This window comes from Kribbella swartbergensis, from assembly GCF_054784135.1.
The window spans coordinates 1-55950 of sequence record NZ_BAAGPM010000010.1; the positions used below are offsets into that span (position 1 = coordinate 1).

The 55950-nt window shown below is 68.4% G+C and carries 48 protein-coding genes and 1 pseudogene; 25 read left to right on the top strand and 24 right to left on the bottom strand.

The window, feature by feature from the left end; genetic code table 11:
- Nucleotides 1-1065: 1065 nt before the first annotated feature.
- Complete coding sequence (locus tag ACYVOK_RS06120) at nucleotides 1066-2040, bottom strand: GlxA family transcriptional regulator (RefSeq protein ID WP_460661265.1); 975 nt, start codon at nucleotides 2038-2040, stop codon at nucleotides 1066-1068.
- A 44-nt stretch (nucleotides 2041-2084) separates the two neighbouring features.
- Between ACYVOK_RS06120 and ACYVOK_RS06125 the strand changes: the two genes are divergently transcribed.
- Both ACYVOK_RS06125 and ACYVOK_RS06130 read left to right on the top strand, forming a co-directional pair.
- Nucleotides 2085-2372, top strand: coding sequence for a hypothetical protein (locus ACYVOK_RS06125; RefSeq protein ID WP_460661266.1), 288 nt, complete (start codon nucleotides 2085-2087; stop codon nucleotides 2370-2372).
- Nucleotides 2373-2480: 108 nt separating this feature from the next.
- On the top strand, nucleotides 2481-2978 hold the full coding sequence (locus ACYVOK_RS06130; RefSeq protein ID WP_460661267.1) for an AAA family ATPase: 498 nt from the start codon (nucleotides 2481-2483) through the stop codon (nucleotides 2976-2978).
- On the opposite strand, the gene ACYVOK_RS06135 is transcribed toward ACYVOK_RS06130, so the two are convergent.
- Entirely contained in the window at nucleotides 2975-3625 is a 651-nt protein-coding gene (locus ACYVOK_RS06135; RefSeq protein ID WP_460661268.1) for a hypothetical protein, read from the bottom strand. The genes ACYVOK_RS06130 and ACYVOK_RS06135 overlap by 4 nt on opposite strands.
- 381 nt (nucleotides 3626-4006) lie before the next feature.
- Nucleotides 4007-5059 (bottom strand): aldo/keto reductase, encoded by a 1053-nt coding sequence (locus ACYVOK_RS06140; RefSeq protein ID WP_460661269.1) that lies wholly within the window; start codon nucleotides 5057-5059, stop codon nucleotides 4007-4009.
- Between the two features lie 108 nt (nucleotides 5060-5167).
- On the opposite strand from ACYVOK_RS06140, the gene ACYVOK_RS06145 reads away from it, so the two are divergent.
- A complete protein-coding gene (locus ACYVOK_RS06145; protein WP_460661270.1) occupies nucleotides 5168-6133 on the top strand; it encodes an AraC family transcriptional regulator in 966 nt (321 codons plus the stop codon).
- Here the strand turns inward: ACYVOK_RS06145 and ACYVOK_RS06150 are convergent.
- From ACYVOK_RS06150 to ACYVOK_RS06165, 4 genes are all read right to left on the bottom strand, one after another.
- Entirely contained in the window at nucleotides 6130-9255 is a 3126-nt protein-coding gene (locus ACYVOK_RS06150) for a coiled-coil domain-containing protein (protein WP_460661271.1), read from the bottom strand. The two genes, ACYVOK_RS06145 and ACYVOK_RS06150, sit on opposite strands and share 4 nt — an antisense overlap.
- A gap of 61 nt (nucleotides 9256-9316) precedes the next feature.
- Nucleotides 9317-10039: a hypothetical protein gene (locus ACYVOK_RS06155; RefSeq protein ID WP_460661272.1), complete on the bottom strand. Its 723-nt coding sequence runs from the start codon at nucleotides 10037-10039 to the stop codon at nucleotides 9317-9319.
- Nucleotides 10032-10655: a hypothetical protein gene (locus ACYVOK_RS06160; protein WP_460661273.1), complete on the bottom strand. Its 624-nt coding sequence runs from the start codon at nucleotides 10653-10655 to the stop codon at nucleotides 10032-10034. Before ACYVOK_RS06160 ends, ACYVOK_RS06155 begins: the two co-directional genes overlap by 8 nt.
- Nucleotides 10652-11842 (bottom strand): hypothetical protein, encoded by a 1191-nt coding sequence (locus tag ACYVOK_RS06165; RefSeq protein WP_460661274.1) that lies wholly within the window; start codon nucleotides 11840-11842, stop codon nucleotides 10652-10654. The genes ACYVOK_RS06160 and ACYVOK_RS06165 overlap by 4 nt, the downstream gene beginning before the upstream one ends.
- Before the next feature lie 325 nt (nucleotides 11843-12167).
- On the opposite strand from ACYVOK_RS06165, the gene ACYVOK_RS06170 reads away from it, so the two are divergent.
- The 3 genes from ACYVOK_RS06170 to ACYVOK_RS06180 are packed head-to-tail and all read left to right on the top strand — an operon-like array spanning nucleotide 12168 to nucleotide 14388.
- On the top strand, nucleotides 12168-12962 hold the full coding sequence (locus tag ACYVOK_RS06170) for a TrmH family RNA methyltransferase (protein WP_460661275.1): 795 nt from the start codon (nucleotides 12168-12170) through the stop codon (nucleotides 12960-12962).
- Nucleotides 12963-13009: 47 nt separating this feature from the next.
- Nucleotides 13010-13990: a GDSL-type esterase/lipase family protein gene (locus ACYVOK_RS06175; RefSeq protein ID WP_460661276.1), complete on the top strand. Its 981-nt coding sequence runs from the start codon at nucleotides 13010-13012 to the stop codon at nucleotides 13988-13990.
- 41 nt (nucleotides 13991-14031) lie between these two features.
- Nucleotides 14032-14388 carry an iron chaperone gene (locus ACYVOK_RS06180; RefSeq protein WP_460661277.1) on the top strand — a complete coding sequence of 119 codons (357 nt, stop codon included), beginning with the start codon at nucleotides 14032-14034 and terminating at the stop codon, nucleotides 14386-14388.
- A gap of 159 nt (nucleotides 14389-14547) precedes the next feature.
- Here the strand turns inward: ACYVOK_RS06180 and ACYVOK_RS06185 are convergent, their stop codons facing one another.
- The 3 genes from ACYVOK_RS06185 to ACYVOK_RS06195 form a co-directional block, all read right to left on the bottom strand.
- Complete coding sequence (locus ACYVOK_RS06185) at nucleotides 14548-15084, bottom strand: hypothetical protein (protein WP_460661278.1); 537 nt, start codon at nucleotides 15082-15084, stop codon at nucleotides 14548-14550.
- A 267-nt stretch (nucleotides 15085-15351) separates the two neighbouring features.
- Nucleotides 15352-16578 (bottom strand): SWIM zinc finger family protein, encoded by a 1227-nt coding sequence (locus ACYVOK_RS06190; protein ID WP_460661279.1) that lies wholly within the window; start codon nucleotides 16576-16578, stop codon nucleotides 15352-15354.
- A complete protein-coding gene (locus tag ACYVOK_RS06195) occupies nucleotides 16571-19474 on the bottom strand; it encodes a DEAD/DEAH box helicase (RefSeq protein ID WP_460661280.1) in 2904 nt (967 codons plus the stop codon). The genes ACYVOK_RS06190 and ACYVOK_RS06195 overlap by 8 nt, the downstream gene beginning before the upstream one ends.
- 41 nt (nucleotides 19475-19515) lie before the next feature.
- Between ACYVOK_RS06195 and ACYVOK_RS06200 the strand changes: the two genes are divergently transcribed.
- A complete protein-coding gene (locus tag ACYVOK_RS06200) occupies nucleotides 19516-20490 on the top strand; it encodes a zinc-binding dehydrogenase (RefSeq protein WP_460661281.1) in 975 nt (324 codons plus the stop codon).
- Here the strand turns inward: ACYVOK_RS06200 and ACYVOK_RS06205 are convergent.
- Nucleotides 20487-21821 (bottom strand): GGDEF domain-containing protein, encoded by a 1335-nt coding sequence (locus ACYVOK_RS06205; protein ID WP_460661282.1) that lies wholly within the window; start codon nucleotides 21819-21821, stop codon nucleotides 20487-20489. The genes ACYVOK_RS06200 and ACYVOK_RS06205 overlap by 4 nt on opposite strands.
- Nucleotides 21822-21942: 121 nt before the next feature.
- On the opposite strand from ACYVOK_RS06205, the gene ACYVOK_RS06210 reads away from it, so the two are divergent.
- Entirely contained in the window at nucleotides 21943-22140 is a 198-nt protein-coding gene (locus ACYVOK_RS06210; protein WP_460661283.1) for a DEAD/DEAH box helicase, read from the top strand.
- 91 nt (nucleotides 22141-22231) lie between these two features.
- Here ACYVOK_RS06210 and ACYVOK_RS06215 read toward each other — a convergent pair whose 3' ends face one another.
- Nucleotides 22232-23467: an MFS transporter gene (locus ACYVOK_RS06215; protein WP_460661284.1), complete on the bottom strand. Its 1236-nt coding sequence runs from the start codon at nucleotides 23465-23467 to the stop codon at nucleotides 22232-22234.
- A 526-nt stretch (nucleotides 23468-23993) separates the two neighbouring features.
- Here ACYVOK_RS06215 and ACYVOK_RS06220 point away from each other — a divergent pair.
- From ACYVOK_RS06220 to ACYVOK_RS06230, 3 genes are all read left to right on the top strand, one after another.
- Nucleotides 23994-26459: an MXAN_6230/SCO0854 family RING domain-containing protein gene (locus ACYVOK_RS06220; RefSeq protein ID WP_460661285.1), complete on the top strand. Its 2466-nt coding sequence runs from the start codon at nucleotides 23994-23996 to the stop codon at nucleotides 26457-26459.
- A gap of 122 nt (nucleotides 26460-26581) precedes the next feature.
- Entirely contained in the window at nucleotides 26582-26905 is a 324-nt protein-coding gene (locus tag ACYVOK_RS06225) for a hypothetical protein (protein ID WP_460661286.1), read from the top strand.
- The gene (locus ACYVOK_RS06230; RefSeq protein ID WP_460661287.1) at nucleotides 26902-27141 is read left to right on the top strand and encodes a hypothetical protein; all 240 of its coding nucleotides are present in this window, start codon (nucleotides 26902-26904) and stop codon (nucleotides 27139-27141) included. Before ACYVOK_RS06225 ends, ACYVOK_RS06230 begins: the two co-directional genes overlap by 4 nt.
- A gap of 21 nt (nucleotides 27142-27162) precedes the next feature.
- On the opposite strand, the gene ACYVOK_RS06235 is transcribed toward ACYVOK_RS06230, so the two are convergent.
- From ACYVOK_RS06235 to ACYVOK_RS06245, 3 genes are all read right to left on the bottom strand, one after another.
- Nucleotides 27163-28554, bottom strand: a complete 1392-nt coding sequence (locus ACYVOK_RS06235) for a sensor histidine kinase (protein WP_460661288.1) — start codon at nucleotides 28552-28554, stop codon at nucleotides 27163-27165.
- Nucleotides 28554-30203, bottom strand: coding sequence for an NAD(P)/FAD-dependent oxidoreductase (locus tag ACYVOK_RS06240; RefSeq protein ID WP_460661289.1), 1650 nt, complete (start codon nucleotides 30201-30203; stop codon nucleotides 28554-28556). The genes ACYVOK_RS06235 and ACYVOK_RS06240 overlap by 1 nt, the downstream gene beginning before the upstream one ends.
- Nucleotides 30204-30295: 92 nt before the next feature.
- The gene (locus ACYVOK_RS06245; RefSeq protein WP_460661290.1) at nucleotides 30296-31054 is read right to left on the bottom strand and encodes a FadR/GntR family transcriptional regulator; all 759 of its coding nucleotides are present in this window, start codon (nucleotides 31052-31054) and stop codon (nucleotides 30296-30298) included.
- Nucleotides 31055-31247: 193 nt separating this feature from the next.
- Between ACYVOK_RS06245 and ACYVOK_RS06250 the strand changes: the two genes are divergently transcribed.
- The 9 genes from ACYVOK_RS06250 to ACYVOK_RS06290 all read left to right on the top strand — a co-directional run bounded on the left by ACYVOK_RS06250 (nucleotide 31248) and on the right by ACYVOK_RS06290 (nucleotide 40973).
- Nucleotides 31248-32801 (top strand): ABC transporter substrate-binding protein, encoded by a 1554-nt coding sequence (locus ACYVOK_RS06250; RefSeq protein ID WP_460661291.1) that lies wholly within the window; start codon nucleotides 31248-31250, stop codon nucleotides 32799-32801.
- Between the two features lie 3 nt (nucleotides 32802-32804).
- Nucleotides 32805-33761 carry an ABC transporter permease gene (locus ACYVOK_RS06255; protein ID WP_460661312.1) on the top strand — a complete coding sequence of 319 codons (957 nt, stop codon included), beginning with the start codon at nucleotides 32805-32807 and terminating at the stop codon, nucleotides 33759-33761.
- Nucleotides 33758-34576, top strand: coding sequence for an ABC transporter permease (locus ACYVOK_RS06260; RefSeq protein ID WP_460661292.1), 819 nt, complete (start codon nucleotides 33758-33760; stop codon nucleotides 34574-34576). The genes ACYVOK_RS06255 and ACYVOK_RS06260 overlap by 4 nt, the downstream gene beginning before the upstream one ends.
- Complete coding sequence (locus ACYVOK_RS06265) at nucleotides 34573-35529, top strand: ABC transporter ATP-binding protein (RefSeq protein ID WP_460661293.1); 957 nt, start codon at nucleotides 34573-34575, stop codon at nucleotides 35527-35529. Before ACYVOK_RS06260 ends, ACYVOK_RS06265 begins: the two co-directional genes overlap by 4 nt.
- Nucleotides 35522-36376, top strand: coding sequence for an ATP-binding cassette domain-containing protein (locus ACYVOK_RS06270; RefSeq protein ID WP_460661294.1), 855 nt, complete (start codon nucleotides 35522-35524; stop codon nucleotides 36374-36376). The genes ACYVOK_RS06265 and ACYVOK_RS06270 overlap by 8 nt, the downstream gene beginning before the upstream one ends.
- A complete protein-coding gene (locus ACYVOK_RS06275) occupies nucleotides 36373-37806 on the top strand; it encodes an aldehyde dehydrogenase family protein (RefSeq protein WP_460661295.1) in 1434 nt (477 codons plus the stop codon). The genes ACYVOK_RS06270 and ACYVOK_RS06275 overlap by 4 nt, the downstream gene beginning before the upstream one ends.
- A 13-nt stretch (nucleotides 37807-37819) precedes the next feature.
- Nucleotides 37820-38590: an SDR family NAD(P)-dependent oxidoreductase gene (locus tag ACYVOK_RS06280; protein WP_460661296.1), complete on the top strand. Its 771-nt coding sequence runs from the start codon at nucleotides 37820-37822 to the stop codon at nucleotides 38588-38590.
- Between the two features lie 91 nt (nucleotides 38591-38681).
- Nucleotides 38682-40058 carry an amidase gene (locus ACYVOK_RS06285; protein WP_460661297.1) on the top strand — a complete coding sequence of 459 codons (1377 nt, stop codon included), beginning with the start codon at nucleotides 38682-38684 and terminating at the stop codon, nucleotides 40056-40058.
- Nucleotides 40059-40070: 12 nt separating this feature from the next.
- On the top strand, nucleotides 40071-40973 hold the full coding sequence (locus ACYVOK_RS06290) for a sigma-70 family RNA polymerase sigma factor family protein (protein WP_460661298.1): 903 nt from the start codon (nucleotides 40071-40073) through the stop codon (nucleotides 40971-40973).
- Between the two features lie 3 nt (nucleotides 40974-40976).
- On the opposite strand, the gene ACYVOK_RS06295 is transcribed toward ACYVOK_RS06290, so the two are convergent.
- The 4 genes from ACYVOK_RS06295 to ACYVOK_RS06310 all read right to left on the bottom strand — a co-directional run bounded on the left by ACYVOK_RS06295 (nucleotide 40977) and on the right by ACYVOK_RS06310 (nucleotide 43821).
- Nucleotides 40977-41771, bottom strand: a complete 795-nt coding sequence (locus ACYVOK_RS06295; protein WP_460661299.1) for a L,D-transpeptidase family protein — start codon at nucleotides 41769-41771, stop codon at nucleotides 40977-40979.
- A 72-nt stretch (nucleotides 41772-41843) separates the two neighbouring features.
- Entirely contained in the window at nucleotides 41844-42458 is a 615-nt protein-coding gene (locus ACYVOK_RS06300; RefSeq protein ID WP_460661300.1) for a GNAT family N-acetyltransferase, read from the bottom strand.
- Nucleotides 42458-43390, bottom strand: coding sequence for a nucleoside hydrolase (locus ACYVOK_RS06305; RefSeq protein WP_460661301.1), 933 nt, complete (start codon nucleotides 43388-43390; stop codon nucleotides 42458-42460). The genes ACYVOK_RS06300 and ACYVOK_RS06305 overlap by 1 nt, the downstream gene beginning before the upstream one ends.
- A 17-nt stretch (nucleotides 43391-43407) precedes the next feature.
- A complete protein-coding gene (locus ACYVOK_RS06310; RefSeq protein ID WP_460661302.1) occupies nucleotides 43408-43821 on the bottom strand; it encodes a hypothetical protein in 414 nt (137 codons plus the stop codon).
- Nucleotides 43822-43911: 90 nt separating this feature from the next.
- Between ACYVOK_RS06310 and ACYVOK_RS06315 the strand changes: the two genes are divergently transcribed.
- Entirely contained in the window at nucleotides 43912-44799 is an 888-nt protein-coding gene (locus ACYVOK_RS06315) for a LysR family transcriptional regulator (RefSeq protein WP_460661303.1), read from the top strand.
- Between the two features lie 3 nt (nucleotides 44800-44802).
- Here the strand turns inward: ACYVOK_RS06315 and ACYVOK_RS06320 are convergent, their stop codons facing one another.
- Together ACYVOK_RS06320 and ACYVOK_RS06325 are read right to left on the bottom strand one after the other, a co-directional pair.
- The gene (locus ACYVOK_RS06320) at nucleotides 44803-45273 is read right to left on the bottom strand and encodes a nuclear transport factor 2 family protein (protein ID WP_460661304.1); all 471 of its coding nucleotides are present in this window, start codon (nucleotides 45271-45273) and stop codon (nucleotides 44803-44805) included.
- The gene (locus ACYVOK_RS06325) at nucleotides 45270-46259 is read right to left on the bottom strand and encodes an aldo/keto reductase (RefSeq protein ID WP_460661305.1); all 990 of its coding nucleotides are present in this window, start codon (nucleotides 46257-46259) and stop codon (nucleotides 45270-45272) included. Before ACYVOK_RS06325 ends, ACYVOK_RS06320 begins: the two co-directional genes overlap by 4 nt.
- A gap of 61 nt (nucleotides 46260-46320) precedes the next feature.
- Between ACYVOK_RS06325 and ACYVOK_RS06330 the strand changes: the two genes are divergently transcribed.
- Both ACYVOK_RS06330 and ACYVOK_RS06335 read left to right on the top strand, forming a co-directional pair.
- Complete coding sequence (locus ACYVOK_RS06330) at nucleotides 46321-47184, top strand: LysR family transcriptional regulator (protein ID WP_460661306.1); 864 nt, start codon at nucleotides 46321-46323, stop codon at nucleotides 47182-47184.
- A gap of 46 nt (nucleotides 47185-47230) precedes the next feature.
- Nucleotides 47231-47434 (top strand): hypothetical protein, encoded by a 204-nt coding sequence (locus ACYVOK_RS06335; RefSeq protein WP_460661307.1) that lies wholly within the window; start codon nucleotides 47231-47233, stop codon nucleotides 47432-47434.
- Between the two features lie 92 nt (nucleotides 47435-47526).
- Here ACYVOK_RS06335 and ACYVOK_RS06340 read toward each other — a convergent pair whose 3' ends face one another.
- The 3 genes from ACYVOK_RS06340 to ACYVOK_RS06350 all read right to left on the bottom strand — a co-directional run bounded on the left by ACYVOK_RS06340 (nucleotide 47527) and on the right by ACYVOK_RS06350 (nucleotide 53691).
- A complete protein-coding gene (locus tag ACYVOK_RS06340) occupies nucleotides 47527-48501 on the bottom strand; it encodes an aldo/keto reductase (protein ID WP_460661308.1) in 975 nt (324 codons plus the stop codon).
- A 132-nt stretch (nucleotides 48502-48633) separates the two neighbouring features.
- A complete protein-coding gene (locus ACYVOK_RS06345) occupies nucleotides 48634-51732 on the bottom strand; it encodes a DUF3427 domain-containing protein (protein ID WP_460661309.1) in 3099 nt (1032 codons plus the stop codon).
- 60 nt (nucleotides 51733-51792) lie between these two features.
- Nucleotides 51793-53691 carry a DNA/RNA helicase domain-containing protein gene (locus ACYVOK_RS06350; RefSeq protein ID WP_460661310.1) on the bottom strand — a complete coding sequence of 633 codons (1899 nt, stop codon included), beginning with the start codon at nucleotides 53689-53691 and terminating at the stop codon, nucleotides 51793-51795.
- 146 nt (nucleotides 53692-53837) lie between these two features.
- Here ACYVOK_RS06350 and ACYVOK_RS06355 point away from each other — a divergent pair, with 146 nt between their 5' ends.
- Nucleotides 53838-54185, top strand: a complete 348-nt coding sequence (locus tag ACYVOK_RS06355) for a nucleotide pyrophosphohydrolase (RefSeq protein ID WP_460661311.1) — start codon at nucleotides 53838-53840, stop codon at nucleotides 54183-54185.
- Between the two features lie 1107 nt (nucleotides 54186-55292).
- Nucleotides 55293-55784 (top strand): annotated as a pseudogene (locus ACYVOK_RS06360) (helix-turn-helix transcriptional regulator); the annotation flags it as partial.
- Nucleotides 55785-55950 lie beyond the last annotated feature (166 nt).

The following is a 55950-nucleotide window of genomic DNA, read 5'->3' on the forward strand; positions in this document are numbered from 1 at the left end:
GGGAGGTCGTGGGAGAGTAGGACGCCGCCGGACATTCACACTGTTAAGGGCCACCCCCACGGGGGTGGCCCTTAACAATTCCCCCACCACAACCACCCAACCAACTCATCCCTCCGCAGGGTCGCCGGCCAACCGCGGCGCCCAGGGCTTGCTGGGCCCGGGTGTCGCCGGCGACCGCGAGTGAGACCTGCCCCATTCCCCGGTTCCCCCGGCCCGCTTGGCGTGAGCGTCGTCGTTCGCCAACCGGTCGGACTGTGTCGGCAGGTGCCCGGCAGGGCCGGCTAGAGGAAACCGCCGACGGCCGGCTCGGACGGAGTGGGTTGGGCTTATGCCCACGCCCCCAGGCTCGTGTGGCCTCGTGATGCGCGATGGGTCGGCTGCGGGCCGGGCTGCGGGCTTCGTGGTGCGATGGTTGTGGAGCGTAGGGGAATCTGGTTGTAGGGCGATTGTCTGTCGTCTACTGCGGGCCGCAGTTCTGTTCACCAACTGCTGCCGTCCACCCGGACGGAGTCTTCCAGCGCAACGTCGCCAGGGGCGGCTGGTGGGCTGGCGCTACGTGCCGGGCCGAACGGGCTGAGTCGTGGGCTTATGCCCACGCCCTCGGCCGGGTGGTGGCCTCGTGATGCGCGGTAGCTCGGCGGCGGGGCTTTGTGGTGCGGTGGTTGTGGAGCGTAGGGCCATTTGGTTCGGGGGCGGTCGTGCGTCGCGTGCTGCGGCCGATCGTGCTGTTCACCAGCTGCTGCCGTCCATCCGGCTGGGACCTTCCGGCGCCACGTCATTTCGGGGCGGCTGCTGGGCCGGGGGCACGTGCCGGCTGGCATGGGAGGGTGTTGGGCTTATGCCGACGATCTGGCCACGGTGGTCTCGTGATGGGCGGTGGTTCGGCTGCCTGGGCTCGGGGTGCGCGACTGGGGATGTGCGGCGGAGGTGCTGACGGTGGTCTTGGCGCCTTGGGCTGGTGCGTGGGGCTCTGTGAGCGGTGCGGCTGGTGTCCGCTCCCCTGATCTGTGCGCGGTAGAGGTGGCCGCTGTGGTGTTTCTTGCGGGGTGATGCGTGGGTGAAGGGTCAGCGGGGTTGGAAGGTGCGGCGGTAGGTTTGGGGGGAGAGGGTTAGGCGGCGGGTGAAGTGTTGGCGGAGGTTGATGGCGGTGCCGAAGCCGCAGTGGGTGGCTATTTCTTCGATCGAGAGTGCAGTGGTTTCCAGGAGTTCCTGAGCGTGGCGTACTCGTTGGGTGAGTAGCCATTGCAGCGGGGTCATGCCGGTTTGTTCGCGGAAGCGCCGGTTGAGGGTGCGTGCGCTGACGGCGGCGTGACGTGCGATGTCGGCAAGTGTCAGCGGCTCACCGATGCGGTCGCGCATCCAGCGCATCGTCGGCTCGAGCGAACCGCTGTCAGCGGTGGGTTCCCGATGGACGATGAACTGAGCCTGGCCGCCGTCGCGCTGCGGCGGGATCACGACATGGCGTGCGACGTCGGCGGCGACCGCCGCGCCGAAGTCGTTCCGCACCATGTGGATGCACAGGTCGAACCCGGTCGCCCCCCCGGCTGATGTGAGAACCGCGCCTTCGTCGACGAACAACACATTGGCGTCGACCTCAACCTGAGGGAACCGTCGAGCCAGCTCGCCGGCTGACGTCCAGTGCGTCGTCGCTCGCCGCCCGTCGAGCAGCCCCGCTGCGGCCAGCATGAAGGCGCCGCTGCAGATCGATGCGATCCGCGCGCCGCGGTCGTGCGCCTGCCGAAGTACGTCGACGACGTCGGCCGGCTCGGTTTCCCTGCGTGCACCTGGCACGATCACTGTGTCCGCGGACAGCGCATCAGCCAGGTCGTACGGCGCCGCGAGCCGGAACATCTCCACGCCGCCGTGGCCGGTCACGACCACCTCAGGACGCTCGCCGCACACGATCACCTCGTACAGTGGCGCGCCGAACAGCGTGCCGTCCTCTTTGTCCTGTGAATGTGCGAGACCGAACACCTGCTCGGGGATCGCCAGATCAAGGCTGTTCACGCGATCGGCGACGACGACTGCGACACGATGCATGGCGACAATCTATCGGAGATGGGCATTGTTGCCACTGTCGATCGGTGCCGCACCTGACGACGATGATTTGCGTGCTCATCCTCATTCAAGTCGTCGTCAGCCTCATCGCGGTCGGCCTGTTGGCTCTGCTCGGCTGGCTGGCCGACAAACTGTCGCGCCCACTGGTCCCGCGTCCCGAGCGAAGCGTCGTACCCAACGAATCCCGGCGGACGCCACATCCGGTGCGCGAGGAGAGCACAGCGCCAACGCCGGTCAGCAAGCCGGTGCAGGCGCCGGTGTTATCTGGCGCGAAGGGCTGTTCGTATGGCGTATGCGGCGGCGCCGGCGGCTAATAGCACGCCTAGGAGTTGGAGGCCGGGGGAGTCGTCAGACTCGCCGTAGACGATGGCTGCGTGGCGGTGAGCGGTGTGGGCTTATGGGTCCTTCGTAGGGGTTCGGGTATGCGGCGTGGGGCGATGGTGCTGATCGGGGGGTTGCCGGGAGCGGGCAAGACGACTTTGGCTCGGCGCCTGGAGGCGGAGCGGTCGGGGATTCGGTTCACGCCAGACGAGTGGATGGAGCCGCTGTTCGGGGTGGGCGACGACGGTGGCCGGCGGTGGATTCTCGAGTCGCAGTTGCTCTGGGGCGTCGCTGCGCGAGCGCTATCCCTTGGTGTGGACGTGATCCTGGATTACGGGTGCTGGTCGGAGACCGAGCGGGATCTGTTCCGGAACCGGGCTCACGAGCTCGGTGCGGGCGCGGAGATCGTCGTACTGAATCCACCGCTGGAAGTGTTGTGGGAGCGGCTGGCGGCTCGGAATGCGGCGTTGTCCGAGGGGACGTTCCACATCAGCCGGGAGGAGTTGGAGCAGTTCAACTCCACGTACCAGGTGCCCGATGCGGCCGAGTTGGCGCGATGGGATCGCCAGGTCGTCGAGACCGACGTACCGAAGGATTAAGCCTCGGGGGCGATGCCGACGAGTGCGGCGGCGGCGCAAATGTGGACCGGGGTGAGGTCGGCCGGGGCGACTGGGGCTTGGAGGAGCGTGCCGCGTTCGAACGGGGTCAGTGCGATATCGATGCCGTGGGCACCGGCTACGAGACTGCGGACGTACGTCAGCCAGCCCATCATCGGGATCCCGCGCCGGAAGACGCCGGCCGCGGCGGCGAGTTCGGTGTCGGCGATGCTCGCCCACTCGGGTTCCCAGATCGTCACGATCGCGCGGAGGACCTGGGCGAAGCGGTCGGGCTGGGTCAGGGCGTCCTCGTCGCTCCAGTGCAGAGTGAGCTGGTCGGAGACGGTGGTGAGCGTGCCGCCCATCGACAGGTCGAAGAGCCAGGGGAGCTCACCCGTGCTTTGCAGGTGCAGGCGGGTGGTGCTCGAGCCGTTCGCGAGGACCTTGGTGGTCGCCTCGACCATCTCCTGGAGCGGTGTCGAGCCGTCCGCCTCGAGGACGTGGTAGCCCCAGCGCTCGTCCTGAGTCCAGACGTGTACGTCGGGGAACGCGACGGCGACTGCGGTCAGGGTACGGCCGACGCGGAGGGCTCGATGCTCGACCGACTCGTCACGATGAGTCCACTGGGCGCGGAGCAGCCAGGATGCCATTCACGCCCTCCGATCACGTGGCGGCCGGACCTGCCCGGCAGACGGTACGCCGGTCGTCAGGTGGTTGACCAGTGTTCCGCCTACTCGGCGTGAGCAGCCCGCGCGGCACTCCGGATGTTCCACCCGACCAGTGTGAAGCACTCCTGGGTCGATGCGCGGCACCGGGGTCCGGTTTTGGCAAATACACGACCGAAGTCACCACCTGGGCGGGCGCCCAGGGCGCCGGTAAGCACCGCGGCGTGGTGGTCGACGGTGTCTGGGTCAGGAGTACCGCCAGTATGTGGCGTGCTGGGGTGGTCAGGGATGTTGCCGCAGGCGTCCTCAGGGGTGTGCGGGCTGGGGTGGGGTTGTTGACGGGTCGGGGGCGACCCGTCGGGTGGGTTACGCGGCGGGGCGGGTTTGGGTGGGGCGGCGGCGGAGGTGGGGGTGGAGGATGGCTGGTGGGTTGTAGGCCATGTCGAGTCGGCCGACGTCGGTGCCGGGTGGGACGATCTCGTCGATCCGGTCGAGGGTTTCGTCGGTGAGGGTGACGTCGAGCCCGGCCAGGAGGTCGTCGAGGTGATCCATGGTCCGCGGGCCGATGATGGCGGACGTGACGCCGGGGTGGGCGATCGCGAAGGCCATCGCCAGGTGGGTCAGCGGCATGCCGACTTCCTTGGCAAGTTCGACGAGTTGCTCGACGGCGTCCAGGCGGCGTTCGTCGCGCAGGTGCCGGAAGCCGAACTGGGATCGGTGCGTGGTGTTCTGCTCGTCCTTTCGGTACCGGCCGGTGAGCAGTCCGCCGGCAAGCGGGCTCCAGACCAGCGCGCCCATCCCGAACTCCTCGACCACCGGCAGAACCTCGCGCTCGATGCCGCGGTTGAGGATCGAGTACGGCGGTTGCTCGGTGCGGAAGCGGATCAGGCCGCGCCGCTCGGCGATCCAGTGGGACCGGACGATGTCCGAGGCAGGCAGAGACGACGTACCGATGGCTCGGACCTTGCCGGCACGGACCAGGTCGGTGAGCGCCGAGAGCGTCTCCTCGAGATCGGTGTCGGGATCGGGCTGATGGATCTGGAACAGGTCGACGTAGTCGGTGTCGAGACGCCGCAGTGAGTTTTCCAAGGCGGTGATCAGCCAGCGGCGTGAGGCGCCGGAGCGGTTAGGCACGGCCGGAGTCGCGCCGGTCGGGTCGTAATCGACCGGGAATCGAGCCTTGGTGGCGAGCACCACGTCGTCCCGGCGGCCCTTGAGCGCCTTGCCGACAATCTCCTCCGACTCGCCGCGTGAGTACATGTCGGCGGTGTCGACGAAGTTGATGCCCGCGTCCAGCGCCTTGTGGATGATCCGGATCGAGTCGTCGTGGTCCGGGTTGCCGACGGCGCCGAACATCATCGCGCCGAGTGCATAAGGGCTGACCTTGATACCGGTCCGGCCAAGCGTGCGGTACCGCATAGGGATTCTCCTTGAGACTGTGGATGAGGTCGTCAAGCGTCAGTCTGCTCGGCTCCAGTCGGACTCTGAATAGTTGTCAGTTCGCGTTTCTTGCGCGAGAGTACGGAGGTGACCACTGATCAGCTGTCCGAGGTGTTCGACCTCGTCGAGGTTCGCGGGCTCATGTCGGGCGGTTTCGCGGTGCGCGGCCGCTGGGTGGCACGTACGACCCTCGGCGAGCCGCTGAAGTTCATCGCGATGGTGTCCGGCCGGGCGCGGTTGACCACCGACGGCATCGACGCGCCGATCGACCTGGAACCAGGCGACGTCGCCATCCTGAACAACCGGTCGTGGCTGGAACTCGAAGGCGGCACCGGCGACGGACCGCGCCGTGACGTCGTGCCTGAGGCGGGCTTTCCGTTCAGCGGCCTCGTCGGTGTCAACAGCGAGGTCGACGACGTCGTGCTCGGCGGCCGGATCGACCTCAACCCGGCCGGCCAAGCTCTCCTGCTGCAGGCACTCCCACCGGTCGGACACGTCCGCGGAGCGGCTGCCACGGCGGCCAACTTGCGCGGAAGTCTGCACCGGCTGTTCGACGAGGTGAGTGCCAACCGACTGGGTTCGGCGTTCGCGATCCGGCAGCACAGCCAGTTGGTGCTGCTCGAGGTACTGCGTGCCTACATCGACCAGGCCGAATTGCCGCCGGGCTGGCTACGGCTCCTGACCGACGAACGGTTGCGCCCGGCGCTCCGCCTCATGCACGCCGAGCCGGGCAAGTCGTGGGGACTTGAGGAACTCGCGCGCGCCGCAGTGATGTCTCGGACGTCGTTCGCCGAACGGTTCCGGACCGTGGCCGGCGTACCGCCGCTGACCTATCTCAACCGCTGGCGGATGCTTCTAGCCCAGCGCGCGCTGCGGGACGGCGATGTCAGCGTCGGGTCGCTCGCGTCCGACCTGGGCTACGCATCGGAGAGCGCCTTCAGCACCGCCTTCAAACGCGAGGTTGGCGAGTCCCCACTCCGCTACCGGCACCGCGTACGCAGCGACCTGTCCGACCACAACATCGCCCCCGTGGAGGCAGTAAGCGGACTCTAAGGCGTCAGCGTTGGGGCGGCGAGATCCAACGTGGGCGTCGGGCCTCGGTAGGACTCCAGCCAGGTGCGGAGGAGTTCCACTCGGGCGGCGTACTCCTCGTTGCCCTTGACCACCGGTGCCTGGTTGTACGGCATGGTGTCGGAGCTGCGGCGAAGTTTGACGTAGAGCCGCGACGACGCGAGGGCGTAGCGCTCCATGTCGTCCTGGAGGGCGCCGATCACCGTGATGTTGCGGTCGCGGCCGATCTGCTCGAACAGCGCGACAGCCTCGCGCCGGTGCTGGGAACCCAGGTTCCGGCCCAGTTCGTCGAGGATGAGCAGCAGTGGCCGGTCGGAGCCACCGGCGAGTGCGGCCGCGCACACCAGCTTGACCGCCTTCTCGTCCATTTGGGCGGTGTTGCCCTTCACGTTGAACGCGGAGAACGGGCCGCCCTCGGAACGGCGCCACTTGGGCGTGACCGTCCAGCGCCACGGTTTGTCGGGTTCGGCCGGCGGGTCGGGTTCGGGGAACTCGAGTTTCGCGCCGTACCCGCCGTACTGCTGGTCGAGCCGGTCGAACTCCTGCGACACCAGGCGGAGCCGCGCTTTGATGCCGTCGGCAAGGGATGCGCGGTGGGCGCGGGCGGTGCTCTCGGCCTCGGCGAGTCCTTCGCGGGCTCGTTCGAGGGCCGCGTTGCGTTCGGCGCGCTGGCTGGCGATCTGCTGTTGCTGCAGGCTGTCGAACGTCTCGTGCTGCGCGAGGTGGCTGCTCAACGTCCGGTGCAGCGCCGGCACCAGGCCGACACGGGCGCCCAGTGTGCCGTTCGTCCAGCCGTCCGGGCCGTTGAGGATCTCCCAGAGCTCGGTCGGGATCTCCTCGCGGGAGCGGGCGTTCGGGAAGCAGCGCCGGATGACGTCGTCGAGTTGCGTACAGGCCTGGTGGTTCCAGTCGGCCGTCGTACGGCGCTGGCCGTCGTCGGGGAGGCTGAGGATGAACTCCTCCGCCTCGGCCGGAGTCGACCCCCACGCCGTGGCCCGGGAAGTCAGGTCGAGTGACGTCTGCTCCTCGAGCAGTGCGAGCCGGCGGGCGGTCAGATCGTCGAGGATCCGCTCGTGGTCCCGGCGGGTCGCCTCGAGGTTCTTGAGCCGTTCGTCGCGGACGAGTTGCTGGCCGGCGGCGGCCTCGGCCGATTCCTTCGCCGCCTGGAGTTTCGGCGCGAGCGAGTCGCGGTCCGATTCGTGCCGGTCGATCGTCTCGCGCAGCGCGAGGATCTGCTCCTGCACCGATTCGGCGTCGGCGAGTGCGCGGGCGGCCGCGGTACGGCGTTCCGCCTGCTCGACCCGGGCTCGGGCCTGCTCGAGCGCCGCGGATGCGACCGCACGCGCCTCCACTGCCGCGTCCAACCGGCGGCGAGCGGCCTGGATCCGCGCGGTCCGGCCGGTCAACGGCTCGTCGAACTGCCCGACCGCGACGACACCGGCGACGTCGTCGATGTTCTCCTTGGTCGCGCGCTCACCGATCGCCGCGAAGAACCCGTCCAGGCGGAATCGCTGGTCGGCCGACTTCGGCCCTCGCCTGCTTGCCGTGCGAGCGGTGTCGGGCCGATTCGCCAGCACCAGCAGGAATCCGGCGTACCCCGCGTCGGCCAACGCGGCCGATGCGACGGCAGCGTCGCCGAAGTCGATGACGACAGCTTCCCGGTACGGCGCGAGCCGCGGCTCCCACTCGGCACGCTCCGACTCCGGCAACTCGGTGATGTCGGTCAGCGCACCGCACTCGATGCCGGCCGTCTCCAGCACCTGTTGCTGCGGCGCGGACACGGTCTGACCGCTCTCGGCCTCCCGCAGCTCGGCGGTCGCGACGTCGACCGCGGACCGTGCGGCATGGTCGCGGCCGATGTGCTCCTCGAGGACGGCGCGGGCCTCGTCCTGCTCCCGGGCGGCCGCGGCGAGATCCCGGCCGTCCGCCGAACGTCCCGCCTCCAGCAGACGCCGGTGCTCCTGGCCGAGCCGCTCGAGCTGCTCGCGAATCGAACGCTGCGCAAGGTCGAGCTCACGGTCCCGCGCGTCCAGCTTGTCCCGCTCCTGCCGGGTCAGCTGGACGTCCCGGAGCAGGCCCTCCTCGTTGCCAAAGGCATCGATCTCGGCGTCGATCGCCTCCCGCCGGGCCTCCTGCTCCACGACCCGCTCGTCGAGTATGGCGAGCTCCTGCAGGATCTCGGCGTTCCGCGCGTCGCCGTCGATCAGGTGCCGGGCGCACCGCGCCCGCCAGGACTCCTTCGCCGCAGCCAGAGCCTCACGGGCCGCCGCGCGTTGCTGGATGCCGGCCTCGACGGCGGCCATCTCCTGCTCCCACCGCTGCAGATCGGCCGTCGCCTGCTTGGTCGCCTCGCGCTGGGTGTGCTCGGCCGACCGGTGCGCCTGCTCCTGCTCGAGCTCGCGATCGAGACCGGTCAGCGTCGCGATCGCGTTGAAGATCCGCGCCGGGCCGAGTTCGTTCAGCGGCTCGGCGAGCAGGTTCGCGGTCGGGCTCGACCGGACCGAGGTCGACAGGAACGAGACGCATCGCACCCGGCCGCCGTACAGGACGGTGGACAGTTTGTTGGCGTGGAAGTCGGTGCGGCCGTTCGAATGCGGCAGCGCCGCCCACAGCGCATCGGCACCGGCGGCCCGCTCGGCCTCGGTCGCGCCGTACGGGACGTGCAGGCCGTTCGTCCAGCGCAGGTCGATGTACGACGCCTTGCGGTTGATCCGGATCCACACGGTGATCGCGGCCGCCTCGATCTCGGCGAGGTCGGTCAGATCGGGGTCGGAGAACACGCCGACGATGTACCCGCGGTCGACGTTGGACCAGTTGCCTTCCTGGCCGGCCGCCTCCGCGGTGAACAGCAGCTCGGCTGCACCCGGCGCACCGCTGGTCAGGCGCCACTGCTCGTCGGCGTGCAGCAGGCTGAGCGCGGCGATCCATGACGACTTGCCGGCGCCGTTCGAGTCGGTCGGGCCCTGGCCGGCGACCGTGACGAGGCCTTGGCTGACCATCGGGATCGGGTGCGTGGACAGGCGTGACAGGTCGACGACCTGTACGCCGAGCAGCACCTTTGATCCGAGAATGTCGAACGGGCCGTCCTCCACCGTAGTGCTCATCGACAGCCTCGCTTCGCTCCGGGCGCGGCTGAGAGTCGGCTGAGGTCCTCGCTCCGCTCGCTCATGCGTTTCCTTCCCCGGGGTCGTTCGTCGTACGGCGCTCTGCCGCCTGCTCGGTCGATGTCGTACTGCTGGTGCTGTCCGCCTTGTCCCAGGTGCCGTTGCGGGCACGGATCGCTTCCGCGATCGGGCTGGCGGGGGCAGCGGCCAGGATGAGCTGGTCCTGGAGACGCCTTCGTGCGGCAGGCGTGAGTCGCTGAAGCTGCGGGCCCGGGAGGTAACTGGGGCCGCCCGAGTGATCGCCGGACAGTTGGATCAAGCCGGCCGCTCGCAGTCGCTGGAGGGCAAGGCGCCGTTCCTCGCCGCTGATCTTCGTGGTCCGGAGCTCGTCGACGGTGGTCGGGCGAGCCGACTGCCAGCTGTCACCGGTCAGGATCCCTTCACTGCGAGGGATTGCGACCGAGTGGATCAGCACGAGCACAAGGACAGCGCGGTCGACGACCGACAACGGCTGCCAGCCCTGCGCGGTCAGGGTCGCTGCGATGTCGTCGGCATAGCCCGCGGTCCAATGCGTGCCGTCGACATGCACGAGAGTCCGACCGATCAGCTTGAGCATCTTCTGGACATGTCGGCGAAGCGTCACGTCGCGCAGCCCGGCCAACTGCACCTCGGCCACTGGGTGCGCCGCGTACTGCACCGCGCTGAAGGCAGCCAGCACCTCGTCTCGCGCCCGATCGCCCAGATCCTGCAGCAGCGGATCGAACAGCACGTGTTGCTCAGTCATCCGCCACCTCCGCAGGCAGCGGGTCCGTTTCAGGCTCCGGAGCTGGAGCGCTGGTCAAGACCGCCGGCGGCGGCTCGGGAAGATGGCGGCAGAGGTCTCGGAGCGTGGCGAGGTCGGCGGCGCTCCACGTGATGACGCGTGGGCCGAGGCGGACTTCGCCGGCCTTCTCGTTCCACAGCAGCCAGTGGGTGGCGTGCAGCCGGCGAAGACTTCCGATGATGAGGGTCAGGTCGCTCGACTGTTCGGGTCGCCCGCGCATCCCGGCGTACACCGACCTGACCTGTGCGAGCGTGCCGACCGATCCGGGCCATGCCGGCCCGCTCCGGTCGGTCCAGCAGCAGGCGACGCAGATCGACAGGACGCGCGCCGTCTCGTTCGGCTGCTCGACTGCAACCGGGGGAGTGCCCAGCTCCTCCAGCACGGCGTGACCGGCGCCGGAAGGCAACGTCGGCACCAGCCAGACAGTGGAGCCGTCCGGTGAAGCGGCCCGCGTGAGGCCCGCCACGGCAGGCGTGTCCGGCGGGACCTCCAGTGGCCCGGCCGATTGCACCTTCGCCCACCACAACGCGTTGTGCAGCCGACGCTCGACGGCCTCCGACGATGACGGCGTGCTCATCGCGTCACCCGCCTGAACACACCCTCGGTCGCCCACGGCGTCCCGGCGCCGGGGTCGATCCGCATCCCGTCCGACCACACCAGCTCGTAATCGAGCTCGTCATGCAAATGCGCTGCCGTCAACTCGGCCAGCACGCGGCGGGCCGTGATCCAGTCCCCGGCGTCGTCGACCACCTCGACGATGTTCACCGCGTCGCGGCCGGCGAGCACTCGCTCGGCCTCGGCCCGCAAGTCCTCGCGGTCCGTCGCGGCCGCGGACTCCGGCGCGACCGCGTCCTCTGTGGGTCGCGGCGGCGCCATCCGGGCGGTCCCGCTCCGGCGGCCGGTCTCGACCGCCTCCACCATGGTCTGGGGCGAGAATTCCGGTGCGGCGGCGTCGAACAACAGCCCGTCCAGGACACTGGCGAGCACCTCAGGCTCACTGCTTCGCGTGAACGTCAGCCAGGTCTCGATCGGGAGCAGTCCGAGCGCGCGCGTCGTACCGGCTCGTTCCACCAGGCGGCCGGCGGCGAGCTGCACCGCGTCGGCGTACGCGGCCAACGCCATGCGGAGCGACGTACAGGCGCGGTGCAGCGAGGGCCAGCGCTCCAGCACGATCCGGTGGACCTTCTCCGCCTGCTCGATCAGCCGCTCGTTACCCCAGGCGAGCTGCGCGTTCTCCCGCAGTTGTGCCGTCGTGCTGGTGGAGACCAGGATCGCGAGCTCGTTGCCTAGCAGGCGGAACACCTTGGTCAGCCGCTCGATCGAGGCGAGGCCGTCGTCCTCGGTCGCGCCCGGGTCGCTCACACTGTGCGCCTCGAGAGTCAGCAGCTGGTGCAACTCCGCCTGACCGCCCTGCACCGACATCCGGCGCAGGAACATCAACATGACGTACGGCGCGAACGCGGCCCGGTGACGCAGTTCGTTCGGGCGGTCGACCAGCTTGGTGATGGCGCCGTACTGCCGGAGCACCTCGAAGCGGCGGACGATCACGTCGTGGGGGTACGCCCGGCACGCCAGCGTGGCCTGCTCGACGGTGAGCCCGTCGGAGCCCGCCTCGGCGAACGCGTCGAGGATGGCCTGGTCGACGTCGAGCAGCTCCGGGTCGACGATCATGGCGCCGGCCTCGCGGGCGAGCACAGCGAAGACCTGGCGGTAGACGCGCAGTACGGCCGCCTCGGCCTCGGCGTCCAGCAACGTCGCGTCCATCGCACTCCTCCCGTGTGGTACGGCGGCCCCCGCGAGCGACCGGCAACCAGAGAAGGGACTCTAACCATCCGCACCGACAGACCAAAACCCGCCTGCCGCCAGCCTGTGGACAACCACGAGGCACCCCGTAGACCGGGCCGGCCGAAAATCGGGTGACGGCTGGATGGGGCGTACTTACGATCCGAAGTGTGAAGAGAATCCTTGGCTGACGCGGTCCAGGAAGACCGCGGCCAGTTACGGCGCCTTCGGGCGTTCGCCACGCCGGTGCGGGCCCATCACAGGGCCCCCGGCGCGCTTGCTGATTCTCTCCATCCGGAGCTTGCACATGACCGTGCAGAATGCGCGTCCCATCGGCGCGCACCACCCGTCTGTCCGCGACCTGCTCACCGTCCGCAAGGACGGCGCACCCGGTCGGATCATGATCGAGGGCAGGTGGGAACACGACCGCCTGCTCGCCACCAAGACCCCGATCGACACCTTCTTCTGGTGCCCCGAGGCGAGTACGACGTACGCCGCCGAGCGGATCGCCGAACGTGCCACCGAGGTCTACCGCATCTCGGAGAAGCTGCTGTCCCGGCTGGCTCGCAAGACCCGGTCGGACGGCCTGATCTCCGTCGTACGACTGCCGGTCTGGCAACCGCACACCTTCCGCTTCACCAACTCGTCGCTCGTGCTGGTCGCCGACGGAGTCGAGTACGCCGGCAACCTGGGCACCCTGATCCGTACGGTCGACGCGGCCAACGCCGACTGCCTCGTCCTGACGAGCAGGCGAGCACGGCCGAGTCACCCGGCCGTGTACTCCGCCAGCCGCGGAACGGTCCTGACCACGCCTGTCCTGGAGTTCGACGAGGTCTCACAAGCCGCCAGGTGGTTACGCGGTCACGGCTTCCGCGTGCACCTCGCCGATCCGGCGGCGACCGGTAGCTACCGTTGCCGTGCGTACGACGGCCCCACCGCTTTCGTCGTCGGCTCGGAGGGCAGTGGGCTGTCGAAGGCATGGCACGAGCAGGGGTGTGAGGCGGTGTCGATCCCGATGCTCGGGCAGGCGGACTCGCTCAACGTCGCACTGTCGGCCGGCATCCTGCTGTTCGAGGCGCGGGCTCGCAAAGACGGGTGGTGAGCGGCCAGGCAGAATGGCCGTCGCCACCGAAGTCAAAGGAGTCAGACGTGCCGTTCGAGCCCGGTGAGGTCGTCGCCCCCGGAGATCCGCGCATCGTGCTGGAGGGCCAGTGGGGTCACCAGCCAGGGCTGGCGGTGACCGTCAACTCCGGCTCGCGCATCTCGTTCTCGTTCGCGGGGGAGCGGCTGCAACTGCTCTTCGACACGACCGGCCTCACCGTCGCGCCACACCTGTGGATCACCGTCGACGACGGTGAGCCGGCCTTGCACCTGATCGAGAACCCGGTGATCGAACTGTCCGCACCGGACGGGCGCCACCAGGTCCAGATCGTGGTGAAGGACGTCAACGAACACGTCAACCGGTGGAATCCGCCGTTTGAGTGCGCTGTCGTGTTCGCCGGACTCGTGCTGGACGTGAACAGCCGGCTGCGGCTCAGCGGTCGGCCGGGCGGTCCGCGGCTCGAGTTCTACGGGGACTCGATCACGCAGGGCGTGCTGGCGCTCAGCACCCATCCGGAGTCCGAGGGAGCCGACGGTAGGGCGTCGTACGCCTATCTGACCGCGCGGGCCTTCGGCGCCACGTCGTACCAGGTCGGCTTCGGGCGGCAGGGCGTCCTCCGGCCGGGGAACGGCGAGGTGCCGCCGGGGATCGAGTCGTTCGGCTGGAACTTCGCCGGGTCGCCGGCCGAACGGGTGGAGCCGTCCGACGTGGTCGTGATCAACCTCGGGGTGAACGACGAGACGCTGAAACCCGAGCAGTACGCCGACTACGTGAAGCGGGTGCGGACGGCGTACCCGGGGACGACGATCGTGTCGGTGACCCCGTTCAGCGGTAAGCACGCCGACGTGATCACGGCGGCGGTCACGTCGCTCGACGACCCCGACCTCGTCCTCGTCGACTCCACCGGCTGGATCACCGAGGCCGACACCACCGACGGCGTCCACCCCTCGGTCTCCGGCCACGCGAAGATCGCCGACCACCTCGTCACCGCCCTCGAAGCCCACACCTCCCTCCGCCGCCGCTCCTGAGCACCTTGCCGGGACCGGGGTCCCTCGTCACGATGACTGGTATGGCGGAGAACAAGTTCACGAGCGTGGACGAATACATCGCGTCGTTCCCGGCCGACGTCCAGGAGGTCCTGGAGGAAGTACGGCGTACCGTCCACGCCGTGATCCCGGATGCGGGCGAGAAGATCAGCTACCAGATGCCGACCATCACCCTGGACGGCAAGCCACTGCTCTACTTCAGCGCCTGGAAGGACCACATCTCCATCTACCCGATCCCACCCGTCGACGATGCCCTCGCCGCCGACATCGCGCCGTACCGCTCCGGCAAGGGCACCCTGAAATTCCCCCTCACCAAACCCATCCCATACAACCTCATCACCCACCTGACCCAAGCCTTCCTCACCGCCCGCATCACGTGACTCAGCGCCCGTAGGCCGGCTCGATCGCCCGGGCGAGCATGACCACGGGACCTGGGGACGTGTTCGGATCGGGGGCCACGAGGATCGTGACGAAGGTCTGCTTCCTCGTGCGGAACGTCAGATATCCATTGCTCCCTTGCCAACCCTCGGCACCCACGGTCACGCGATGCGCGTGGAATGCGTCCTTCGTGTGGATGAAATCCGAGGAGGCATCGGAGCCGAGGCCCCGGAGCGGATGTGGACAGCCCGGGTGGCCGAACCCCATTGACAGAACAGGTAGCCGTCGACGACGGCGTCTCGCCGTACGACCGCCTTCGTGCCGAGAATGTGCTCGGCCGCCGCGGTGCCGCGCGCGCACTCGGGTAGCTCGATGACCGCCGGGGCCGTTGGGATCCCGTCGGGCAGCGTGGTGATCGTGCGCGCAACGGCTTTCAGCTCCTCCAGTCCGTGTCCGCCCCACATGGCGGCGACTCTGATCAGCCGGTCGCCGGTCCGGAAGGTGATCCACGGGGCGGCCGCGGCCGGGTCGATCGCCCAGGAGTCCGGCCCGAGTCCGCCGTCGACGACTTTGGCGACGGAGTACGTCGCGACCTGGCGTTCGTCCTGCTTCCGGGCCTCGGCGGCCTGGGCGGTGCTCATCGGGAGGACGGACACCGAGATCCGGATGCCGTGGGTCAGATCTGCGGAATCGATCAAGGTGCAGCGGTCAGCCGGTGGCGTGACGAGGTTGGGCTTGAAATTCTCGAGCTTCCAATCGCCGGTCAGGGTCGGGCGTACACGTTCACAGAGGTTGCCTGTTGGCTGGGGGTTGGTTGTGGTCTGCTGGGTGGGGGAATCACACGCGGTCAAGCACAGCAGGACGAGTGCGCAGGCGATGGTGACAGCTCGGCGCATGTGTGGACCCTCCCCAGGAACGTACGTCGGCCGAAGCCTAGGGCCTCTCCCATCGGACGAGAAATCGCTCTAGTCCGTCAGTAGGTCCCGTGGATCGGGGGAGGGTGGGCGGGTGAGGGTCCAGTCGTTGAAGTGTTGGTCGAAGCGGTACCAGAGGCCGTCGGGGCCTAGGCGTAGTTGGGTGCGGCCTGCGGTGATGCGGTTGGCTTCGGCGGTGCCGCCCAGGGCGGCCAGGCCTTCGGCGAGGGCTTCCGGGTCGATGTCGGTGGGTTCGTCTATGGTGGCAAAGAGGCCGCCGGGGCCGGCTTGGCGCCAGGCCGCGGCCCAGCTGGTGAGTTGGCGTGCGGAGACGCCTGCCCGGTGAGCGAGGTCGGCCAGCTCGGGAGTGCCCAGGAGAAGCGAGGCGCGGCGGGCGAGGTCCTGGTCGAAGGTGAGGTGTATGCCGGCGTCGCCGTCTCCGGACGCCAACTCCCAGGCACGGTGGGCGGCGTCGGTGGCCAGGGCCACGAGGTCGCGTACGTCGACGCCGGAGGAACGTGGTGGGGCCAGCGCTTGGACGGCTGCCGGTATCCCAGGTGAACCCATCGGTCGAGGCGGCACAGGCAACGCAGCAGGACGTGCCTCAGCGGAATGGAAGGCCTCTTTGGCGACAACGCCCGGCGGCGGCGGTTGAGGCACAGACGCACTCGTTGTGGCGCGGCGTGATCGCAGCGCAGACAGCAGTTCGTCGCGCCGCCGCCCTCGAAGGAGCAGGAGCGCAAACGGGTCGTCGTCCAGGGCGTCCGCAACCAGGTAGCACACGGCGGCCGAGTGTTTGCACGGTACGGCGAAGTCCGGGCAACTGCAGTTCGTCAGCACCTCGCCGGCGCCCGGCAGCAACTCCAAACCGGCGGCGTGGACATCGTCGACCACCTCAGGTGGAAGCTCGCCGTCAAGCAGCGCAGCCACTCGGCCGATCTGAGACGACATCACGTTGAGGACAGCGTCCCACTCGGCGGCCGTGAAGGCGCGGATCCGAACCGTCACCTGGTACGGCGTGACACGACTGCCTTGCACCACGGCCTCGACCGCGCCAGGTGAGACCGTCAGCTCGAGGACACTCCCGCGACGTGCATACGACCGACCGCGCGACAGCCGGCCCGGATCCAGCCGAGCCCGGTGTTCCAGCGCCTCAAGCCACGCCCGACCCCACCACGTCGCCCCGAACGGCCGCCGGCTGCCAGGCCCCTTCGCCGCAGGCAGTCCGGCGTCTTCACCCTTCTGCCGCCACCCCTGCCACGGCACCCGCTCATTCATCGTCCTCACCTCCGCCGACAGGAGCGGATTTGCCAACAGCAGAGGGGTTGTAGGCGCTCGCGGAGCCCAACTTCACCGGGCCACTCGACAGCTCGACGAGCTCGGTCAGCTCGGCGTCGGACAGCTCGCTGAGCCAGGCCTCACCCGAACCGACGACCGCGTCGGCCAGGTCGCGTTTGGCCGCGATGACGGTGGAGATGCGGTCTTCGAGCGTGTTCTCGGTGACCAGGCGATGCACTTGGACCGGTCGGTCCTGGCCGATCCGGTAGGCGCGGTCGGTCGCCTGGTCCTCGACGGCAGGGTTCCACCAGCGGTCGTAGTGCACCACGTGGGTCGCCCGGGTGAGCGTCAGCCCGACACCGCCCGCCTTCAAGGACAACAGGAACACCTGCGCCTCGCCGGCCTGGAACTGCCCGACCAGTTCTTCTCGCTTCCGCACGCCGATCCCGCCGTGCAGGAACAACGTCTTGATCCGCCGCGCCGCCAGATGCGCCTCGATCAGCCGGCACATTTCGACGTACTGGCTGAAGATCAGCACCGACTCGCCCTCGGCCAGGATCACGTCGAGCAGTTCGTCGAGCGCGGCCAGTTTGCCCGATCGGCGCTCCAGCGGACCCGGCTCGTGCAGGAACTGCGCCGGATGGTTGCACACCTGCTTCAACTGGGTGAGCAGACTGAGCACCAGCCCACGCCGCGCGATCCCTTCGGCCGATTCGATCTTGGCCAGCGTCTCCTTGGCCACGGCCTGGTAGAGCGTGGCCTGCTCCACGGTCAGCGGTACGACGACGTCGTGCTCGGTCTTCTGCGGCAACTCCGGCGCGATCCCCGGATCGCTCTTCCGCCGGCGCAGCAGGAACGGCCGCGTCACCCGGGCCAGCCTGGCCGTCGCCTCCTCGTCGTGATACCGCTCGACCGGTACGGCGACATCGTGCCGGAAGCGGTCCAGTGTCCCCAGTAACCCCGGCGCCGCCCAGTCCAGGATCGACCACAGCTCGGACAGCCGGTTCTCCACCGGGGTCCCGGTCAGCGCGATCCTGGTTGCCGACGGCAACGTCCTCAGCGCGCGAGCCGTCCGGGACAACGGGTTCTTCGCGTGCTGGGCCTCGTCCGCGACCGCGAGGCCCCAGAACACCTCCCCCAACACCTGATGGTCCTGCCGCACCACGCCGTACGTCGTCAGCACCACCTCGTCCGGAGCCAGATCGCTCAGCGTCCGCCCGGCACCGTGATACCGCCTGGTCGGCACGTCGGGCGCGAACCGGTCGAACTCACGCTCCCACGTCCCGAGCAGTGTCGACGGGCAGACCACCAGTGTCGGACCGCGCCCCCGCAACTGAAGGTGCAGCGCGATGACCTGGATCGTCTTGCCCAACCCCATGTCGTCCGCGAGGCACCCACCCAGGCCAAGCTCGGCAAGCTGCGCCATCCACGCGACGCCTCGCCGCTGATACTCCCGCAACGTCGCGTGCAATCCGGCCGGCTCGGCGTACGGCGCGGGCTCCTCGACTGCTCGTAGCCGTGCCAGCATCGACGCCAGTGATCCGTTCGCGTCGAAGGCGACCAGTTCGCCGTCGACCTCGATGGTCCCGGTCAGCGCCGCACCGAGCGCCTCCGCGCCGGTCAGCTTCCGGGTGCCGCCTCGCCGGAGCTTGCGGACCACCTCGTGGTCGACCCGCACCCACCGCCCGCGCATCCGGATCATCGGCCGCTTCGCCTCCGCGAGCGCCGCCACCTCCTGCTCGGTCAGCTCCTGTCCGTCCAGCGTCGGCCGCCAGCGGAACGCCACCAGTTCGTTGAGATTGAAGTCCGGTCCGGTGACCGCTCCCGGCGTCGGTGTCGCAACCGTCCCCCGCACGGCCAACTCGCCCGCGAACAACTCCGCCGGCCAGAGCACCTCGATCCCGGCGCCCTCCAACGCCGTACTGCCCTCGGCCAGCTCCTCCAGTGCCGCGTCGTCGACCGCGACCTCGGATGGAGCCGCATCACGTAACGCGGCACCCAGCGGCGGCCACACGCGAGCCCCACGCCGCAAGGCCAGCAGCAGGTCGGTCTCGGCCCGCTCGCCCAGCGCGGCAAGGACGGCGGCGGGTGCGCTCCACACATCCTGGACGTCCACCAACAGACTCGGATCGACACCGCTGCGCAGCTGCAGCACCGCTCGGAACTCGTCGTCCTCCTCGGGCGGCTCGATTCGCAAGACCAACCGTGCACCGGCCTGCTCGCTCTGCGCGGTCTCCTCCAGCCACGCAGTCGGCCCGGTCACCTCGATCGGATCCGCCGCCGCGAACGGCGCCGCACCCGCCCGCACGGCCACAGCCGCCGCCGGTGTCCGGACCAGCGTGTCCGCGATCGCATCCCAGAACGCCCGCACCAGCTGCTCCGGATCGACCAGCCGCACCGGCCGCGTCCCCTCGATCGGCAACGCATACGCGTACGGCGGCATGGCGGAACCGAGGTTCTTCAACCAGCCGCGGTCCAGCGGATCCAAGGGCGCCACCCGCCAGGCGCCGTACCCCTCAGGGCTGCGGTCCGGCACCAACCGTCCGCGCCCGATCAGTCCCAGCCCGGCCAGAGCCGCGGTCCGCCAAGCCTCCCAACTGGGCGAACCGGCATCCTCGTTTTCCAGTCGGTCAAGGACCTCCGGGACGGTCAGCAACCGTGCCGGCGTCGTGGTCCGCCGCACCTGCGAACCCTTGGGCAGCACCAGTTCCACCGTCCCGTCGGCGACCTCGCCCGCTCCCGTGAGGTCGCCGTACAGCGCCAGCCGGCCCGCGCGCGGCGGGTCGGCCGGGACGAAGACGGCGTCGAACATGCCCTGCACAGTACGCCGGACCGCCGACAGATTCCCGTCGTCACCGAGCGCCTGTGGACAACCGGCCGACTTGACCTCAACCATAGTTGAGGATGCAGGCTCGCATCACCGTGAAAGGAGCAGTGATGCGAGCAGCAGTTGTCACCCAGTTCGGCGACGCCGGGGTGATCAAGACCCAGGACTGGCCCGACCCCACGCCAGGTGCCGGTGAGGTCCTGGTCGAGGTCGCGGTCGCCGATGTCATCTTCGTCGAGACAGCCATTCGCCAGGGCCTTCACAGCGAGTTCTTCGACGTGAAACCGCCGTACGTCCCCGGTGGTTCACTCGCGGGCACAGTCCGTGCCGTCGGCCCGGGTGTATCGCCCGACTGGGTCGGCAAGACCGTCGTTGGCCGCGCACCCGGCTTCGGTGCGTACGCCGAACTGGCCCGTGCGGACGCCGCCGGTCTTGTCGAAGTCCCACCCGAACTCAACCTCGAGACCGCGATCGCCGTCTTCAGCGACGGTCTCACCGCTCTCATGCTCGAAGAACTCGCGCCACCGATGCAGGACAAGGACGTGCTCGTCACCGCCTCCGCGGGCGGAATGGGTCTCCTCCTGATCCAGCTTGCCCACAAGGCAGGAGCACACGTCGTCGCAGCCGCGCGCGGACAGGCGAAACTCGACCTCAGCAAGGCCCAGGGTGCCGATGTGGTGATCGACTACTCCAAGCCCGGCTGGGAGAAGTCGGTGCTCGAGGCAACCGGCGACCGCGGCGCCGACATCGTCTTCGAGGGCGCCGGCGGTGAGCTCGGCGCGACCGCGTTCACCGTCGTCAAGGACGGCGGCTGGTTCTCCGCACACGGCGCCCCGAGCGGCGACTTCGCGGCGTACGACGCCGACGAGGCCGAACGACGCGGGATCACGGTGAAGGGGATCCACGACCTCAGGGCCGGCACCACCGGTACGACGGTCACAGGCGCCGATGTGATCGCCCGAGCCGTCGCCGGGGATCTCAGGCCGGTGGTCGACCGCGTCTACGACCTCGACCACGTGGCCGACGCCCACATCGCGCTCGAGCAGCGCACGCTGCTCGGCAAGGCACTGATCAGAGTGCGTTAGTCGCCGACCGGCTGGTCTGTTTGCTCGGTGACGGCAGGCGGGTTCGGGCGGGCCGCGACGATCCGGTTCCGCCCGTCCCGCTTGGCGCTGAGCAGCGCGTTGTCGGCTGCGAGCACCAGTTGGTCCATGGTGTCCGCGACGTCCGGGTACACCGCCGCGCCGAACGACGCCGGTACGCCGGTGATCACCGCAGTGGATGCGCTGGCCGTCTCCACCGACACACTGAGCGTGCTGAGCCGGTCCCGGATCCGCTCGGCCACTTCCAGCACCTCGCCCTCGGAGGCACCCGGCAGCAGCACGGCCAGCTCGTCCCCACCGACCCGAGCGACCAGATCGCCCTGGCGGACCTCCGCACGCACGCTCTCGCCGACCGCACGCAGCGCCTGATCCCCAGCGGGGTGGCCGTAGGTGTCGTTGATCTCCTTGAACTTGTCCAGGTCCAGCATCAGCAGACCCACCGAACTGCGCAGGGTCTCCGCACGAGCCAGCTCAGCAGGCACGGCGCTGGCCCAGTAGGCCGGAGTCGCCAGACCGGTCTTCACGTCGGTCCCAGCGGCCCGCTGGAACTGCGGCAGCAGCAGGTCGCGGTGCAACGCCAGCACCGTCACCATCAGGATCGGCACCACCCAGGGGTACGACGCCTGCAGTGCGGCGACCGCTACACCCAGGCCGAGGCCGGCCACGACCACCAGCTGGTCGGCGAGGTCTCCGAGGGCGCCACGAGCGGTGGCGTCGGGGGAGGAGAGCAGGATCGCGCCGATCACCAGCGCGAAGTTCACCAGCCACCAGGTCGCCGCAGCACCAACCACGACCAACAGGCTCCACGGCCCGGTCGGCACGCGTGGCTCAGTCATCAGCCCACCACCGCGCAGCACTGCGGCCGCGGCAGCGCTGGCCAGGATGAACGTGCTCGCCGAGAACACTTTGCGGTGCGCAATGGTCCGCCCGTAGACCCGGATCCAGGAGTACCCGTACGACAGCACGACCAGCGCGACCACCAGGCTCAGCGGGAGCAACAGCAGGCCGGCGAAGACCCAGAGGCTCTTCAGGTTGGTGTACGGGGAAGTGTTTGCCGCCATCTCGCGTCGCCGCTCGATTCCGCGGGCAGACTCCAGGTGAAGCACCGAGGCGGCCGCCAGCACCGCGAAGGCGACCCACTCGGTCGGCCTGACGCCGGTTCGGGCGCCGGAGACCGTCGAGGCCAGAGCCAAGGCGGTGATGATGACTGCGACAGCGTCGACGCCGAGCACATAGCTCAGCGCAGGACGCGGCAACGACCAGAGCTTCCATTGGCGGGGTGGCACCCAATTGCTCCGACCGATCAGAATCATGGTGGCCTCACACGGTTAGACCTGAGCGGTTATTCCGTAATAGTAACTGCCCGTTCACGTGAGGTCATCCCCAGCCCCACATAAATCCATCCGACGGATGGCGAAGGAAGGATCCAGCACCATGTCGAAGATCAGCACCGGCAACGAGTGGTTCAACGGCGGCAACGAGTGGTTCACCGGCTCCGGGAACGAGTGGTTCCACGGTGGGAACGAGTGGTTCCGCGGCGGCAACGAGTGGTTCACGCAGAGTGGCAACGAGTGGCTGCGCCGGCTCGGCCGTTCCGGTAACGAGTGGTTCACGAACGGTAACGAGTGGTGATCTGACGGATATTGCCGAAATTTCTTAACCGACATTTTACGGAGCCTCGTCCGGAGATATTCCCTGAATCTCCGGACGCTCGCCCCGGCCACTATTTCTCCGGGGAGCCGGTCCCGGCCCGGCGGGCCCGTGTCCAGGCGGTGCCCGCCGCCAGGGCCGCCACCGCGCCCACGGTCCCCATGATGCCCAGTGCGACCGACGGCGACGACTGGTCGGCGATCAGTCCGGCGAGGAGGATGCCGATGCCCTGGCTGCTCTTCAGCGCCGTGCTGGCGACTCCGAACGCCTGGCCCCGCTGTGCGTCCGGCACGGCCTGAACGAAGGCTGCGCTGGTCGGCAGGTGGTACGCCGACGCCAGTCCGGAGACAGCCCACAGAGCCACTGTGGGCAGCAGCCCTGGCGTGAGGAAGCAGGCGATCAGGGGTGCGCAGGCGAGGACTGCAAGCGGTCCCAGCAGCCGCATCCGCCGCTCGGGCGGCCAGAGCGTGATCAACCACATGCCGGCGACAGCACCTGCGGGACTCGCGGCCAGCAGCAGTCCGGCCGCTTTCGGTCCGCCACCGATCTCGTGCGCGTAGGGGACCGCCAGGCCTTCAACCGTCACGTAGAACCCTGCGATGGTCGCCAACACGACCAGTGCGCGCAGTTTCGGCGTACGTGTGACCAGTGAGATCCCGGCGGTCAGGTCCTTGAAGTAGCTGCCGGGTGGCTCATTGGTGTCACGGGCCGGCGCGGGACGCCGCCGTACGCCGACGGCTATGAGTGCCGCGGACAGCAGGAAGGTGACGGAGTCCAGCAACAGGCCGCCTGACGTACCGACGGCCACCACGATGACCCCACCGGTGCCGAAGCCGAGCACCTGGCTGAACTGCACGACCATGTCGTTCGCAGCCTTGCCGAGCACGTAGTGGTCGCCTGGCAGTACGACGGGGAGCGTGGCGGCCCGTGCCGCGTTGAACGGCGAGCCGAAGGCCTGCAGCGCGAGCAGAAGCAGGATGACGACCAGCAGCGGCAGGGCCTGAAGCGCCATGGCTGCAACGAGAACAGCGCGCGCCAGGTCGGTGATGATCATCACGGTACGGCGCGGGTAGCGGTCGGCGAACCCGGCGAGCAGCGGCCCGAACAGCAGGTCGGGCACATAGGTCAGGGCGTAGGTGAGCGCTGTCAGCCCGGCAGAGCTGGTGCGGTCGAAGACCAGCACCGACAACGCCACGCGGGCCAGCTGGTCGCCCGCGACGGACAGCACGCCGGCCAGGAACAGCGCCCTGAACTCGGCGTGCCCGAACACGTCCCGCCAGCGGGCACGCTCGATCACCCCACCCTCCATACCCCAGACCCTAACCACTATCCGTGGTCCGACACCTCCCGGCTGTAACTGAAAGGGTTTCCCTGCACCGGGAACCGGCTGGTTCAAGGGTTTGATGGCGGCGCATCAGTGCCAGATCGGGAACCCGGTGGTTGTCGATTTGGATGAACGTTCTACTCTGGAGATCTCTGGTACCGGGGTCTGGGCGGGGCGGCCCCGACCCTGGTGCCGGAGCTTTTCTCTGTCTGGGGCCGGCCACCGCAAAATGCCTGGCCGGGGCGGTGGGGCGGGCGCGGCAAAGTGTCGGTGGCCCCCGGTAGCGTTCTCGGTGCCAGGGGCGGCTCCTGGACGTGCTTCCTTCTCCTTCACCAGGCCATGTAGCGCGTTCGCTCTCCGCCCCTGGCGCCTTCATCCGTGAAGTCACGGGAGACCGCTGGGGAGGAGCCGCGATGCCGGATCAGCACGCGCAGGCCGCCGTACTGCTGCGCCGCCTGCGGATGGTGGATCCGGCCACGCTCGCACCGCCGGTCCGGCGTTCGGCCTGGCAGTGGCTGCGTCGGCCGCTCACCATCCAGTCGGGTCTGTCAGCGCTGCAGGCCGACCTGATCCAGCGAGGCTTCCTGCTGTCCGTCGGGCTGTACCGGCACTGCTCCGGTCTGTCGGCGCCCGCTCTCGCCGGTTCGGCCGTGCCCTGCTCGACCTGCTCGACGCGGAGTCCGGCCATGACCAGCGGCATGTCCCGTTGTTCCGTGGTTTCCCGGAGAGCGTGCCGGGCGACACCGAGGCGTTTTACGTCAACCGGGTCTTCGCGCGACTGCTGCAGGAGCCGGAGCAGCCGTGTGTGCTGTGCGGCGACACGAAGTCGGTCCACGCTGTCTCGCCCTGCGCGCACCTGGTCTGCCGGACGTGTTGGGACGGCTCGGATTTCAGTGCCTGCCCCCTGTGCCTGCGCCGGATCGATCCCGACGACCCGTTCCTGAAGCCGTCGTTCGACGAGGTGCAGCCTGCACACGTGCGCTCGGACCGCCTGCGGCTGCTGACCATGGCCTCGGCCGACGCGGTGCAGTCCACGGTCAATGCACTGCTGGTACGACGCTCGCCCCTGTCGGCCGCGGATCGTGCCGACCTACAGGTGCTGCTGGCCGAAGCGGACCCGTCCTGGCTGCCGGACGAGATCCCGGTCCGGGAGACCCGGGCGCTGGTTCTTGCCCACTTCCTCGCCGACCATCCCGAGCTGATCGACCGGGCCGGTACGGCGACCGACGTACTGCGTCTCCTCTACGCCTTGATGGATGCGGACCCCGGCCTGCGGACGCCGCCGGTCCGTCGACGGTCATTGCCGCGGGCAACTCGGCGGCTGGTGCTGGGGCGGCTCGACCGGTTGCCGGCCGAGACGTTGATCGAGGACATGCTGCGGCACGAGCGGGCCTGGAAGCGGATCGCGGAGAACCTGCACCCGCTCGAGTTCGCGACGCGCTATCCCCGCGCCGCGCTGGCGTTCGCGGTCGTACGACGTACCGATCTCGATCTGAGCACCGCGGCCGGACGTGCGGTCGCGGGCGAGGCCGCTCAGCACCCGTTTGTCCGGGTGGACGGCGGCCGGCTGACGACTCGCACGTTCGCGTCCCGGCTCGAGGACGCGTTCCTGTCCAGGCCGGGTCATGCGCTTGATCTGTTGCGGCAGCGGCCGGGCGAGTTGGTGCGGCGACTGGTTCAGCTGGCGCGAGCCCTGCCGTCGGATCAGCACGGTGCGCTCGTGGACGCGCTGACGACGGCGGTCTCGGAGGTCTCGCCGGTCGTGCTCACCGCGGCGCTCGGTCAGGTGCGTACGCCGCCCGGCGAGTTGCGGCTGTTCTTTCCGCGCGGTGGGACGGCGCGGATCTGGACGACGGTCGACGACCGGGAGCCGTTGCCGGCCGAGCTGGCGACCGCGTTGTCGGGCGTACTGGTCGGCGAGATGTTGCGCCGGGCAACGGGTCTGCCGCGGTTGCGGCGGGTGTTCCTGGACGAGGAGCTGACCCGGCTGGCGGCTCCCGGTTCGGAGCGGGGCGCGTCGTCGACGCTGCTGCGGATGACCCGGGGGAGTGCCGTGCCGATCCCGCAGGACGAGTTGCTGCGGTTGTTCCTGCACTGGGTCGAGCCGGCCGGGCGGCGGGTGGATCTCGATCTGTCGGTCGCGGTGTTCGACGAGGAGTGGGGTTTCGTCGGGTTGTGCGACTACACGCGGCTGCGGTTCGACCAGGATGCGTTGGTGCACTCGGGCGATCTGACCTCGGCCCCGGGTCCGCAGGGGTCGACCGAGTTCGTGGACCTGGATCTGCGGGCGGTGCGGCGCGTCGGTGGCCGGTACGTGCTGCCGGTGGTGTTCAGCTACAACAACGTCCCGTTCGACGAGCTCGAACGCGGTTTCGCCGGGGTGATGCGGCAACCGACCGGGCTCTTCGACCCGGCCGCCGTCGAGGAGCGGTTCGACCTCGCCGGGCCGGCGAAGATCCTGCTCCCGTTCGGAGTGGATCTGCTGACGAAGGAGCTGCGCTGGTACGACGTCAACCTCAGCGCAGCCGGGTACGGACACAACATCGCCAAGTACGGCGGTCATCTGGCGCTGATGGCGGCGACGCTGGAGGAGGTGCACGGCGCCGGGGATCGGGTGAGCCTGTGGGAGGTCTGCTGCTGGCACGCTGCCGCCCGCACCGACGAGGTCGCGGTCCGGTGCGCCGACGGTTCCGTGGTCGGCTACCTGCGTCAGACCGGTGAGGATCTCTCGGCTTTCGCTCGCCGGGTCACCGCGCGGCTGGAGCCGGACCGGGTGTGGGACCAGGAGGCCGCCGAGCAGTCCGACTTCGCCGCCCTACTCACCGGGGACATCACGCCACGCCCCGGCGCGCAGGTGTACGCGCTTCATCCGCAGTTGCTCGACCCCGCCACGCACACGCTCGTCGACGCGCCGCACTTGCTGAGCGCGCTGGCTCCTGACTCGCGTGCGCACACGCCGGCGGCGCTCCCGAGCTGAGATTCGGCGGCCGGTCCGGCCGGCTGAGAGGAGTTTGACAATTCTGTGACGCTGCGCGCCTGGGTCCTTTGGCTGGCTCCGCCGCAGGAGTACAACGGAAGTGACTGCGAAGGGAGCCACGAATGACGTACAACGTGGTGGTGCTCATCGAGCGTGAGATGAGCGAGGGCGACGCGCGCCGCGTTGCCGCCCTGCACGCAAGGTATGAGGAACCGGTCGAGTACCACCTGCTCGTCTCCAGCCATCCGGAGACGGATTTCGGTGGGCCGATGGCGTTGCTGGGTTCGAGCTTCGCGGACGTGGCCGGTGTGACCAGGCCGCGCCCGCCGCCGGGAACCACGCAGGTGGGAGATTCGGGGCGACCCTCACCTCGTCCGGTCCGTCCGCCGGCCGGAGCAATACGACGGGGACGCTCGCCGACCCGGATGTCGACCTGGCCTCGGTGATCGAGCACAGTTCCCGCCGGCTCCGCCTCGCCAGCGGATTCCCGGTGCACGTCTCCATCACCCACGGCGAAGTGCTGCTGGGCCTGCAGACCCTGGTCAAGCGGACCAGCAGTCACGAGGTCGTTGTCGTCGCCTGGTCGGAGACGGCCGCGCGATTCCTGTGTTCCGACTGGACCACCAAGGCCCGCAAGGCGCTGAAGGTCCCGCGGGTCCGGATCGTCGAGCACGACACCTGAGCCGGTCGGCACCCCATCCCGCTAGCCGGCGGTGATCGGCTGGTGGGGGAGGCGGACCGAGAGCGTGGTCTCGCCCGGCCGGGAGTTGATGGTGATCGTCCCGCCGTGGTGTTCGGCGACGATGCGCTGTGCGATGTCCAGCCCCAGGCCGGTGCCCTTGCCGACGTCCTTCGTCGTGTAGAACGGCTCGAACGCGCGGGCCACCACCTGCGGCGGCATCCCCGGCCCGGAGTCGGTGAACTCGACCACGACCCGGTCACCGTCGGTCCGGGTGGTGATCCGCAACGTGCCCACACCCGCCATCGCGTCGACCGCGTTGTCGATCAGGTTCGTCCACACCTGGTTGAGCTCACCGGCGTACGCGTCGATCCGGGGGACGTCGGCGCCGTAGGACCGGATCACCTCGATCCCGTCGCGGAGTTTGTGACCGAGCATCACCAGCGTGCTCTCGATGCCTTCGGTCACGTCGATGGTCTGGATCGAGCCGCGGTCCATCTGCGAGTACGACCGGACCGCGGCGACGAGTTCGGAGATCCGCCGGGTCGACTCCTTCACCTCGCCGAGCAGCGTCGAAGCGGCGAGTGTGCTCGCCACCCACTCGAGTCCCGGCTCCAGAGCATCGCCAAGGACCTCGGCCGCCCGCGAGCACCACTCGACGGTCGCGCCGGCCGCGGCCAGCGGCGGCGCGATCAGCCAGTCCTGTTCGACGCCGTGCCGATCCAGCCACTCCGAGATGGTGTTCTCGGCGTCGGCGAGGTCGACCGGGTCCGGCGCCGCCGTGCCCGCGCTCAACTCGACCCGCAACGCGTCCAAGGCGGTGAACTGAGCGGCCGAGATCTCGCCCTCCGCGAGCCGGCCCAGTGCGGACAGCAACGACGCACAGGTCGTGTCGAGCGAGCTGACCGCGCGTGCGGCCGCCGCGGCAGGGTTGTTGATCTCGTGCGCCAGCCCGGCGGACAGCGTTCCCAGCGTGATGAGCGCGTCGCGTTGCCGCGCGGTCGACTCGATCGCCCGGGCGGTCCCGTACACGCCCTTGATGAGGTGCCCGCCGAGCGGGAACCAGTCGTCGACGCGGTCCCGCAGTACGCCGGCCGGCACCCGTAGTACCCGTCCTTCGGCGATCCCGCGCCCGGTGGCCAGATAGACGCCGTGCTCGTCCCAGGCCCGGAACCCGCCGGCCCATCGGCCGGGCACGTCCATCTTGCCCATCACGGTGTCCTCGCGCCCGATCTGGCGGTGCAGCGCGATGGCGCCGTCGACGAGCACCCACCAGAAGTCCGCCGGCTCACCCTCGTGGAAGAGGGCGACACCCGGCTCGATCGGGACCTCGGTGCTGTCCACGATCAACTCATCCAGTTGTTCGTCGGTCAGGCCGGCGAAGAGCGGGATCGCGTGCAGCTCGTCGGTGTTCATCAGACGGTCGCAAGGTAGCGGTGGACGAGGTAGACCGACATCGCGCCTTCTCCGACGGCGGACGCGACGCGTTTCATCGAGTCGAACCGGACGTCGCCGGCCGCGAACACGCCCGGCAGGCTCGTCTCCAGCGCCAACGGCGGTCGCGGCAGCGGCCAGCGATCCATCGCGACCAGCTCCGGGCCGGTGACGACGAAGCCCTTGTCGTCACGGGTGACGGACTGCCCGAGCCAGTCTGTCCGCGGCGACGCACCGACGAAGACGAACAGCCAACTCGCCGCCACCTCCTCGACCCGGCCCGAGGACCGGTCGATCAGGGTCAGCGACTCGAGATGACCGTCGCCGCCGCACCCGGCCACCTCGGTCCGGCAGCGCACCTCGATGTTCTTCGCGCTGAAGATCTTGTCGATCAAGTACTTCGACATGGACGTCGTCAACGTCTCACCGCGCACCAGGAGCACGACCCGCTTCGCGTAGCGCGCGAGGTTCAGCACCGCCTGTCCGGCCGAGTTCGCGGCACCGACGACGTACACCTCGTCGTCCCGGCACTGACTCGCCTCGCTGGCTGTGGCGCCGTAGTACACCCCGCGGCCGGTGAGGTCGGCGAGCCCGTCGACCTCCAGGCTGCGGTACGAGACCCCGGTCGCGACGATCACCGAACGCGCCTCGATCTCTCCGGAGCCTTCCAGGAGTACGGCGTGCACCGGTCCCCGGGACTCGAGTCCGACGACGCTGCGGGCCAGCACCATCTCGGCGCCGAAGCGGGAGGCCTGGGCCACCGCACGAGCGGCGAGGTCCGAGCCGGTCAGTCCCCGCGGGAACCCGAGATAGTTCTCGATCGCCGCACTCAGACCGGCCTGGCCCCCGGGTGCCTCACGCTCGACGATGACCGTGCTCAGCCCTTCGGAGGCCGCGTAGACGGCTGCGGCCAGTCCGGCCGGTCCACCTCCGACGATGCAGACGTCGTACAGCGGCTGCTCGGCTCGTGTTCGCAGACCGAGTGCCGAGGCCAGGTCGATCGTGGACGGCGCGCGGAGCGTGTCGCCGTCGGGGACGAGGACCAGCGGCAGGTCGTTGTCCGCGGCATCGGCGAGGTCGCGCAGCCGTTGACCCTCGGCGTCGCGCTCGACGTCGTACCAGCGGTACGGCACGTGGTTGCGGGCCAGGAACGTCTTGATCTCGTGGCTGCGGTCGGACCAGCGGATCCCGACCACGCGGACGTCGGAGGTGTGCTCGGGGTTGGCCTGCCGCCAGTCGCCGAGCAGGTCGTCGATCACCGGGAACAGTTCGTCCTCCGGCGGGTCCCACGGCTTGAGCAGGTAGTAGTCCAGGCCGATGTCGTTGATCGCCTTGATCGCGACGTCGGTGTCGGCGTACGCGGTGAGCAGCAGGTACTTCGCGGTCGGTGCCTGCTCGCGAGCCTGCTCGAGCAGTTCGATGCCGGTCATGCCCGGCATCCGCTGGTCGGTGGCGATCAGCGCGATCGGCTGGTTACGCAAGGCGAGTTTGGTCAGTGCGGCCAGGGCCTGCGCCCCCGAGATCGCCTTCACGACCAGGTAGTCGTCGCCGTACCGACGGCGCAGGTCACGGGCGATGGCCGCCGAGACCATCGGGTCGTCGTCGACGGTGAGAATCGCTGGTTTGGTCACGCGGTGCCCCCCACTGCAGTGAACCGGTCCAGTCAGCATGTCACGAGATTCCCTGATACGGCAGGGACAGTCGCCGGCTGATCGTCTCGGAGTCAGTCCTCGATCAGGGCGCGCAGCGTCTCCCGCTCCGGCTCGGGCAGGTAGCCGGCGTAGTAGTCGTACATGTTCTGCCGGGCGATCCGGGCGGCCGCGTGACCGTCGCCGGCCCGGATCGCGTCGACCACCTCGGCGTGGTGCTGGAGCGACTCGAGCATCAGGGCGCGGCTGTTCTCGGCGTGCGCGATCTTGTCCGAGATCAGGCTGAGGACGACGCCGCGGACGACCTCGTTGCAGGTCTGGATCAGCGAGTTGCGGCTGATCTGCGCGATCAGTTCGTGGAACGCCACGTCCGCCTCGCTGAACGCCTCGAAGTCGACATCGATCGCGGCCCGCATCGCGACCAGCGTCTCCTCCATCGCGGCGAGGTGCTCCGGCGTGCGGAGCCGGGACGCGACCTGGATCGCGGCGCCGTCCATGATCATCCGGAAGCCGATCAGTTCGCTCAGCGTCAACTCGTCCACCCGCGCCAGCCGGACCATCTGCTTGCGCAGCGCGGCCTGGGAGAACGGCAGGATCTCCGGCCCGTTCGGATCGCCTGGCCTCGACCGGACGACGCCGTTGCTCTCCAGCACCCGCAGCGCTTCCCGCACCGTCGACCGGCTCACCTCGAACTGGGCGACCAGTTCCCGCTCGCTCGGCAGCCGCTGGCCGGGGGTGAGCTCACCCCGCGCGAGCGCGTCCTCGACCTGCTCCACGATCCGCTGGTACGCACGGACGGTCTGCACCGGCTGGAACCGTGGACCCTTGGTCATTCCGAAGCACCCCCATCGCTTGACAGACCCCTGGGTAGCGACAAACCTAGTGGCCCACTGACACCTAGTCCACTGGTCGGACCAGTCACAGCTCTACGGCGAAGTCGCCGGACCGGCGTGGCCCCGTTCAGCGGACTCCCCACAGATCGCCAGAATGCGGCGAGGACACTGCGGCAGCACTGGAGGAGTTCGCGTGAAGTCTTCGTTCGCCAAGATCACCCGGCCGGTCACCGGGTCGATCACCGGACGCGTCCGGGCGGCCGCGCTCGTCGCTTCCGCGGCACTCCTGGTCCTGACCGCCTGCTCGGCCGGATCGACGACGTCGCCCGGCAGCTCACCGGGCGGCAACCAGTCGCTGTCGATCGGCCTGGTCGCCGAGCCGGCCAGCCTCGACTTCACCACCACCGACGGCGCCGCGATCCCGCAGGCGCTGCTCGGCAACGTGTACGAGACCCTGGTCAAGCAGGACGACTCCGGCAAGATCGTGCCGGCGCTGGCGAAGTCGTGGACGGTCTCGCCGGACCGCAAGACCTACACCTTCGACCTGGTCGACAACGCGAAGTTCAGCAACGACAAGCCGTTCACCGCGGCGGACGCGGTGTTCAGCATCAATCGGGTGAAGACTGCCTGGACGACCTCGCTCAAGTCGGCGATGGACGTCGTCCAGGAGCCGAAGGCGCTGTCGCCGACGCAGTTGCAGGTGACGCTCACCAAGCCGAGCAACGGCTGGCTGTTCCGGATGACGACCCGGATCGGGGCGATGTTCTCCGAGACCGGCGTGAGCGCGCTGGCGACGGCGCCGGTCGGCACCGGACCGTTCACGTTCTCGAAGTGGAACCGCGGCGACTCGATCGTGCTGGCGCGCAACGACGGCTACTGGGGTCCGAAGCCGTTCTTCCACGAGATCACGCTGAAGTACTTCAAGGACCCGACCGCGCTGAACAACGCGCTGCTCACCGGGACCATCAACGTGATCGGCACCGTGCAGGCGCCGGAGGCGCTCAGCCAGTTCACGACCAACGACAAGTACCAGGTGATCGAGGGAACCACGAACGGCGAGGTCCTGCTCTCGTTCAACAACGCCAAGCCGATCTTCGCCGACATCCGGACCCGGCAGGCGATTCGGCACGCGATCGACCACAAGGCCTTGCTGGACACGTGTTTCGCCGGTCGCGGCAAACTGATCGGCAGCATGGTCCCGCCGACCGACCCCTGGTACGAGGACCTGACCGGCGTCGCGCCGTACGACCAGGCCAAGGCGAAGTCGTTGCTGCAGGCGTCCGGTGCCGCGGGCAAGACGTTGCGGCTGCGGCTGCCGACGTTGCCGTACGCGACCTCGTGCGGTCAGGTGGTGAAGAGCCAGCTCGAGCAGGCCGGACTGAAGATCGCGATCGACCAGCAGGAGTTCCCGGCGGCGTGGCTGACCAACGTGTTCAAGAACGCCGACTACGACATGTCGATCATCGCGCACGTCGAGCCGCGCGACCTGGGTGCGGTGTTCAACGCGAAGTACTACACCCGGTACGACGATCCGACCCTGCAGCAGTACCTGGCCGCGGCCGACGCCGGCGACGAGGCGGCGCAGGTCGACAACATGAAGAAGGCGGCGCGGCGGATCTCGGAGCAGGCCGCGGGTGACTGGCTGTTCCTGCTGCCGAACCTGATGGTCGCGGACAAGAACCTGACCGGGCTGCCGCAGAACGCGATCACCGAGAACTTCGACCTGACCCGCCTGGCCCGTTCCTGAGGACTGCCGATGATCCTCCGCCTGATCGAGCGCACCGCCGTGCTCTTGGTCAGCCTTGCCGTCAGTTCGGTGCTGGTCTTCGCGTTCATGGCCGTGCTGCCGGGCGACCCGGCCCGGGTAGCCCTCGGCGTCAACGCCTCGGACGAGGCGGTCACGGAGCTGCGCCGGCAGTTCGGCCTCGACCGGCCGTTGCCGACGCAGTACTTCGACTGGCTCGGCGGACTGCTCCGCGGTGACTTCGGTACGTCGTACGTGTCGAAGGCCGACATCGGACCGCAGATCGTCGACCGGTTCCAGGTGACCCTGTGGCTGGTGATGGCCGGAATGCTCATCGCGCTGGTGGTCGCGGCGCCGGCCGGGACCGTGATGGCCGCGCGGCACCGCAAGATCTCCGGGCTGGCCCTGTCCGCGCTGTCCCAGCTCGGGGTCGCCGTTCCGGCGTTCCTCGCGGGCATCCTGCTGATCATGGTGTTCGCCGTGAAGCTCGGCTGGCTGCCGGCGAACGGGTGGACACCGCCCGCTCAGGACCCTGGCATGTTCGTCAGACAACTGATCCTGCCCGCGCTGTCACTCGGTCTGGTCCAGGGTGCGGTCCTGACCCGCTACGTCCGCAGCGCGGTGCTCGACGTACTGCGTGAGGACTATCTCCGGACCGCGCGGGCCAAGGGCCTGAGGCCGTTCCCGGCGTTGTGGCGGCACGGGATCCGCAACGCGGCGGTCCCGGTCGTGACGGTGCTCGGTCTGCAGCTCACGACGCTGCTGATCGGCGCGGTCGTCGTGGAGCGCGTCTTCGTCATTCCCGGTCTCGGCAGCCTGCTGCTGGACGGTGTGTCGAACCGCGATCTCCTCCTGGTGCAGGACGTGGTGATGGTGCTGGTGGTCGCCGTACTCGTGGTGAACTTCCTGGTCGACCTCCTGTACGTCGCTCTCGATCCGCGGCTGAGGGTGGGGTCGCGATGAGGCGGCTGAACCCGAGTCTGATCGCAGGCGGCCTGATCGTCGGGCTGATCGTGCTGATGGCGCTCGTCTCGTTCGTCTGGACGCCGTACGACGCCACCCTCGTCGACCCGGCGGTCCGGTTGGCCCGGCCGTCGTGGGAGCACTGGTTCGGGACCGACAAGTTCGGCCGGGACATGCTCAGCCAGATCATGGTCGGCTCGCGGACCACGTTGTTCATCGGTGTGGTCGCGGTCGGGGTGGCGGCGGTGATCGGCGTACCGCTGGGGATCCTGGCGGCGATGACCCGGCGGTGGCCGAGCGAGATCATCATGCGCACCAACGACCTGCTGCTCGCGTTCCCGGCGTTGCTGCTGGCGATCATGTTCGGTGCCGTGTTCGGGGCCAGCACGCTGACGGCGATGATCGCGATCGGCATCGCGTCGGTGCCGAACTTCGCGCGGGTGATCCGGAGCGGGGCGATGCAGGTGATGCGGACCGAGTACGTGCTGGCGGCCCGGGCGGCCGGGCGGCAGCCGTTCCCGATCGCGGTCCGGCACGTGCTGCCGAACGTGACCAGCCTGATCACCGTGCAGGCGTCGGTGTCGTTCGCGATCGCGGTGCTGGCCGAGGCGGCGTTGTCGTTCCTCGGGTACGGGACGCCGCCGCCGACTCCGTCCTGGGGACGCATGCTGCAGGAGAGCCAGGAGTTCCTGTTCAGCGCGCCGCGGCTGGCGATCTTCCCCGGGGTCGCGATCGCGATCGCCGTCCTGGGGTTCAACCTGCTCGGCGACGGGCTCCGCGACCGGTTCGACCCGAAGCTGGAGGACCGCCGGTGAGCGATGTACTGACAGTTCGCGGGCTGACCGTCACCGTGCGGGACAAGACGCTGGTCTCGGACGTCGACCTGACCGTGGGGCCGGGGGAGCGGGTCGGGCTGATCGGCGAGTCCGGATCCGGGAAGTCGCTGACCGCGCTGAGCGTGCTCGGTCTGCTGCCCGAGGACGTGACCGCGGCCGGATCGGTCCGGGTGACCGGTGTCGGCCACGACTTGATCGGGGCGGGCGAACGACGGATGTCGCGGGTCCGCGGCCGGCAGCTGGCGATGGTGTTCCAGGAGCCGATGACCGCGCTCAACCCGACGATGCGGATCGGGGACCAGGTCGCGGAAGCCATGCTCATCCACCGGACGGTGTCCGGTCGCGGTGCCGCCCGGAACGCGGCGGTCGAGTTGCTGGAACGGGTTCAGCTGCCGAGAGACACCATGCGCGCGTACCCGCACCAGCTGTCCGGTGGCCAACGGCAACGAGTCGTCCTTGCCCTCGCCCTGGCCAACGATCCAGCGCTGCTGATCTGCGACGAACCGACGACCGCGCTGGACGTCACTGTGCAGGCGCTCGTCCTCGACCTCATCGTCAAAGGCGTGGTCGCGCGGGAGTCCGCTCTGCTGTTCATCACCCACGACCTCGCCGTCGTCGCGACCGTCTGCGAGCGGGTCTTGGTCATGTACGGCGGCCGCGTCGTCGAGTCCGGCCCGGTCGGTGAGGTGTTCACCCGGCCTCGCCACCGGTACACCGAGGGCCTGCTCGCAGCCTCGGACCTGGAGACGGTGGATCGCCGGCTGACCACGATCCCGGGCAATGTGCCGCCGGCTGGTCAGTTCCCGTCCGGCTGCGTCTTCCGGACCCGCTGCCGCTACGCCACCGACGTCTGCGCCACGACCCCGGCCTGGACCGGGTCGGAGGCGACCGGCTTCGCCTGCCATCACCCTGCGGAGGTCGTGCATGCCTGACCGCGAGCCGAACCCGCCTGCCATCCAGGTGATCGACGTCGTCCGCAACTACACCCGTCCGCGTACGTCGCTCCTGCACGCAGCACCAATGGTGCACGCGCTGCGCGGGGTGAACCTCGAGGTCAAGCAGGGCGAACGCTTCGGCATCGTCGGCGAATCCGGCTGCGGCAAGTCGACCCTGCTCCGGATCATCGCCGCCCTCGATCACGCGACGTCCGGCCGGGTGATCGTCGAGGGCACCGACATCACCCGGCTCCCGGAGCGGCGGCTGCGGTTCCTCCGCGAGAGCCTGCAACTCGTCTTCCAGGATCCGATGAGCTCGCTCGACCCGCGGATGCGGGTCCGCGACATCATCGCCGAACCCCTGGTCGTCCAAGGTCACCCGGCCTCCGGTCAGCGCGTCCGCGAACTCCTGGAAGCCGTCGGGCTGTCCGCCGACGCCGGCGACCGGTACCCGCACCAGTTCTCCGGCGGTCAGCGCCAGCGCATCTCCATCGCCCGCGCTCTAGCCCCACGGCCACGCATCCTGATCGCGGACGAGCCGGTCAGCGCGCTCGACGTCTCGGTCCGCGCGCAGGTGCTCAACCTCATCTCCGACCTCGTCGACGAACTCGACCTCACGCTGGTCTTCGTGTCCCACGACCTGTCCGTGGTCAAGCACGTCTGCGACCGCGTCGCCGTGATGAACGCCGGTCAGATCGTCGAGACCGGCTTCACCGGAGACGTGTATGCCGCCCCGCAGCATCCGTACACACGCCGCCTGGTCTCTGCCGTTCCCACGTTGCACAAAGCGTTGTCCGGAGCAACCACCACCGACCTTCTCGCTGCGAAGGGAGAACCCGGATGAAGTACCCAGCCGGCCTGCCGATCGGAGAGACGTGGGTCGAGGTTCCGTCCGCCGAACCGGTGATCTTCCCGTACGACGGTTCGACGGTGGCGGACGCGCCGGTCGGTTCTGTGGAGTTGGCAGGGCAGGCACTCGACCAGGCCCTCGCCGTACGCGAGGTGGTTGGCCGGCTTCCGTCGTACGTCCGGCGGAAGGCCTTGCAGAGCTTGCATGCGACGGTCGCGGCCGAGCGGGACGCCTTTGTCGACCTGCTCGTGCTGGAGACCGGGAAGCCGCTGGTCGATTGCCGGGTGGAGGTCGATCGGACCCTGTTGACGCTGGAGACGTCGGCCGAGGAGGTCGCCCGGCTGCACGGCGAGACGGTGCCGTTGGATCTGCTGCCGAGTGGTGACGGCCTGCGCGGGTTCTGGGTACGCAAACCGATCGGGGTGGTCGTCGGGATCACCGGGTTCAACTATCCGTTGCTGCTGGCATCGCACAAGATCGCTCCGGCCCTGGCCGCCGGCTGCCCGGTCATCGTGAAGCCGGCGCCGCAGACTCCATTGGCGACGCTCTGGCTCGTCCATCTGATGCGAGAGGCGCTGGTCGAGGCCGGTGCTCCGGCGGCCGCCGTACAACTCGTGACCGGGGGAGCGGACGTCGGCGCGACGCTCACCACGGACCGCCGGATCGGAGCGGTCTCCTTCACCGGCTCCGCTGCGGTCGGGCACCGGATCGCCCGCGACGCCGCGCCGACGAAGGTCCTGCTCGAACTCGGCTCGAACTCCGCGCTCGTCGTCGCCGACGACGCCGATCTCGACGCGGCCGCCGACGCGATCATTCGCGGCGGGTACTACGCATCCGGCCAGGCCTGTATCTCGGTCCAACGAGTGATCGCGCTGGCGTCCGTCCATGCCGCGTTGCTGGACAAGCTGACCGAGCGGCTGCCGTCGGTGGTCGTCGGCGATCCCCGCTCACCGGAGACCCGGGTGTCCGCCCTCATCGATGCGAAGTCGACCGCTCGGGTCCGGGCCTGGGTCGACGAGTCTCTGGCGTCCGGTGCCAAGCTGGTCTATGCGGGCGACGACGAGGTGCTCGGGCCGACCGTGTTGACGGACGTCGCCTCCGGGCAGTTGGCGTGGGACGAGGAGATCTTCGGGCCGGTCATCGCGGTCAGGTCGGTGCCGGACCTCGACACCGCGTTCGCGACGGTCAATGCGTCCCGGTACGGCCTGCACGCCAGTGTCTTCACCTCCTCGCTCGAGACCGCGTTCACGGCGATCGACCGGCTCGACGTCGGCGGGGTGGTGGTCAACGAGGTGCCGGGGTTCCGGTCCGACGTGATGCCGTACGGCGGGGTGAAGGACTCCGGGATCGGCCGGGAAGGACCACGCTTCGCGATCGAGGAACTGACCACGACCCGGATGGCCATCATCCGCCCGAGGCCCTGAGGTGACCGCGGCCATGACGGACTACACCAACCTCTTCCGCCTCGACGGCAAACACGCCCTCGTTATCGGCGCCGGCAGCGGCATCGGCCGGGAAAGCGCTCTGGCGCTGGCCGCTCACGGCGCCCGGGTGACCTGCGCCGACCGTGATCTGGCCGCGGCCGACGAGACCGCGGCTCGTGGTGACCACCTCGCGTCGTACGCGCTCGACGTACTGGACGATGCGGCGATCACCCGGGCCGCGGATGAGCTCGGGGTGGTGGACGTGCTGGTGTTCACCGCGGCGACGAATGTGCGGAAGCGGATCGTCGACTACACCGGTGAGGAGTTCGACCGGGTGGTGTCGTTGAATCTGCGGGCGTCGTTCCAGCTGATCCGTGGCTTCGGGCAGCGGATGGCCGAGCGGGGGAGTGGGAGCATCATCGGGTTCAGCTCGATCCGCGGTACGACGGTGGAGCCCGGCCAGTCGGTGTACGCGGCGACCAAGGCCGGTCTGGTCCAGCTGCTCCGGACCGCGGCGGCCGAGTTGGGTCCGAGCGGCGTACGCGCGAACGCGATCGCGCCCGGCGTCGTCGAGACCCCGCTCACCGCCCAGATCAAGGCGAACCAGGCCTGGTACGACGCCTATGCGGCCAAGGGCGCGCTCGGCCGCTGGGCCCGCCCGGACGAACTCGCCGGCGCGGTCGTCTACCTCGCCTCCGACGCCGCCAGCTTCGTCACCGGCAGTGTGCTCGCGGTCGACGGCGGCTGGACCGCGGTCGACGGCCGCTTCGACCCGCCCAACTGAGGGAGTCCTGCATGAACGAGCGCAGCGAGTTCATCATCAAGCACAGCACCGTACGTGCCTCATGCGCGCCCGGAGCGAAGCGAGGACGCGTATGAGCTCCGCCGACCTGACCGCGACCGAGTTGTTGTCGAAGTACCGCGACGGTTCGCTCTCACCCGTCGACGTGATCGAGGACGTGCTCGCCCGGGTCGAGGAGTTGGAGCCGAAGATCTGCGCGACGTACGCGCTCGACCCGGACGGCGCCCGCGCGGCCGCCCGCGCGTCGGAACGGCGCTGGCGCGACGGCTCGGCCCGCCCGCTGGACGGCGTACCGGTGACGGTCAAGGAGAACATCGCGACCCGCGGCACTCCGGTGCCCCAAGGGACGGCGGCGACCGAGTTGATCCCGGCGACCGAGGACGCCCCGGCCGCGGCCCGGCTGCGGGAGGCCGGTGCGGTGATCTTCTCCAAGACGACGATGCCCGAGTACGGCATGCTCTCGTCAGGCGTGTCGACGTTCCATCCGCTGACCCGCAACCCGTGGGATCTGTCGAAGACCGCGGGCGGTTCGAGCGCGGGCGCCGCGGCGGCGGCCGCGGCGGGGTACGGCCCGTTGCACATCGGCACCGACATCGGCGGATCGATCCGGCTGCCGGCCGGCTGGTGCGGCGTGGTCGGCCTCAAACCCACCCATGGGCGAGTGGCGGTCGGGAACCCGTACCCGGGCCGCGCGATCGGCCCACTGGCTCGTACGGCGGCGGACGCGGCGCTCGCGTTGACGGTGATGTCCGGGTACGACCCGCTCGACCACACGTCCCTTCCGGGCGTGGAGGAGGTCTACCGGGACGACGTGCCGATCGACGGACTCCGCGTCGGGTTGCTGCTGGACGCCGGCGTCGGGCTGCCGGTCGATCCTGAAGTGCGGACAGCGGTCTCGACGGCGGCCGCCGTACTCGAGAAGGCCGGCGCTCTGGTCGAGCCGATCGCTCCGATCATCACCCGCGACATGCTCGACGGGCTGGACCGCTTCTGGCGGGTGCGGTCGGCCGTCGACATCGCCGCATTGCCCGAGGACCGGCGAGCAAAGGTGCTTCCCGAGATCCGGGCGTGGGTGTCGACGGCGCGTGACCTGTCCGGATTCGAGGTCTTCAAGGGGTACAGCCAGATGGGTGCGATGGCCGCAGCCGTCGTCCAGGTGTTCAGGTCGTACGACGTCATCTTGTCGCCGGTTGCACCGATCACGGCGTTCCCGGCCGAGCTGGCCTATCCGACCGACGATCCGTCGAAGCCGTTCGAGCACATCGCGTTCACGGTCCCGTACAACATGTCGGCACATCCGGCGACCACGGTCAACGTCGGCTGGTCGGCGTCCGGTCTCCCGATCGGCGCGCAACTCGCCGTACCGCATCACCAGGACCTCAGAGCGCTCGCGCTGGCGGCGTACCTGGACAGCCGGCAGGCCGAGCGGAGAGACTGGCCGACGGGATGAGGCATCGGTCTGATGGACGGCTACGACGAGGTGACGCCCCGCGCTGACCCAGGGCAGCGCCGGTTGATCTCGCACTGCTACCGGATGCTCGGCTCCATCACCGAGGCCCAGGAGGTCGCCGCGCGGAGCGACAGCCTGGCCGGTGCGACCGTGGCGTGTCTGTCCCGGCCCGACTTCCGCCCGCTCCCGACCGACTTCCGCCCGCTCCCCACCGACGTGGCCGCCCCGAGCGACGACCCCGAAGGCAAGCTCCACCAACGGCTGGAAGTGCTCTGGCTCGAACCGATCCCCGACGACCTCGCCGACGACCGGCCGATCGGACTCGACTACATCGCCGGGCTCCAACGTCTGCCGGCGCCCGAGCGGGCCGCCGTGATCCTGCGCGATCTCGAAGGATGGTCCGCGGACCGGATCACCGACCTCGTCGGGCCCGTCTCTCACGTCCACCTCAGCCCGCCGCCGCTCGCGCCGCCCGATCCGGCCCTTCTCGCCCGCTACCAGCAGGCGTTCGAGCAGTACGACGTAGCGGCGATCACCGGGTTCTTCACCGACGACACGATCTGGGAGATGCCGCCGTTCACCTCATGGTTCCGCGGCGCCCGCAACATCGGCCGGCTCATCTCCACCCACTGCCCGGCCAAAGGACCCGGCGACCAGCTCCTCGTTCCCCTGAAAGCCAACGGCCAACCCGCGTTCGCCGTCTACATGCGAGACCCGGCCGACAACCTCCACCGAGCCTTCCAGCTTCAGGTCCTCACCCTCACCGCCACCGGCATCATCCACGCCGTAGCCTTCTTCGACCTCACCCTCTTCGAAACCTTCAACCTCCCCGACCTCCTCACCACCCTCCCCAAGAATCCCTACGAGCCCCAACCCACCGTCCACATGACTCGGGCCGGCAAACACCACCAGTGAGTCTCAGTAGTCGCCGTAGACCTGGACCTTGGTGCCGATGGGGGTTTCTCGGAAGATCTGGGTGATTTCCGGGCGGGTGACGCGGATGCAGCTGTGGCTGGCGGGGTAAGGCTTGACGAGGGAGTTGACGCGGGAACCGTGCAGGGCGATGCCGGGGCGGTCGCGGAGGAAGTAGATGGAGTCGTACATGTAGGCCTCGGGGTACAGGCTGCTCTCGTGCGCGCCGGCCCACTTGCGCCAGACCTTCCCGGTGCGGTTCGGGGTTTCGTAGCCGGGGGAACCGGTCGAGACCCAGACGATCCGCTTATAGGTCTTGCCGACGATCTGGTACGCCACCTGGCAGGTCTTGTTGACGTAGATCCCGGGCTCGCGCGTCGGCGTCGGGCGCTTGGTTGCGTTCAGCACCGAGTACGCGTCGGCCAGGGTCAGGCCCTTGCGGCTCACCGGCATCCCGTGCGTCTCACGCCACGCACACAGCGCCTGCTTGGCGCGCGCGGTGATGTCACCGTCGACGTCGCCGACCGGGTAGCCGAGCTTGTCCAGTTGCCGTTCGACGCGCAGCGCGTAGTACTGCGGCTTCTGCTTCACCTTCGGCTTCGGCTTCGCCGTGGGGGTCGGAGTCGGCGTCGCGCTCGGCGTCGCGCTCGGGGTGGCCGACGGGGGCGGCGTGCTGGCCGGCGTACCCGACGAGGTAGGGGTTTCCGACGGGCTCGACTGACTGGCGGCCACGTCGGAACAGCCGACGAGTACGAACGACAGAACGACCGCACCGGCAACGAGACCACGTCGACGAGACACGATTTCCCCTCTCCCTCGGCATTGTCGGAGTCGCAGAACCACGATGCTCGGGCCTGCAACGAAACGCCGAGACTAATGCTCCGAGGGTTCCCCAGACGTGCCGTTGCCCGTGCCCGTCACCGAACCGTTGTCGACCACGGGTCCCGGGTCGTCCCGCAACCTGCTGTACAAGTACCCATCCCGGTACTTCCCAGCACGGAACTCCGCGGCCCGGATCACCCCTTCGAGCCGGAAACCCGCCTTTTCCAACGATTTCTGCTCGGCCAGGTTCTCCGGATGCGTTGCGGCCTGGATCCGTTGCACCGGCGTGTGTTCGAACAGGTAGTCGGCGAGCATCGCCTGCGCACGCCATCCGATCCCGCGCCCGCGGTACTGCGGCAGCAGCGCGATCCCGATCTCCCAGTACGTCGTGACCTTGTCGTACGAACCGGACGACCACATCACGAATCCCACCGGATCGTCACCGGAGACGACCATCAGCCGACCACCGTCCGGCCCGAGGAACCCGTCCTCGGCGAACCGCCGTGCCGGCGCCTGTGCGTCGCGGAACCCACCCCAGTCCAGCCCGATCAAGCCCGGCTCGACCGCGAACCGCCGGAACATCCACAGATCGCCTTCACCCACGGGCCGCAGTTCGACGCGCACGTCAGCGGCCGGACGACCCGCGTCGTCGCCAGGGGCGACCATCACCGGCCTCCGGGTGGATTACTCGCTCCCACCGGATCGTTTCGCCCGGCTCGTTGGATCGCCTCGATGATGGCCGCGACGGCGGCCGGCCCGTCGACGGTCAGCGCGAGCCGGACGGTGCCCGCGTCGTCGGGGACGAACGTGCTCGTCCCTTCGTCGTCGCCGACGGAGATCTCGACCTTCCCCGGGTCGGAGAAGGTGAACAATTCGGGCCGGGTGAGGGTGAGCACCGCGACCGGATCGTGCGGCACGTTCCATTCCCGCTGCCAGAACTGCCACCACTGCTGGATGTCCGCCCGCAGAGCCGCACCGAGTGCTCCCGCGGCCCCGATCGACTCCAGCCCCGACTGGTCGACGCCGACCTGCTGTGTCACATCGAGTCCGGTCACCGTGGTCGGAATGCCGGCCGACAGGACGGTCCGGGCGGCAACAGCGTCACTCTTGAAGTTGTGCTCCGCCTTGCCGGCGGGTGGGAACATCCCGCCCATGATCCACAGGTGACGGATCCACGTCGCCACCCGCGGCTCCCGTCCGAGCGCCTCCGCGATATTGGTCAGCGGCCCCACGGCCACGACGTCGATCTCGCCTGGGTTCGCCTTCAGAGTGGCGATCAGGTGCTCGACGGCGGGCCGCTCCGCGACGGTCTCCCGCTCCAGGCCTTCGTGCAGCGTGCCCTCATGACCTGGCCACCAGACCTCGCGACGGGACAGTGGGGTCGTTTGCCCTGCGTGTACGGCGATGTCGCGGCCCGCGAGTACGCCGTACCGGCGCGCGATCCGGGCACGCAGGAGCGTGTCGCCGTACACCGTGGTCACCGAGTGCAGGCGGAGCTCCGGCGTACCCATGATCTGGGCGAGCGCCATGGCGTCGTCGACGTCCGACCCGATATCGGTGTCGAAGACGAGCGTCCGGGTCTGCCGACTGTGGCTCATCGGAGCAGTCTGGTCGGTTACAGCCCGAGGTCGCGGAGGAACTCCGGCTTGTACGCCTGGATCACCACGTAGCGGGGATCCGGCACCTCCACGTCGGCGTTCTTCGCCGCGTCGCTCGCGGCGTCGCGCTCACCGACCGGCGCACTCGGGTCCGTCCACTCCTGCTCCGCCTGGTTCCACCGGGTGATGGTGTAGTCGGCCTGCAGGTTGTCGTCGGCAACGAGCTCCTTGACCGTCCGCTCCGCCTCCTGGGCGTCCTCGAGTGTGTAAGTGTAGAGCAGCATCCGGTTCCCGTCGCGGGTCACCGTCACCCGGCTCCCGAGCCGCTTGCGCGCGTCGTCGTCCAGATCCAGCGCCCGCAGCCGCTCCCAGAACGTCAGCCCGTGCTCGTCACTGCCGAGCTCGACCTCTACCCGAAACTCATCCGCCATGCCCTCACCCTACCGATCATCGGGCCGTCACTCCTGGTCAGGGCTGAGACAGGAAAATCGATTCCTGGTGATCGACTAGAGTTCTTAGTCATGGAGCTGAGGCATCTGGAGCACTTCGTCGCGGTCGCCGAGCAGAAGCACTTCACCCGTGCTGCCGAGGCGATGTCGATCTCGCAGTCGGGCCTGTCCGCGTCGATCCGCGCGCTCGAGCGGGAGCTGCGGGCGCCGCTGTTCGTCCGCAACACCCGCAGCGTCGAGCTCACCGAGGCGGGACGGGCTCTTCTGTGCGAGGGACGTCGTGCCCTCGCCGCCGCTGAAGCCGCCAAGGACGCCGTCGCCGCGGTCCAGGGGCTGCTGCGCGGTCACCTGACGGTCGGGCTCGAGCAGTGCCTGGGGGTGGTCGACGTACCGGCGTTGCTCGCCAAGTTCCGCTCTGCCTATCCGGGGGTGGAGATCGAGGTGCGCCAGGGCGGCTCCACGCCGATGCTCGACGAACTCGCCTCCGGCCGCCTTGACGTCGCGTTCGTCGCCACCGCCGGCGACCCGGTCGACGGCCTCGACCTGCGTCCGCTGTCCAAGGAGTCGATGGTTCTCGTCTGTGCTCCCGACCATCGGCTGGCGTCCGCGTCCGCGGTGTCGTTGGCCGATCTGGTGGGGGAGTCGTTCGTCGACTTCGATCCCACCTGGGGCGCCCGGGCGATCTCGGACCGTGCCTTCGCCGCCGCCGGCGTCGCTCACCCGGTCACCATCGAGGTGAACGACGTACACACGCTCCTGGCCCTCGTCGCCCACAACCTCGGCGTCTCCCTGGTCCCCGAACGCATCGCCGCCAAGCGCGGCGACCACGTCACCGTCCCGCTGGTCCCGGGAGCCGCCTCCGACTGGCAGGTCTCGGTAGCCGTCCCCACCAGCCCCGCCGCCTCCCTGGCCGCCGACGCCCTGATCGGCATGCTCCCGACGACGGCGGTCCACAGCTAGTCCTCAGGCGTACTGCAGATTCGCGACGCTGATTCGGTCGTCGCGGACGGTGAAGTCGTAGTGCGCCCGCCAACCGTCCGATCCGGCGGGCGCCCAGTGCACCAGCAGCTTTTGCCCGTCCGGCCGTTGTTCGACGACCTCGATCACCCGCAGCGTGCCGCCGATGACCTCGTTGTCGGCCCAGGTACGGATCGAGTCGTGGCCGGCGATCGTCCGCGAGACGTCGACGATCCGCCCGTCGGCGTGGAACGCCTTCACCAGCCCGTCCAGATCGCGCCGGGCGACGGCATCGACGTACGCCTGCGCAGCCGGCAGCACCCCGACCGGCGACGTCGTGCCAGTCGTTGGACCTGAGGTCGTGAGCGTCCGCCCGCTGACAGTTGGACTGTCGGCCATCGGCCCGCCCGTGCTCGGCGTGGTCTGCCCGCAAGCGGCGACGAGCAGCATCGCCGACGATCCGATGAGGACCTTCACCGCGCGTCCTGGAGTAGCGTCTCGCCGACGGTTTCGATCCCGGCGAGCACGGCGTCGATCCGCGCCAACGTGTCCGGATGCAGGGTGATTTCGGCCGCCGCCAGGTTCTCCACGATGTGCGCCGGCGTACGACTCCCCGGAATCGGCACCACCGCGGGATCCTGATGCAGCAACCACGCCAGCGCGAGCTGGCTCCGGGTGATCCCGAGGTCCGCCGCCAGCGCCTGCAGAGCGGCGTACGACGCGTTGTTCGCCTCGAGGTTCTTGAATCTCGGCGCGTTGTTCCGGAAGTCGTCGGCTGCGAGCCGCTGCACCGTCCCGGTGAGGAAGCCGGCCCCGAGAGGACTCCACGGTACGACGCCGACGCCGAGCTCGCGCGCCACCTCGAGCAGTTGCGGATCGACCGGCCGCCACATCGACCACTCGGTCTGTACGGCGGCGATCGGATGAACCGCGTAGGCCCTGCGCAGCTCCTCCGGCGTCACGTTGGACACGCCGAGATGCCGAACCTTGCCCTCAGCAACGAGCTTCGCCATCGCGCCGACCGAGTCCTCGATCGGCACCTGTGGGTCGGGGAAGTGGAGGTAGTACAGGTCGATCACGTCGGTGCCGAGGTTGCGCAGGCTGTTCTCGGCGTACCCCTTGACGTATTGCGGCTCGGCGTTCACAAGCAGTTCCTCGAACGCGAACCCGACCTTCACCGGGTGCGGTTCGGCGGCGTCGGGCAACTTCAGCCCGAACTTGGTCGCCACCGTGACCTCGTCGCGCCGGCCGCGGATCGCCCGTCCGACCAACCGCTCGTTGTGGCCGTCGTCGCCGTACGCGTCACTGGTGTCGATGAACGTCCCGCCGGCGTCGATCGCCGTCCGGATCGCGGCGACGCCACGGTCGTCGTCGATCTCGCCGTACGTGCCGGGGGAGAGCACCATCGCGCCGAATCCGATGGCGGGTACTTCGAGTTCGCCGAGAGTGCGAGTGTTTGTCATGGGTCCAGCTTTGGGCCGGGGCCGGCGCGTCGTCCAAGACCTGTTGGTATAACCGTTGGTTATGGACGCCCATCTGCGGGAACTGCGGTACTTCGTCGCCACGGCCGAGGAACTGACCGTCACCGCCGCGGCCGCTCGTCTGTTCGTCTCACAGCCCGCTTTGTCCAAGCAACTGCGAGCCCTCGAACGCCGCCTTGGGTTCGACCTGTTCGTCAGGCAGCCCCGCGGCCTCGCGCTCACGTCGCAAGGCAGCGCGCTGCTCCCCGTCGCGCAGTCGATGCTCGAGGCCTGGGACCGCGGGTACGCCGAGGCACGGGCGCTGAGCCACCCGCGGCAACTCGTCGTCGGCATGCAGACCGCCGTCGGCCGTGATCTTCAACGGCCTGCTGTCCAGCGCTTCCGCGATCGCGCACCCGGCTGGACGGTGTCCTTGAGGTTGGTCGGCTGGGACGACCCGACCGCCGGTCTCGCCGATGGCACCAGCGACGTGGCCTTCGTCTGGCTCCCCATCTCGGCAGACGACATCGCGACCCGAATCCTGATCCGGGAACCGCGGTGGGTGGCCTTGCCTGAAGGACACGCGTTGGCCGAGCGCGCCGAGATCCCCTTCCCGTTGCTGCTCGACGAACCCTTCGTAGCCCTCCCAGCCGCGGCCGGCGCATTGCGCGACTTCTGGCTGGCCCTCGACGCCCGGCCGGCTCCGCCGGTCATCGCAGCCGAAGCCACCGCCGCCGACGAGGTCCTCGAACTCGTCAACGCCGGCGTAGGCATCGCCCTCATCGCCGAGGGCAACGCCCGCCTCTACAAACGCCCCGGCCTGACCTTCCGCCCCGTGGCAGGCCTCCCACCCGCCGAACTGGCCCTCGCCTGGCGCCAATCCGACCCTCGCGAAGCAGTCCACCTCTTCGTCGACTCGGTTGAGTAAGCAGACAACTCACGACATCGACGGCGGCGGTCGATACGGTAAGACGGTGGCACACGGCGCAGGCCGGCGAGGTGGACAGTTGCTCGGCTGGCTCAGGTTCGAACTCGCCGGAGGACGCATCGGCATCCGCGACCGGGTACGTCGGCTCCTTCACCGGGATCAGGGAGCCGGGTCTGCCGCCGACCGGCACATCCCGGCCTACGACCCTCGGCTTCCCCGCGGCAAGTCGACGTACGGCGCGGACGACTGAGCAGCGCTCGACCATGTGCACTGATTGCCGGCCCCGGCTGTCGCGGGCTTGCTGGGGCGGCCTACCAGGTCGGTAGGCCGCTTATGTCTGACCTACCAGGCGTAGTCCTCGGGCGCAGTCTTGTACCCGGGGAAGATCTCGTCGAGCCGCGCGAGCGCCTTCTCGTCGAGCTTGATGTCCACCGCGCGTACGGCGGACTCCAACTGCTCCATCGTCCGCGGCCCCACGATAGGCCCGGTCACCGCCGGCTGGTGCAGCAACCAGGCCAGCGCCAGCTCGCCAGGCTCATGCCCGAGCTCGTCCGCGAACGCCTCGTACTGCTCGATCTGCGGTCGCAACTTCTCGAGCGTCTCCTTCGCCCGGCCCTCCAGCCGCCGTACGCCCTGGTTCTCCTTGCGGATCACCCCGCCGAGCAGTCCACCCTGCAACGGCGACCACGGGATCACGCCCAGCCCGTACTCCTGAGCCGCCGGCAGCACCTCCCGCTCCACATCGCGCACCAGCAGGTTGTAGATCGACTGCTCACTCACCAGACCGATGTAGTTCCGCTTCTCCGCGGCCGCCTGCGCCTGAGCAATATGCCACCCGGCGAAGTTGCTGGACCCGGCGTACAGGATCTTCCCCTGCTGTACGGCGACCTCGATCGCCTGCCAGATCTCGTCCCACGGAGTCGCCCGGTCGATGTGGTGGAACTGGTACAGATCAACGTAGTCCGTCTGCAGCCGCTTCAGGCTCGCGTCGAGCGAGCGGCGGATGTTGAGCGCCGACAACTTGCTCGTATTCGGCCACTCCACCCCCATGTCGCCGTACACCTTGGTCGCCAACACCGTCTTCTCCCGGTTCCCCGGATCCTTGGCGAACCACTCCCCGATGATCTCCTCGGTCCGCCCCGGATAGACCGCCCGCCCATACCCATTCGCGGTATCAAAGAAGTTGATCCCAGCCTCATGCGCCCGATCCATGATCCGGTGAGCATCCCCCACCTCGGTATGAGGCCCAAAGTTCATCGTCCCAAGCACGATCCGACTAACCGACAACCCAGTACGCCCGAGATAAGTGAAGTCCATACCCCCACCATCCCCCGCCCCCGCCCACACTTCCAACAGGAAAATCCACTCAGTTCGATCAGCCGTGCTTCTGAGTCGGCGCTGACTGACCGGTCTGCAGTTGGCTGGAGCGTTCGGATCATCCAGCGTGGCTCAGGCGACCACGGATGCCGTCTGGAACATCTCGGTGGGCATCGGGTGGTCGAGTTGCCAGGTGATGGCGATGGGGCGATCACCGGTGTGAGATGTGTACGTAGCCGGGCCCAGAAAGAGGTAAGGGGATGTTCCCAAATCGGTGAGCTTGTGTTGGCGGGCGAAGATCAGGACATTGGAATTCAACTCTCGGTGGTTGAGATAGCGCTGGCCGGTCGGGGAGTCAACGGAGGTGTTGCTCTGCGACTCCCAGTGGAAGAGCGTGGGGCTGATCGCGTAGTCCCGATACATCGTCGTGGGGGAGTAGTCCGCCTCTGACTTCGTCAACGTCACGAGGAAGGCGTCGGTCTGGTTCTCTTGTGAGTACAGCACGCCGGACTGGAAGGTGCTGGGGCGGCGTTGCAGGTTGGCGTAATTGAGCGCCGCGAGGATCTCCTCGCGGCTGTAGCGCGCATGTACTCGGAGCGGCAGATCGCGAAGTCGTCCGGACAGGTGAACGGTCCGGTGGCGGGCATGGTCCATGGCGAACTCGATGACCTCGAGGAGTTCGTCTCGCAGCGCAGGCTCGTGCTGGAGAGCCTTGAAACCGTCCGCGTACGAGTCGAAGCCGCCGCCATCTGGCCAGAGAGAGAAGAAGAGCATGCGGGCGAAGGATTGTTCAGCCGGCATCAGGTCGTCGTACGTCGGGGCGTTGTCGTGAAGCAGACGGCGGTAGGTGAGGACTCGTTCAGGATCGTCGACGTGAGCGAGCGCACGTACGCGGCGCAGGAGACCAGGTTCTTGGCTTGAACCCACGCGTGTGTGGAGCCCAGCCTCTCGGCGCAATGCAGTCCAGCTGCGGCCGGTACGCAGTACGTCGCTGATCTCGACGCCGGATTCGCGAAGGAAGGTCGGCAGGTCCTGGTCCCCATGTGTCTTGAGCTCATTGACCATGTCACGCCAGCGGCCGGCCACCTGGGTTCGGAGGTTGGACAGCACCACTTCCTGGGCGACCTTGTCTAAAACGATCTGGCAGCCGGCTGGGAGGAATGGGAAGCCCTGCTCCACCTGGCGTTCAAGGCCCTTGCGGGTGTCGCCAGTGAGTGCCCGGAAGCGCTTGTCGAAACGGAATTCCTTGCGCTGATGACCGACGAAGTCGAGGGCGGTGAGGACCGGCTTACCAGCCGCCTGGCGTAGACCGCGGCCGAGTTGCTGAAGGAAAACCGTTGGGCTCTCGGTGGGGCGGAGGAACAGGACGGTGTCGATCTCCGGAAGATCGAGTCCCTCGTTGAACAAGTCGGCGGCGAACAACGCGTTGACTTGGCGATTCTTAAGGTCGCGCAGCGCCTGCTCGCGATGGGCGGGTTGGGTTGTGCCTGAGACGGCGCGTGCCGGTATCCCTGCCTGGTTGAACACATTGGCCATGTATTGGGCATGCGCGACCGAGACGCAGAAGCCGAGCGCTCTCATCGCCCGCACATCTGTGAGCTTGTCTTGTACTTCGCGCAGCACGATGGCAGCGCGGTTCTCGTTACCCGTGTACAGCTGTTCGAGTTGCTGCTCGTCGTACCGACCTCGTCGCCACACCAGGTCGGTGAGGTGGGTGCCGTCGGCAATTCCAAAGTAGTGAAATGGGCAGAGAAGGTCCGCTGATAGTGCATCCCACAGACGAAGTTCTACGGCAGTGCGGCCGCCGAAGTAGCTTTGAAGATCGAAGCCGTCGGTGCGCTCTGGGGTCGCTGTGAGGCCCAGCAGTTCCCGAGGTTGAAGGTGATTGAGCAGACGGCGATAGGTGGGTGCGGCGGCATGATGAAACTCGTCGACGACAACGACATCGAAGGCGTCTGGCCGCATCGTCGTCACGTCGTACGCCGTGAGTGCCTGGACCGACGCGAAGACGTGCCGCCATTGCTCGGGACGTTCACCTGAATGGTAGGCCTCGCCGAACGTCGCGTCGGCCAGGACTTCGCGGTAGGTGCGGAGCGACTGCTGCAGAATCTCCTTACGATGCGCAATGAAGAGAAGCGAAGGCGCCGGCTCGCCCCGCTGAGCAGCGGCATCACGGAGACGTCGATAGTCGAGCGCGGCGATCACTGTCTTGCCAGTGCCAGTGGCGGCCACTACCAGATTGCGATGCCGGTCATGGACCTCGCGCTCGACTTCGATTTCCTCGAGCATCTCGGCTTGATACGGCCGAGGCCGGACCTCCAGGCCCGCAAGCGAGATCGTGACTCGATCTGATGTCGTCCGGTTGCCTAGGGTTGCCAACGCCTCGTCGAGTCGGTCCCGATCGCGCTGGGGGTCATAGATCTCGAACGTCGAGTCGTTCCAATACGTATCAAAGGTGGCGCCGAACTTATTCAGCAGGTGGGGCGTTGCGATCCTCGACAGACGAACGTTCCACTCGATTCCGTCCAGCATCGCCGCCCTGGAAAGGTTGGACGAGCCGACGTACGCGGTGTCGAATCCAGTCCTGCGACGGAAGAGCCAGGCCTTCGCGTGAAGTCGAGTGCGCAGGACGTCGTACTGGATTTTGACCTGGGCTCCGAAGTCGTTGACGAGCCGGTCGAGAGCTGGCCGATCCGTGGCGCCCATATAGGTGGTCGTAATGACGCGGAAGGGTGCGTTGCGGAGCCGGAGCCGCTGAAGCTCGGGCTCAAGGAGGCGGAGGCCGTACCACTTCACAAATGCGCAAATCAGATCCACCTCGTCCGAGGTGTCGATCTCGGCGCGAAGCTCAGGCCCAAGCGACGGCTCTCCGTGTGAATTCGTCAGCAGCGCGGCGTCGGACAGCGGAGTACTCGGCCGAGCGTCGCTGTACGTCGTTTCCCCCGGCCGGGCCGGCGGATGCACGGAGTGCAGTTGCCGGGGTTGGCCGTCGGGCAAGGAGTCGTCGTGCGCAGCAAGGCGCTGAAGCAGATCGTTGACCAGTGCAACTCGCGCAGTCTGATCACGTGTGCTCCCGAGAGTCCGCAGTACGGCGTCCCGCACATGCCGAGCCAGCACCTCCGGCTGATCGGCCTCATCAACGCTTTGAAGAACCGCAACCTGCCCATCCGCCCGACCAATCGCCTCAAGCAGCCCATTGGTCACCAACGCGTCGTAAATCCCAGATTCCATCAACCCATCACCCCTCCGAGAGGAGCTTGCCATGCGCCACCGACAAGGCGCTGGGTTTGCTCATTGGCGGCTGGTTGAGACGGCATCACCGTTGACGAGTTGGTGGAGGGCGTCTCGGGTTTCGGGGTCGGGGGAGTAGATGATGGTGCCGACCATGCCGCGCGTCAGCAGGACTTTGTAGGTGTTGCGGACGAGGCTGTCGAAGGTGGCGTCGTCGGTGATCTTGCGATTGCGGAAGGCGGGGTCCTTGTTGGCGTCGCGGACCGTCCTGAAGTGGCCATTGCGCCAGACGAAGTCTGGGCCGAGGATCACCCCACTCCAGTCATATTCGAAGCCTTGGGCGGTATAGACACAGCCGACCTGCCCGAAGCCGTTGGGGTCGGTGGCCCACAGGGCTGCGGGTGGGGCATCGCCGACTCTCCGGTCACCCTTCAGGTTCCAGGGACGTGCCCAGGAGCCAATCTGAACGTCAGGAACGAGGGTCTTGTCGGGCCGAGGATCGCTCCACGGCCAGCAATAGCCGGCGGCGATCCGTGCCCCGTAACCTTCCGCGGCCTTGTTTCGAAGCGTTGCTTCCATCGCTTCCGGTGTGTCGGCCACCTGAACTTGGAACGCTGGATCACCCGGCCATGGGATCGGTCCACCCTCAGCGAGGCCGAGGACGCGCACGACCCATTGGACGTACTCCTCACTGCCGCCACATCGGAACTGTGCATCGAGTTCGATGAGGTGTACCGGTAGTCCCAGATCCGCGGCGTAACTCTTGATCTCGGCTACTGTCCCGAGCTCACCTGGTTTCACGACCTGGTTCTCGTCGAGCAGGAACACGGGAACGCGCGCCGCTGCGATCAACTCGTCGACCTGACGGCGGCCGGTGCGGAACTCGGCCCTGGTGTAGCGGTCGACGGAGGTCTCACGGATGCGGTGTGCTTCATCCAGGATCAGGACGTCGAGCTCGTTGGGCTCGGCGTCCATGAACTGGTTGAAGTACTTGAACATCCGCTGAACACGGTTCTGACGTGCACCCGCGACCTTGCGAAGGGTCTGGGTGAAGGAGCGCGAACCAGTCGCGTGAAGAACACTTCGACCTCGGCGTGCGAGTTCGCCTAGTAGCGACAGGGCGATGACGCTCTTGCCGCTGCCAGGACCGCCCGTCACGATGACGACGGATTTGCGGTCTGCGCTTCGAGCGCGCTCGACTTCATGCAGGACCATGGAGTGTGCGAACTTCTGTTCGGCCAAGAGAACGAACTGCTCCCGCCGTTGGACCTCCTCGGCCGCTACGGCGAGCAGCTGCTTCGATGGCGCCACCGCCGAGGTGATCAGCTGGTCGGCGTACGGTGCACCGGGGGCCCTCGGATCGAGCCTGTCCTGGAGGAATTCGATGAACTCCCCGCGGCGTGCGCCCGTGAACAACCTTCCTCGCGCGTCCTGCGGATAGTCGTAAAGGTCGCGAACCTCGGCCTCGGACACAGCGTTGTGCAGGTAGGCAGCGCCGGCTAGTGCATCGGTTTGGCCTTCGAGGAACTTCGAGAAGTCCGCGAGATAGTCGCAGTAGCCGCGGACTTGTGCCACCGGATGAAGCCTTGGCGCGTTCGGGTAGCCGTCGATCAGGACAAGTTCACGGTCGTCCTCCCACGCGGTCGCACGACTCCACTGCTTGAGTTCGACGACGACGTACGACGGTCCGCCAGTGCGCGGATTGCGACCGGCCAAAACGACGTCGGCGCGCTTCGACGTGAGTGGCAGGTGGTGCTCGACGAGCACTTCGACGTTGTTCAGCCCCGCCTGCTCCAGATCATGGGCCAGGATCGGCAGGCTGCGCTCCCATGACCTAAGCTCGGCCGGCGCAGCCCGCCGGCCGGTGTGGTAGAGCATCTGCTCAGCGATCCTCCGGGCGAACGCGTCCTCGAGCGTCAGTTTGACGAAGCCGGCACCGGATTGACGGAACAGCGTCACGGGCGAAATCCCCCAGGCAGCACGAAACAAGGTCGTGCGGGTGGGGGCATGTCCTGTGAACTCTGAGTTCGGCGGAAGCCCGTCGGGCCGCGCCACAGACTCTATCCAGTGAGCGGTATCCGGGGGATTCGTGGCATGCTCGCGGCGTGTCTGATCTGATCGAGTTGCGCGACAGGATGCGGGTGTTCACCGAGGAGCGGGACTGGGCCAAGTTTCATGACCCGAAGTCGCTGATACTCGCCCTCGTCGGAGAAGTCGGTGAGCTCGCAGAGCTGTTCCAGTGGCTGCCCGCCGACGGGGCTGTCGCACATGTTCGTGACGAGCCGCTGCGCAGTCGTGTCAGTGACGAACTTGCCGACGTACTGATCTATCTTGTCCGGCTGGCCGACGTACTGGAGATTGACCTCCGCGATGCAGCGCGGCGCAAGCTCCATGGATCCGCGGCGCGCTTTCCGGCAGATGAGGTGCGCGGACGGGCGCCGAAGAAGACGTGACAATCTGGCAAGTCGACACGCCGCGATGCCGATCGACCGGGCGGCCTGAAAGGTAGTGCACAAGGGCATCGGCGGCTTACTGGATGCGGGCGCGACAACATCCTCGATCGTGCTCTTCCGCCGATCCAGACGCCGACCGCTGGCGACAACGCCCAAGAGGCGGCTGAAGCGTGTGGTGAGCCGCTCTAAGGCCAGTCGTGCCTCAACAGACCATTCGGAACACTCGCCGCCAAAGACGAGGACGTGCTGATGCCTATTCCTGAGCAGGCAACCTTGGAGACCATCGGTTCGGCCAGTGAGGGCCGTACCAGATGGATGGACGAAGGCGATTGTGCAGGTGTCGGCGGGCGCAGCGACGATGGAGACCCAGCTTTCGATTGAGAGGCTGGATGGCTCGGTGGAGGTTGGCGCGAGCATCGATGCCGAGGCACAGATGGCCTGCGACGATCTGCGTGACGAGATGTACGAAGACGGAAGGGCGCGTGGTACAACGCGGTGTTCAGCGTGACGCCAGGTGCCTGCCTCGAGGCTGAGTTCGACTACGACACACCGCCATTCGACGGCGGCGGAACGCCAGACCTACTCGAGGACGACCAGCGCGCTTACCCACGAGACGCGGCACACCTTCCCGCCTGGCACCCCGCGGCCGGCAGTTCCACGGGCTAGTCATTCTTGGTGGCAGCGACCAGGCCGTATGACGCCACGGACGAGGCTGACGCTCTCAGTCTGATGAACGATGACCGGATCGTGGATCAGCCCCTCGAATCTGCGGCGATGTTGGCACGCTCTCGTCGCGCTTGATCGGCATGCGTCTTGATGGGCCTGCGAACTTCTCGACGTTCAGGTTGACTCACCTGGGGTGGTGACGGCTCCGGTGAATGACGCCGACACCTCGTTGGAGGTCGAATGCAGCGTACTCTCGCGGCTTGATCCACCACTCAACCCTCTCTGGTCGGCCGTCCACTGCAGTGCGGCGACGGTTGTCGCAGCTCCGGAAGCTGGCCAGGGGTCCTCTGACGGTTAGGTGGTCGCGAGTCTCGGCCGGACCGGCCGTTGCGCGCGGATTTGCGGAAGAGGATCTTCCGCTATTGGTGGGACGATGGCGGGATGTTGGAGACGTCGGGGCGGTTGTTGCGGTTGTTGGGGTTGTTGCAGGGGCGGCGGGATTGGGCGGGGGCGGAGTTGGCGGAGAGGTTGGGGGTTTCTACGCGGACTTTGCGGACTGATGTGGAGCGGCTGCGGGCGCTGGGGTATCCGGTGGAGGCGCGGCCTGGGGTGGCGGGTGGGTATCGGTTGGGGGCGGGTGGGGAGTTGCCGCCGTTGTTGCTGGATGACGAGGAGGCCGTCGCCGTTGCGGTGGGGTTGCGGTCGGCGGCTGCGGGTGGGATTGCGGGGATCGAGGAGACGTCGGTTCGGGCGTTGGTGAAGTTGGAGCAGGTGCTGCCTTCGCGGTTGCGGCATCGGGTACGGGCGTTGGCGGGGGCGACGGTTGCGGTCGGTGGAGGTGGGCCGCGGGTTGATCCCGAGGTGTTGACGGCTATTGCGGCCGCGATTCGGGATCGGGAGGGGTTGCGGTTCGAGTACGCCGGCGGGGCGGGCGGCGGTGTTTGGGGGAGTCCGGCGGAAGGTATGGATCAGCCCACGCCGGACAGGCCACGGGATGGTGGCCGGGCGGGTGCGGGCGGAAGGGCCGGGACCGCGCAGGGTGGGCTCGGGGATGGTGGTCGGGAGGGGTCGAGCGGGGAAGGTCGGCCTGCGGTGGACG

What these genes read in the sequence shown, in the direction of transcription:
- ACYVOK_RS06260 (WP_460661292.1), top strand. Translation starts at nt 33,758, where the DNA reads ATGAGGCGGCTGAACCCGAGTCTGATCGCAGGCGGCCTGATCGTCGGG.
- ACYVOK_RS06310 (WP_460661302.1), bottom strand. Translation starts at nt 43,821, where the DNA reads ATGGCGGATGAGTTTCGGGTAGAGGTCGAGCTCGGCAGTGACGAGCAC.
- ACYVOK_RS06120 (WP_460661265.1), bottom strand. Translation starts at nt 2,040, where the DNA reads ATGCATCGTGTCGCAGTCGTCGTCGCCGATCGCGTGAACAGCCTTGAT.
- ACYVOK_RS06215 (WP_460661284.1), bottom strand. Translation starts at nt 23,467, where the DNA reads ATGGAGGGTGGGGTGATCGAGCGTGCCCGCTGGCGGGACGTGTTCGGG.
- ACYVOK_RS06345 (WP_460661309.1), bottom strand. Translation starts at nt 51,732, where the DNA reads ATGGAATCTGGGATTTACGACGCGTTGGTGACCAATGGGCTGCTTGAG.
- ACYVOK_RS06340 (WP_460661308.1), bottom strand. Translation starts at nt 48,501, where the DNA reads ATGGACTTCACTTATCTCGGGCGTACTGGGTTGTCGGTTAGTCGGATC.
- ACYVOK_RS06305 (WP_460661301.1), bottom strand. Translation starts at nt 43,390, where the DNA reads ATGAGCCACAGTCGGCAGACCCGGACGCTCGTCTTCGACACCGATATC.
- ACYVOK_RS06165 (WP_460661274.1), bottom strand. Translation starts at nt 11,842, where the DNA reads ATGGACGCGACGTTGCTGGACGCCGAGGCCGAGGCGGCCGTACTGCGC.
- ACYVOK_RS06140 (WP_460661269.1), bottom strand. Translation starts at nt 5,059, where the DNA reads ATGCGGTACCGCACGCTTGGCCGGACCGGTATCAAGGTCAGCCCTTAT.
- ACYVOK_RS06330 (WP_460661306.1), top strand. Translation starts at nt 46,321, where the DNA reads ATGGACGCCCATCTGCGGGAACTGCGGTACTTCGTCGCCACGGCCGAG.
- ACYVOK_RS06285 (WP_460661297.1), top strand. Translation starts at nt 38,682, where the DNA reads ATGAGCTCCGCCGACCTGACCGCGACCGAGTTGTTGTCGAAGTACCGC.
- ACYVOK_RS06135 (WP_460661268.1), bottom strand. Translation starts at nt 3,625, where the DNA reads ATGGCATCCTGGCTGCTCCGCGCCCAGTGGACTCATCGTGACGAGTCG.
- ACYVOK_RS06190 (WP_460661279.1), bottom strand. Translation starts at nt 16,578, where the DNA reads ATGAATGAGCGGGTGCCGTGGCAGGGGTGGCGGCAGAAGGGTGAAGAC.
- ACYVOK_RS06235 (WP_460661288.1), bottom strand. Translation starts at nt 28,554, where the DNA reads ATGAACACCGACGAGCTGCACGCGATCCCGCTCTTCGCCGGCCTGACC.
- ACYVOK_RS06180 (WP_460661277.1), top strand. Translation starts at nt 14,032, where the DNA reads ATGGCGGAGAACAAGTTCACGAGCGTGGACGAATACATCGCGTCGTTC.
- ACYVOK_RS06200 (WP_460661281.1), top strand. Translation starts at nt 19,516, where the DNA reads ATGCGAGCAGCAGTTGTCACCCAGTTCGGCGACGCCGGGGTGATCAAG.
- ACYVOK_RS06325 (WP_460661305.1), bottom strand. Translation starts at nt 46,259, where the DNA reads ATGACAAACACTCGCACTCTCGGCGAACTCGAAGTACCCGCCATCGGA.
- ACYVOK_RS06160 (WP_460661273.1), bottom strand. Translation starts at nt 10,655, where the DNA reads ATGAGCACGCCGTCATCGTCGGAGGCCGTCGAGCGTCGGCTGCACAAC.
- ACYVOK_RS06300 (WP_460661300.1), bottom strand. Translation starts at nt 42,458, where the DNA reads ATGGTCGCCCCTGGCGACGACGCGGGTCGTCCGGCCGCTGACGTGCGC.
- ACYVOK_RS06210 (WP_460661283.1), top strand. Translation starts at nt 21,943, where the DNA reads ATGTCGAAGATCAGCACCGGCAACGAGTGGTTCAACGGCGGCAACGAG.
- ACYVOK_RS06195 (WP_460661280.1), bottom strand. Translation starts at nt 19,474, where the DNA reads ATGGTTGAGGTCAAGTCGGCCGGTTGTCCACAGGCGCTCGGTGACGAC.
- ACYVOK_RS06225 (WP_460661286.1), top strand. Translation starts at nt 26,582, where the DNA reads ATGACGTACAACGTGGTGGTGCTCATCGAGCGTGAGATGAGCGAGGGC.
- ACYVOK_RS06245 (WP_460661290.1), bottom strand. Translation starts at nt 31,054, where the DNA reads ATGACCAAGGGTCCACGGTTCCAGCCGGTGCAGACCGTCCGTGCGTAC.
- ACYVOK_RS06170 (WP_460661275.1), top strand. Translation starts at nt 12,168, where the DNA reads ATGACCGTGCAGAATGCGCGTCCCATCGGCGCGCACCACCCGTCTGTC.
- ACYVOK_RS06270 (WP_460661294.1), top strand. Translation starts at nt 35,522, where the DNA reads ATGCCTGACCGCGAGCCGAACCCGCCTGCCATCCAGGTGATCGACGTC.
- ACYVOK_RS06290 (WP_460661298.1), top strand. Translation starts at nt 40,071, where the DNA reads ATGGACGGCTACGACGAGGTGACGCCCCGCGCTGACCCAGGGCAGCGC.
- ACYVOK_RS06275 (WP_460661295.1), top strand. Translation starts at nt 36,373, where the DNA reads ATGAAGTACCCAGCCGGCCTGCCGATCGGAGAGACGTGGGTCGAGGTT.
- ACYVOK_RS06155 (WP_460661272.1), bottom strand. Translation starts at nt 10,039, where the DNA reads ATGACTGAGCAACACGTGCTGTTCGATCCGCTGCTGCAGGATCTGGGC.
- ACYVOK_RS06205 (WP_460661282.1), bottom strand. Translation starts at nt 21,821, where the DNA reads ATGATTCTGATCGGTCGGAGCAATTGGGTGCCACCCCGCCAATGGAAG.
- ACYVOK_RS06280 (WP_460661296.1), top strand. Translation starts at nt 37,820, where the DNA reads ATGACGGACTACACCAACCTCTTCCGCCTCGACGGCAAACACGCCCTC.
- ACYVOK_RS06150 (WP_460661271.1), bottom strand. Translation starts at nt 9,255, where the DNA reads ATGAGCACTACGGTGGAGGACGGCCCGTTCGACATTCTCGGATCAAAG.
- ACYVOK_RS06315 (WP_460661303.1), top strand. Translation starts at nt 43,912, where the DNA reads ATGGAGCTGAGGCATCTGGAGCACTTCGTCGCGGTCGCCGAGCAGAAG.
- ACYVOK_RS06130 (WP_460661267.1), top strand. Translation starts at nt 2,481, where the DNA reads ATGCGGCGTGGGGCGATGGTGCTGATCGGGGGGTTGCCGGGAGCGGGC.